Annotated in this window: 49 protein-coding genes (2 of these 49 only partly in view); 21 read left to right on the plus strand and 28 right to left on the minus strand. The window is 59.2% G+C overall.

Annotation, left to right across the window (positions count from 1 at the left end; translation table 11 throughout):
• Nucleotides 1-94 carry the 5' portion of a DUF6124 family protein gene (locus tag V3W27_RS16340; protein WP_047293169.1) on the minus strand. It extends 269 nt beyond the left edge of the window, so the window shows 94 of its 363 coding nt (coding positions 1-94); its start codon is at nt 92-94; its stop codon lies off the left edge, out of view.
• Nucleotides 95-969: 875 nt separating this feature from the next.
• Between V3W27_RS16340 and V3W27_RS16345 the strand changes: the two genes are divergently transcribed.
• From V3W27_RS16345 to dusA, 3 genes are all read left to right on the plus strand, one after another.
• Complete coding sequence (locus V3W27_RS16345; RefSeq protein ID WP_121186301.1) at nt 970-1,200, plus strand: hypothetical protein; 231 nt, start codon at nt 970-972, stop codon at nt 1,198-1,200.
• An 89-nt stretch (nt 1,201-1,289) separates the two neighbouring features.
• Complete coding sequence (locus tag V3W27_RS16350) at nt 1,290-1,640, plus strand: DUF7079 family protein (protein WP_333989664.1); 351 nt, start codon at nt 1,290-1,292, stop codon at nt 1,638-1,640.
• 226 nt (nt 1,641-1,866) lie between these two features.
• Entirely contained in the window at nt 1,867-2,862 is a 996-nt protein-coding gene (gene dusA, locus V3W27_RS16355; RefSeq protein ID WP_330207066.1) for a tRNA dihydrouridine(20/20a) synthase DusA, read from the plus strand.
• 52 nt (nt 2,863-2,914) lie between these two features.
• Here the strand turns inward: dusA and V3W27_RS16360 are convergent, their stop codons facing one another.
• Nucleotides 2,915-3,748 (minus strand): undecaprenyl-diphosphate phosphatase, encoded by an 834-nt coding sequence (locus tag V3W27_RS16360; protein WP_330207067.1) that lies wholly within the window; start codon nt 3,746-3,748, stop codon nt 2,915-2,917.
• 507 nt (nt 3,749-4,255) lie between these two features.
• Here V3W27_RS16360 and V3W27_RS16365 point away from each other — a divergent pair.
• The 3 genes from V3W27_RS16365 (at nt 4,256) to V3W27_RS16375 (ending at nt 7,701) form a co-directional block, all read left to right on the plus strand.
• Nucleotides 4,256-4,996, plus strand: a complete 741-nt coding sequence (locus tag V3W27_RS16365) for a winged helix-turn-helix domain-containing protein (protein WP_330207068.1) — start codon at nt 4,256-4,258, stop codon at nt 4,994-4,996.
• Nucleotides 4,997-5,274: 278 nt separating this feature from the next.
• The gene (locus tag V3W27_RS16370; protein WP_027611488.1) at nt 5,275-5,919 is read left to right on the plus strand and encodes a winged helix-turn-helix domain-containing protein; all 645 of its coding nucleotides are present in this window, start codon (nt 5,275-5,277) and stop codon (nt 5,917-5,919) included.
• A gap of 387 nt (nt 5,920-6,306) precedes the next feature.
• Nucleotides 6,307-7,701, plus strand: coding sequence for an undecaprenyl-phosphate glucose phosphotransferase (locus V3W27_RS16375; protein WP_330207069.1), 1,395 nt, complete (start codon nt 6,307-6,309; stop codon nt 7,699-7,701).
• Nucleotides 7,702-8,805: 1,104 nt separating this feature from the next.
• On the opposite strand, the gene V3W27_RS16380 is transcribed toward V3W27_RS16375, so the two are convergent.
• The 6 genes from V3W27_RS16380 to galE all read right to left on the minus strand — a co-directional run bounded on the left by V3W27_RS16380 (nt 8,806) and on the right by galE (nt 15,003).
• Nucleotides 8,806-10,884 carry a YjbH domain-containing protein gene (locus V3W27_RS16380; RefSeq protein WP_027611486.1) on the minus strand — a complete coding sequence of 693 codons (2,079 nt, stop codon included), beginning with the start codon at nt 10,882-10,884 and terminating at the stop codon, nt 8,806-8,808.
• Complete coding sequence (locus tag V3W27_RS16385) at nt 10,881-11,642, minus strand: capsule biosynthesis GfcC family protein (protein ID WP_330207070.1); 762 nt, start codon at nt 11,640-11,642, stop codon at nt 10,881-10,883. Before V3W27_RS16385 ends, V3W27_RS16380 begins: the two co-directional genes overlap by 4 nt.
• Nucleotides 11,639-12,304: a YjbF family lipoprotein gene (locus tag V3W27_RS16390; protein WP_330207071.1), complete on the minus strand. Its 666-nt coding sequence runs from the start codon at nt 12,302-12,304 to the stop codon at nt 11,639-11,641. The genes V3W27_RS16385 and V3W27_RS16390 overlap by 4 nt, the downstream gene beginning before the upstream one ends.
• Nucleotides 12,305-12,312: 8 nt before the next feature.
• The gene (locus V3W27_RS16395) at nt 12,313-13,374 is read right to left on the minus strand and encodes a polysaccharide biosynthesis/export family protein (RefSeq protein ID WP_096797780.1); all 1,062 of its coding nucleotides are present in this window, start codon (nt 13,372-13,374) and stop codon (nt 12,313-12,315) included.
• A gap of 144 nt (nt 13,375-13,518) precedes the next feature.
• A complete protein-coding gene (locus V3W27_RS16400) occupies nt 13,519-13,755 on the minus strand; it encodes a hypothetical protein (protein ID WP_003226528.1) in 237 nt (78 codons plus the stop codon).
• A 231-nt stretch (nt 13,756-13,986) separates the two neighbouring features.
• Nucleotides 13,987-15,003, minus strand: a complete 1,017-nt coding sequence (gene galE / locus V3W27_RS16405; protein WP_330207072.1) for a UDP-glucose 4-epimerase GalE — start codon at nt 15,001-15,003, stop codon at nt 13,987-13,989.
• A gap of 389 nt (nt 15,004-15,392) precedes the next feature.
• On the opposite strand from galE, the gene galU reads away from it, so the two are divergent.
• Together galU and V3W27_RS16415 are read left to right on the plus strand one after the other, a co-directional pair.
• Nucleotides 15,393-16,226 carry a UTP--glucose-1-phosphate uridylyltransferase GalU gene (galU, locus tag V3W27_RS16410; RefSeq protein ID WP_027611481.1) on the plus strand — a complete coding sequence of 278 codons (834 nt, stop codon included), beginning with the start codon at nt 15,393-15,395 and terminating at the stop codon, nt 16,224-16,226.
• 38 nt (nt 16,227-16,264) lie between these two features.
• Entirely contained in the window at nt 16,265-16,669 is a 405-nt protein-coding gene (locus V3W27_RS16415; RefSeq protein WP_183781183.1) for a mannose-1-phosphate guanylyltransferase, read from the plus strand.
• Between the two features lie 90 nt (nt 16,670-16,759).
• On the opposite strand, the gene V3W27_RS16420 is transcribed toward V3W27_RS16415, so the two are convergent.
• From V3W27_RS16420 to V3W27_RS16455, 8 genes are all read right to left on the minus strand, one after another.
• A complete protein-coding gene (locus V3W27_RS16420) occupies nt 16,760-17,887 on the minus strand; it encodes an SGNH/GDSL hydrolase family protein (protein WP_330207073.1) in 1,128 nt (375 codons plus the stop codon).
• A 211-nt stretch (nt 17,888-18,098) separates the two neighbouring features.
• A complete protein-coding gene (locus V3W27_RS16425; RefSeq protein ID WP_330207074.1) occupies nt 18,099-19,142 on the minus strand; it encodes an acyltransferase family protein in 1,044 nt (347 codons plus the stop codon).
• 12 nt (nt 19,143-19,154) lie between these two features.
• Nucleotides 19,155-20,258, minus strand: a complete 1,104-nt coding sequence (locus V3W27_RS16430; protein WP_027611477.1) for a hypothetical protein — start codon at nt 20,256-20,258, stop codon at nt 19,155-19,157.
• On the minus strand, nt 20,249-21,478 hold the full coding sequence (locus V3W27_RS16435) for a polysaccharide biosynthesis C-terminal domain-containing protein (RefSeq protein ID WP_330207075.1): 1,230 nt from the start codon (nt 21,476-21,478) through the stop codon (nt 20,249-20,251). The genes V3W27_RS16430 and V3W27_RS16435 overlap by 10 nt, the downstream gene beginning before the upstream one ends.
• Nucleotides 21,475-22,587: a polysaccharide pyruvyl transferase family protein gene (locus V3W27_RS16440; RefSeq protein WP_330207076.1), complete on the minus strand. Its 1,113-nt coding sequence runs from the start codon at nt 22,585-22,587 to the stop codon at nt 21,475-21,477. The genes V3W27_RS16435 and V3W27_RS16440 overlap by 4 nt, the downstream gene beginning before the upstream one ends.
• Nucleotides 22,588-22,601: 14 nt before the next feature.
• Nucleotides 22,602-23,684 (minus strand): glycosyltransferase, encoded by a 1,083-nt coding sequence (locus tag V3W27_RS16445; RefSeq protein WP_027611474.1) that lies wholly within the window; start codon nt 23,682-23,684, stop codon nt 22,602-22,604.
• Between the two features lie 40 nt (nt 23,685-23,724).
• The gene (locus tag V3W27_RS16450; protein WP_330207077.1) at nt 23,725-25,953 is read right to left on the minus strand and encodes a polysaccharide biosynthesis tyrosine autokinase; all 2,229 of its coding nucleotides are present in this window, start codon (nt 25,951-25,953) and stop codon (nt 23,725-23,727) included.
• A 38-nt stretch (nt 25,954-25,991) separates the two neighbouring features.
• Nucleotides 25,992-26,432: a low molecular weight protein-tyrosine-phosphatase gene (locus V3W27_RS16455; RefSeq protein WP_003226547.1), complete on the minus strand. Its 441-nt coding sequence runs from the start codon at nt 26,430-26,432 to the stop codon at nt 25,992-25,994.
• 290 nt (nt 26,433-26,722) lie between these two features.
• Here V3W27_RS16455 and V3W27_RS16460 point away from each other — a divergent pair, with 290 nt between their 5' ends.
• A complete protein-coding gene (locus tag V3W27_RS16460) occupies nt 26,723-27,673 on the plus strand; it encodes a glycosyl hydrolase family 5 (RefSeq protein WP_330207078.1) in 951 nt (316 codons plus the stop codon).
• Nucleotides 27,674-27,880: 207 nt separating this feature from the next.
• On the plus strand, nt 27,881-28,807 hold the full coding sequence (gene tal, locus V3W27_RS16465; protein WP_027611470.1) for a transaldolase: 927 nt from the start codon (nt 27,881-27,883) through the stop codon (nt 28,805-28,807).
• A gap of 215 nt (nt 28,808-29,022) precedes the next feature.
• On the opposite strand, the gene rssC is transcribed toward tal, so the two are convergent.
• Nucleotides 29,023-29,505 carry an anti-sigma factor antagonist RssC gene (gene rssC / locus V3W27_RS16470; RefSeq protein WP_003226553.1) on the minus strand — a complete coding sequence of 161 codons (483 nt, stop codon included), beginning with the start codon at nt 29,503-29,505 and terminating at the stop codon, nt 29,023-29,025.
• Nucleotides 29,502-30,686, minus strand: a complete 1,185-nt coding sequence (gene rssB, locus V3W27_RS16475) for a two-component system response regulator RssB (protein ID WP_041074010.1) — start codon at nt 30,684-30,686, stop codon at nt 29,502-29,504. The genes rssC and rssB overlap by 4 nt, the downstream gene beginning before the upstream one ends.
• 274 nt (nt 30,687-30,960) lie before the next feature.
• On the opposite strand from rssB, the gene V3W27_RS16480 reads away from it, so the two are divergent.
• Nucleotides 30,961-31,260, plus strand: coding sequence for a PilZ domain-containing protein (locus V3W27_RS16480; RefSeq protein WP_096797162.1), 300 nt, complete (start codon nt 30,961-30,963; stop codon nt 31,258-31,260).
• Between the two features lie 52 nt (nt 31,261-31,312).
• Here V3W27_RS16480 and V3W27_RS16485 read toward each other — a convergent pair whose 3' ends face one another.
• Entirely contained in the window at nt 31,313-32,002 is a 690-nt protein-coding gene (locus tag V3W27_RS16485) for an MlaA family lipoprotein (protein WP_115989289.1), read from the minus strand.
• Nucleotides 32,003-32,199: 197 nt separating this feature from the next.
• Between V3W27_RS16485 and V3W27_RS16490 the strand changes: the two genes are divergently transcribed.
• Complete coding sequence (locus V3W27_RS16490; RefSeq protein ID WP_183781205.1) at nt 32,200-32,820, plus strand: HAD family phosphatase; 621 nt, start codon at nt 32,200-32,202, stop codon at nt 32,818-32,820.
• Between the two features lie 109 nt (nt 32,821-32,929).
• Nucleotides 32,930-33,193, plus strand: coding sequence for a DUF4404 family protein (locus tag V3W27_RS16495; RefSeq protein WP_183781208.1), 264 nt, complete (start codon nt 32,930-32,932; stop codon nt 33,191-33,193).
• Nucleotides 33,194-33,370: 177 nt separating this feature from the next.
• On the opposite strand, the gene queF is transcribed toward V3W27_RS16495, so the two are convergent.
• Together queF and copI are read right to left on the minus strand one after the other, a co-directional pair.
• Nucleotides 33,371-34,201, minus strand: a complete 831-nt coding sequence (gene queF, locus V3W27_RS16500; protein ID WP_103368828.1) for an NADPH-dependent 7-cyano-7-deazaguanine reductase QueF — start codon at nt 34,199-34,201, stop codon at nt 33,371-33,373.
• 61 nt (nt 34,202-34,262) lie between these two features.
• The gene (gene copI / locus V3W27_RS16505) at nt 34,263-34,796 is read right to left on the minus strand and encodes a copper-resistant cuproprotein CopI (protein WP_134786947.1); all 534 of its coding nucleotides are present in this window, start codon (nt 34,794-34,796) and stop codon (nt 34,263-34,265) included.
• A 154-nt stretch (nt 34,797-34,950) separates the two neighbouring features.
• On the opposite strand from copI, the gene V3W27_RS16510 reads away from it, so the two are divergent.
• On the plus strand, nt 34,951-35,631 hold the full coding sequence (locus V3W27_RS16510; protein WP_330207079.1) for a heavy metal response regulator transcription factor: 681 nt from the start codon (nt 34,951-34,953) through the stop codon (nt 35,629-35,631).
• Complete coding sequence (locus V3W27_RS16515; RefSeq protein ID WP_330207080.1) at nt 35,631-36,980, plus strand: heavy metal sensor histidine kinase; 1,350 nt, start codon at nt 35,631-35,633, stop codon at nt 36,978-36,980. Before V3W27_RS16510 ends, V3W27_RS16515 begins: the two co-directional genes overlap by 1 nt.
• A gap of 163 nt (nt 36,981-37,143) precedes the next feature.
• Here the strand turns inward: V3W27_RS16515 and V3W27_RS16520 are convergent, their stop codons facing one another.
• The 3 genes from V3W27_RS16520 to V3W27_RS16530 form a co-directional block, all read right to left on the minus strand.
• Complete coding sequence (locus tag V3W27_RS16520) at nt 37,144-38,388, minus strand: lipoprotein-releasing ABC transporter permease subunit (RefSeq protein ID WP_041068958.1); 1,245 nt, start codon at nt 38,386-38,388, stop codon at nt 37,144-37,146.
• A 169-nt stretch (nt 38,389-38,557) separates the two neighbouring features.
• Complete coding sequence (gene lolD / locus V3W27_RS16525; protein WP_167734160.1) at nt 38,558-39,244, minus strand: lipoprotein-releasing ABC transporter ATP-binding protein LolD; 687 nt, start codon at nt 39,242-39,244, stop codon at nt 38,558-38,560.
• A gap of 7 nt (nt 39,245-39,251) precedes the next feature.
• A complete protein-coding gene (locus tag V3W27_RS16530; protein ID WP_007968198.1) occupies nt 39,252-40,502 on the minus strand; it encodes a lipoprotein-releasing ABC transporter permease subunit in 1,251 nt (416 codons plus the stop codon).
• A gap of 94 nt (nt 40,503-40,596) precedes the next feature.
• Between V3W27_RS16530 and V3W27_RS16535 the strand changes: the two genes are divergently transcribed.
• Nucleotides 40,597-41,178 carry a PilZ domain-containing protein gene (locus V3W27_RS16535; protein WP_330207081.1) on the plus strand — a complete coding sequence of 194 codons (582 nt, stop codon included), beginning with the start codon at nt 40,597-40,599 and terminating at the stop codon, nt 41,176-41,178.
• Between the two features lie 14 nt (nt 41,179-41,192).
• Nucleotides 41,193-41,915 (plus strand): glycerophosphodiester phosphodiesterase, encoded by a 723-nt coding sequence (locus V3W27_RS16540; RefSeq protein ID WP_330207082.1) that lies wholly within the window; start codon nt 41,193-41,195, stop codon nt 41,913-41,915.
• A 42-nt stretch (nt 41,916-41,957) separates the two neighbouring features.
• Here V3W27_RS16540 and sthA read toward each other — a convergent pair whose 3' ends face one another.
• Complete coding sequence (gene sthA, locus V3W27_RS16545) at nt 41,958-43,352, minus strand: Si-specific NAD(P)(+) transhydrogenase (protein WP_003226580.1); 1,395 nt, start codon at nt 43,350-43,352, stop codon at nt 41,958-41,960.
• A gap of 197 nt (nt 43,353-43,549) precedes the next feature.
• Nucleotides 43,550-44,599: an FAD:protein FMN transferase gene (locus V3W27_RS16550; protein WP_330207083.1), complete on the minus strand. Its 1,050-nt coding sequence runs from the start codon at nt 44,597-44,599 to the stop codon at nt 43,550-43,552.
• A 72-nt stretch (nt 44,600-44,671) separates the two neighbouring features.
• Between V3W27_RS16550 and V3W27_RS16555 the strand changes: the two genes are divergently transcribed.
• Nucleotides 44,672-45,973, plus strand: a complete 1,302-nt coding sequence (locus V3W27_RS16555; protein WP_330207084.1) for an MFS transporter — start codon at nt 44,672-44,674, stop codon at nt 45,971-45,973.
• Between the two features lie 181 nt (nt 45,974-46,154).
• Here V3W27_RS16555 and V3W27_RS16560 read toward each other — a convergent pair whose 3' ends face one another.
• Nucleotides 46,155-47,618, minus strand: coding sequence for a glyceraldehyde-3-phosphate dehydrogenase (locus V3W27_RS16560; RefSeq protein WP_095140040.1), 1,464 nt, complete (start codon nt 47,616-47,618; stop codon nt 46,155-46,157).
• A 354-nt stretch (nt 47,619-47,972) separates the two neighbouring features.
• Here V3W27_RS16560 and mfd point away from each other — a divergent pair, with 354 nt between their 5' ends.
• Genes mfd through V3W27_RS16575 form a run of 3 tightly spaced genes read left to right on the plus strand, consistent with a single transcriptional unit; the run spans nt 47,973 to nt 54,701 of the window.
• Complete coding sequence (mfd, locus tag V3W27_RS16565) at nt 47,973-51,422, plus strand: transcription-repair coupling factor (protein WP_096797171.1); 3,450 nt, start codon at nt 47,973-47,975, stop codon at nt 51,420-51,422.
• Nucleotides 51,423-51,432: 10 nt separating this feature from the next.
• A complete protein-coding gene (locus V3W27_RS16570; protein ID WP_027611454.1) occupies nt 51,433-51,999 on the plus strand; it encodes a CsiV family protein in 567 nt (188 codons plus the stop codon).
• An 11-nt stretch (nt 52,000-52,010) separates the two neighbouring features.
• The gene (locus V3W27_RS16575) at nt 52,011-54,701 is read left to right on the plus strand and encodes a DEAD/DEAH box helicase (RefSeq protein ID WP_330207085.1); all 2,691 of its coding nucleotides are present in this window, start codon (nt 52,011-52,013) and stop codon (nt 54,699-54,701) included.
• A 125-nt stretch (nt 54,702-54,826) separates the two neighbouring features.
• On the opposite strand, the gene V3W27_RS16580 is transcribed toward V3W27_RS16575, so the two are convergent.
• Nucleotides 54,827-57,671, minus strand: the 3' portion of a protein-coding gene (locus tag V3W27_RS16580; RefSeq protein ID WP_330207086.1) for a DEAD/DEAH box helicase. It continues 449 nt past the right edge of the window; the window shows 2,845 of its 3,294 coding nt (coding positions 450-3,294); the start codon falls outside the window, past its right edge — the gene reads right to left on this strand; it ends in the stop codon at nt 54,827-54,829.

The raw sequence follows: 57,671 nt of genomic DNA on the forward strand, positions 1-57,671 counted from the left end.
CGCGCTCGGCGGCTTCGTGGAGTTTGCGGGAATCGAGGGATTCGTAGGGGGACGCGGGGTTGGTTTCGGGTGGATTCGGTGTTGGTTTGAACATGGTGTAACTCCTGACGGATAAACGAAAAGGAGCCATCACTCTCGCTACCAAACGAAGGGTGGAGGCCATACGCAGGTTGGTAGACCGGTCGTCAGGAACCCCGGCGCATCCGCAGACGCCCCGCGCATGACCACCATAAAACGAAGACGAGAAACGCCCTCGCAAGACAGTAGTCTTGTGCTTCTGACGGAGACGGGCTACCAAACCCGATCACTGGTTTTCAGTGACGGAGGGACGATAGAACCCGCGAGCTAGACGCACAAGCCGGCGGATTCTGTCTTAGGTGTAGGGGGAGGCGCAAGGTGGTGTAGGAGCGGGACAGCGACAGCGGGCCTCATTTAAACAAATGTGGAAGTAATCGTTTGGAAGGAGTTTGAGGAGTACTGCATTTAAATCACAGCGGCAAACTGGCTGCAGCGATCATCAGACTAATTCAGCCTGGGGAATGAACGCGTTTCAAGCATATGTTGCTAAGGCTGCTTGCTCAGAAGGCCTGTTAAACCGGGTAGCCGCGACCGCATGAGTGGATGTAGTCCTGTCTTACGCCAAGTGGCGTCGGACAGATCAATCTGTCGTACAGGGTTGTGCTTTTAAAGCCCAACTGATAAATATTTGCCTGCAAGGCATATTGATATCATTGGGAGAAGCAAGGATGAGCGACAAGAACTTCCGCATAACGTTTACTCGCGGTACGAACTCTTCGGTAATCACTACCAGTGTACGAGCGAGCAGTGCGAGTCAGGCAAAGGAAAAAATCAAGGAACGAGCGCGCGGTCAGGCAAAAATCATTTCTGCAGTAGAAACCTAAAACCAACAGATTACCTGCATAGCAAGCTCATATTATCGCTGTGAGCTTGCTTACCTGAGGAAAAAGCATGGACGACGAGATTCAGGAAAAAAGCGGACCTTCTTTCAACGAGTCGCTGGATAAAATGATGGGCGAAGCGTGGAGTGAAGTTAAGGATGATTTTTCCCATGGTACGGGTATGGACCGGGCTGCTTCGGCGGCAAAGCTGGTCGGCAAAGGGTCCTTTTATCTAGGTGTTAAATTTATTCAAAACCTACCTAATGCCATCGAGAAAATGAAAGAGAAGCAGGCAAAGTAGTGCTGAGCTGTGCCTCTAAAAATTGGCGGCTTTATCTAAATAAACTCGCCAATTTTTTACCCGATGTTTCTCTTGGCATGGAACGTTCAATGATGGATGAGAAACTCGCTTACGTCTATTGGGCGCTATCTGACGCTTTTGTTGATACAGAAGTTGATTACGAAGCTATTGCACGCCAAACTGAAGACTATGACCCTGAGGAAATCAGGCGAATTCTTTATCATGAGGTAGCACCTGTCTGTCATACGAACCTTGAGACGGTGATTCCAATGACATGGTCAGCATTCAATTTAGAAAACTTGAAAGCTGACATAAATGAAATGCTGGAGGCAAGAGAGAAAAGCAACTTCCGCCGACAATGGGACAAATTACTAATACGCTGGCTTGAATTCAGATATGGCTACATCTGGAAGGACATCCAAAAACACTATCAGAAATAAATCCGCGCACAAAAAAATAAATCCAGTACACCTATTTCCCTGCGACGAGTTAAAGGAGTAAGAAATGGCCCACATAATAGACAACTGCGTAGGTCAGATTTATTTACTACCAAGCATCCACTATTAATGAGCAAAGAAGACAGACCTCCACCAGCCTCCAAACCCGTCCGCCCCCATTCCTGATAAACTCCCCCACCTCCCAGCCCCACCCAATCCAGAACCGCCAATGTCCCCTATCTCCGCCACACCCGCCCCACTCTCCCGCCGCTTCTCCGTCGCCCCGATGATGGACTGGACTGATAGGCATTGCAGATACTTCCTACGCCTCCTGTCGAAGAACGCCCTGCTCTACACCGAAATGGTCACCACCGGCGCTCTCCTCAACGGCGATCACGAACGGTTCCTCCGTCACAACGAAGCCGAGCATCCGCTGGCGCTACAGTTGGGCGGTAGTGTTCCGCTGGATCTGGCCGCCTGCGCGCGCATGGCGCAGGCGCATGGTTACGACGAGGTGAATCTGAATGTGGGCTGCCCGAGTGATCGGGTGCAGAACAATATGATCGGTGCGTGCCTGATGGGGCATCCGCAGTTGGTGGCGGATTGTGTGAAGGCGATGCGCGATGCGGTGTCGATTCCGGTGACGGTGAAGCATCGGATCGGGATCAATGGGCGGGACAGTTACGCCGAGTTGTGTGATTTCGTCGGGACGGTGCGGGATGCCGGGTGTACCAGTTTTACCGTGCATGCGCGGATTGCGATTCTGGAGGGCTTGTCGCCGAAGGAGAATCGCGACATTCCGCCGTTGCGGTATGACGTGGCGGCGCAGTTGAAGGCAGATTTTCCGGAGCTGGAGATTGTGCTGAACGGCGGGATCAAGACGATGGAGGCCTGCCATGAGCATTTGCAGACCTTTGACGGTGTGATGCTTGGGCGCGAGGCTTATCACAATCCGTATTTGCTGGCGGAGGTGGATCAGCAGTTGTTCGGCAGCAGCGCGCCGGTGATCAGCCGGGCCGAGGCGCTGGCGCAGTTGCGGCCATATATTGCCGAGCATTTGCAGGCGGGCGGTGCGATGCATCACATCACGCGGCACGTGCTGGGGCTGGGCACCGGGTTCCCGGGGGCGCGTAAATTCCGTCAGTTGTTGTCGGTGGATATTCACAAGGCCAAGGATCCGCTGGCGTTGCTGGATCAGGCCGGCGAGTTGCTGCAAGGGCGTTGATGCCCTCCTTCCGTAAAATGCGCCAGGCGGGTTGATCCGCCTGGCGTGCGCATCACCCCGCCGCCGCTTCCGTCCAGTTCACCCAGCCAAACACCCACGTCGCCAGAATCAACAAGCCAAACGCGATCCGATACCAGGCGAACGCGGCGTAGCTGTGGTTGGCAATGAATTTGAGCAGGCCGCGCACGGCGATCATGGCGAAGATGAAGGCGATGACGAAACCGAGGGCGAACACTGGCAGGTCGCCGGCCTGGAACAGGTCGCGGTATTTGTAGCCGGAGTACACCGCGGCGCCGACCATGGTCGGCATGGCGAGGAAAAACGAGAACTCTGTGGCGGCTTTCCGGGACAAGCCGAACAATAAACCGCCGATGATGGTCGAGCCGGAGCGGGACGTGCCGGGAATCATTGCCAGGCATTGCACGAAACCGATTTTCAACGCGTCTGACCAGCGCATGTCGTCGACGTGATCGACGCTCACCGAATGGTTGCGCTGTTCGGCCCACAACATGATGATGCCGCCCACCACCAAGGCCATGGCCACAGTGATCGGGTTAAACAGGTATTGATGGATTTTGTCAGCGAACAGCACGCCGAGGACCACCGCCGGGAGGAACGCGATCAGCAGGTTGAGGGTGAAACGTTGCGCATTGCGTTGGGTGGGCAGGCCTTTGACGATGTCGAAGATCTTCGGGCGAAACTCCCAGACCACGGCCAGGATCGCGCCCAGCTGAATAATGATGTTGAACGCCATCGCGCGTTCGCCGCCGAAGTCCAGCAGGTCGGCGACGATGATCTGGTGGCCGGTACTGGAGATCGGCAAGAACTCGGTCAGGCCTTCTACCGCGCCCAATATCAACACCTGGATAAAGGTCCAGAAATCCATTAATCCTCCGTCAGAGCGCTCTTGATGAGCGACCGGTCAACTGTATTCAGGAATAGAGTATCTGAAGTTAAACAATCGGTATAACGCGACACCCATTGCCTGATCAGGCGACGGAGAATATGTCTTATCAAAAGACACACTCAAGCCATGTTAATAAACGTCCGCCTACGAACTACACGAAAAATATTTAGGGCTATAGTAGAAAAAAGTTCGACTGGCCAATAAAGTGTGATCCAGCTCACATTGTCTCAGGATCGTCGACAGTGGCAATTGGACATGAATAAAGCCATCGCCATAGATTCAAAATAGTGGCACAATTCCACATCGCCATCATGTAACGACTAGTTCACAACCCCGAGAAAATCAACTAAAAGCTTGAAATGCTTAATTATTGTTAGAAAACTCGGGAGCCACGTCTAAAAATCGCGTGAATGTTACCAATTGTCAGTCACAGATGAGAACCGGTGCTTTAACATCCCGATGTCAGCACCTAATTCGAGTCAAAGCATGATGCTCTCAGGGAACTTGGCGACTAGAAGTCCGCGCCCGACAAACGACGTACCCGGTGTTCTCACACTGGGCCGTACCCGTGGCGTGGCCGAACATTTTAGTGCGCTGATCGCAAAGCACGTACGCACTGATATGGCACTTGAGGCCGGTTCGTACACTAGTTCCTATAACAATGAACTTTCTGGTTCGTATCGAGCCATCTTCATCGTTATCGACAGTCCGCAAGCGCTGGAAGACAATCTTGCGTTGATCGAGAACCTGCGTTCCGACAACTTGAAGCCAATCATCTGCGCAGTCATTACCGGTCGCGGCGCCTTCAACAAGATCAAGTACTTCCTGGCCGGTGCCGACTTCTGTATCAAACTCAATACCCTTTCCGACGAGGGCGACGAGTTGCTCGGTGAGTTCTTCAACAGCGAAGAATGGCAGCGGGATATCAATCTGACGCTCGACCCGACGCGCATCTGCCTGCTCGGCGGCGCCAGCCAGAAACTCGACATCTCGTTTGCCGAGATGAAGATCCTGGAAGCCTTTGCGCAGACCAGCAACCACATTCTCAGCCATGATGAAATTGCCAGCATCATGGGGCTCAATACCAATTTCTACGACCCGAGAGCGCTGGAAAAATCCATCAGCCGCTTGCGTGGAAAAATCAAGGACATGTATGGTACCAACGCGATTCAGAGCATCCGCGGCTACGGCTATCGCCTGATGCGGGGTCTGATATCGACTGCCTGACTCTCGGGCAGCCATTCTCTTTGCATAATCACGAAGGATCGTCATATGCAACCATACAGCTCAAGTTGTACTTCACATCTAATTATAATCAAGCCATTGAATGAGCACGGCTACACGGAACCATAACAATAAACTTAACAACATAGCAGCAGAACGAGTGGAATTTATCGAGGCCATTTTGGGCCCAGACCCTGCCTGTCGGTTACTTCCAAGGAAGTTATTGCTCGCCTGCCGATTTACCTTTTCGCCCATTTTGGTGCACATTTTAGGAGAGAGACATGGAAACTAGTACAACCCTCCCAAGAAAATATTTTGTCGTCGTGACCAACAGTACAACGTCGCAGCGTGAACTTGAGAGCATTCTGTCCAGCGAGCGCTTCAATTCGTTTGGCACGTCTCAGGCACAAATGTTTATTGAAGGTGCTACTTCGCCCTCTTCCGCTCCCATGCTGATGGAGTTCACTTACCCAAGGGGCACCCGGAAAAACGTTGCCCGCACGATTGAACACGACACCCAGCGCATATTGGCCACCCTCGAATCGGAATGGTTGTCCGCACAATCGGCGAAGCCGTTTCAAAGTGCAGAGAGCGACAACCGCACTGCCGCCATCGAAGACGCCGCCACCTGCAACGAGACCTGGCATCTGGACAACGATCAAGGCGCCCTGGTCAAGGAAGGCGTCGAGATCAGCCTTACCGGACTGGAAACCGCGCTGGTGCGCAAAATGCTCCATCACGAAGAACGTGTAGTCAGTCGAGATGACCTGATCCTCAGCATCGGCCGCGAGCCGGAGCAATATCGCGGCCTGGAGATGTGCCTGAGTCGCCTGCAGGACAAGTTCAAAAACGCGAGTAATGGTGAGCGATTGTTCCGTGCCGTAAGAAACCGCGGTTATTGCCTCATCCAGGAAATCGTTGCGTAAATACCGCCGATATCCGCGAACAAAACAAACAGAAAACAGTGCGATTACAAAAACAACAAGAGCACTCTGTTTGGCTTCCCCCCTGGTAATAATAGCTCCCTGCCTCCACCCCTCCTACAGTAACAAACACAACATAATTTATTCACCCCCTGCTCTGCGACCTTTTCTAACAGCCTTGTATTTGATTATTAAAAAGTTGGCACTGTGCCATCTTGTTAGAACTCGTCAGACACCCTCTCCAGCAATAACTTAGTCTATTGATTGACGACAGTTCGGCCTATCGACGTTGTTACCTCAGGACACTCGTCCAATAACAACAACAAGCCTATCTAGCAACTCGGACTTCAACTGTCGAAACCTGAATGGACGTATTTCTGGGGATATCTCATGGAACTTTCTCTACGGATCAATCGAAATAACGGCCTCAAGGGACTTACCTTCTGGGGCCAATGGGCATTGGCGCAGGCTTTCATTGTTGCGTTGTTATTCATACTGGCTGAACGGCACACAGGCACCGTCGAGTTCTATTACCGCATGTGCGCGACACTGGCGGTATTGGCCTCGGTACCGGCGTATACGTTTAGCGGCGTGTACCGCAAGCAGGACAATTACCTGACCGGGCTTGGACGCTTGTTCATGGGCTGGTCGATGACCATGGTGGCGCTGGCCGGCATCGCGTTCGTGTGCAAGGCCGACGAAGTGTTCTCCCGCGAAGTGACGCTGAGCTGGGCGGTCTACGGCTTCCTCGGTCAGGCGTTGATGTACGCGCCGCTGCATGCCTTTTCCAAGTACTACCAGCGTTCCCGCACCAGCGCACAGAAGACGCTGATCGTCGGCACTGGCGAGCTGGCTCTGGGTCTGGCGAAGAAGATCAGTCAGGTGGAAAACCTGCCGCTGGTAGGTTTGGTCAGCAATGGCGCGACACCGAATCTGGATTCGAATGCGCCGCGTGTGGTCGGTGATCAGGAAGATTTGCTCAAGCTGATCAAGGACCATGACATCCGCCGGTTGTACATCACCCTGCCGCTGGCCGAGGCCGCGAAAATCGAAGCGATGTACGTCGATTTGCTCGGCGCCAACGTCGATGTGGTCTGGGTGCCGGACTTGAACAGTCTGACCCTGCTCAACCACTCGGTGAAGGTCGTGGATGGTCTGCCGGCGATCTGCCTCAACGAAAGTCCGCTGACCAGCCGCCCTACCGCTGCGCTGAGCAAGAGTCTGGTGGAAAAAGGCGTGGCGCTGCTGGCGATCATCCTGCTGAGCCCGGTGCTGCTGTTCATCGCGCTGGCGGTGAAGATCAACTCGCCGGGGCCGGTGTTCTTCAAACAGGATCGCCACGGCTGGAACGGCAAGGTGATTCAGGTGTGGAAATTCCGCTCCATGCGCGTGCACGATGATCGCGAAGTAGTTCAGGCCAGCCGTAATGACTCGCGCATTACTGCGGTCGGGCGCTTCATTCGCCGCACCTCGCTGGATGAGCTGCCGCAGTTGTTCAACGTGCTGCAGGGGCAGATGGCCCTGGTCGGTCCACGTCCGCACGCTGTAGCGCACAACCACTACTACTCGGGGAAAATCCTCGCGTACATGGCTCGCCATCGAATCAAACCGGGCATCACCGGGCTGGCGCAAATCAGCGGCTGCCGTGGCGAGACCGACACCATCGACAAGATGCAGCGGCGTGTGGAGATGGACCTGCATTACATCAACAACTGGTCGTTGTGGCTGGATTTGAAGATCCTGGTAAAGACGCCGTTTACGTTGTTGTCGAAGGATATTTATTGATGGACTGGTGACAAGCCAGGCGATACCGCAAGGGGACGAAAGTCCCCTTTTTTGTGGTCGGGATTTGGGTAGTGGGTCAGGCTGTTGCGAGGGTGGCAGTGCCGACGCCTTCGCGGGCAAGCCCGCTCCCACAGGGATTGGGGTGTGGATCAAGATATTTGCTTCACCCTCGAACCACTGTGGGAGCGTGGCTTGCCCGCGAAAGCGGTGGGTCAGGCAGCTCAGATGTTGAATGTGCCGACGCCTTCGCGAGCAAGCTCGCTCCCACAGGGGATCTCGGTATGGATCGGGATATGTGCCTCACCACAAAACACTGTGGGAGCGTGGCTTGCCCGCGAAAGCGGTGGGTCAGGCAGCACAGATGTTGAATGTGCCGGCGCCTTCGCGAGCAAGCCCTCTCCCACAGGGGATCTCGGCATGGATCGGGATATGTGCCTCACCACAAAACACTGTGGGAGCGTGGCTTGCCCGCGAAAGCGGTGGGTCAGGCAGCACAGATGTTGAATGTGCCGGCGCCTTCGCGAGCAAGCCCTCTCCCACAGGGGATCTCGGCATGGATCGGGATATGTGCCTCACCACAAAACACTGTGGGAGCGTGGCTTGCCCGCGAAAGCGGTGGGCCAGGCAGCACAGGTGTTGAATGTGCCGACGCCTTCGCGAGCAAGCTCGCTCCCACAGGGTCCGGCGGCGTTCACTCAAATCGGGCACACCACAAAATCACTGTGGGAGCTTGCCTGCAAGCGATAGCGGTGGGTCAGGCAGCACAGATGTTGAATGTGCCGACGCCTTCGCGAGCAAGCCCGCTCCCACAGGGGATCTCGGTATGGATCGGGATATGTGCCTCACCACAAAACACTGTGGGAGCGTGGCTTGCCCGCGAAGGCGGTGGGTTAGGCAGCACAGATGTTGAATGTGCCGACGCCTTCGCGAGCAAGCCCGCTCCCACAAGGGATCTCGGTATGGATCGGGGTATGTGCCTCACCACAAAACACTGTGGGAGCGTGGCTTGCCCGCGAAAGCGGTGGATCTGGCAGCACAGATGTTGAATGTGCCGACGCCTTCGCGGGCAAGCCCGCTCCCACAGGTCCCGAGAAGGCCCGGGGTTTACTCGGTAATCTTCGAGAAGTTGCGGTAGAACATGTCACCCTCGCGGCTGTCGGTCATCGAGTGCAGCTGGAAGCTGCGATTGAGCCTGGCGCCGCCGTCACGGGTCAGGGGGGCCCAGACCAGGTTGGCGCGGCGCATGGTCGACATGCTCATCATTTCGTCGAACGGGATCGACAGGTAGATGCCCTTGTCGAAACTACCCTCCCCGTACTCGGCACTGCCAGCCGTGGTGATCGTGGCCCAGGCGCCGAAGCGCACGCCGTTGAAAAATTCGCGGGAGATGTCCAGCGTGCCGCCCCAGTCGCCGGCCAGATAACGACCGACGCTGACCGCAGCCAGCGTGTCGTACGGCAAATCGGTGTAACCGGTGATGTGCCCGGTCCAGACCGAGTAGTCGCGCAGGCCGAAACCCTGGTCGAACTCGCGCTGGCGCACATAGTTCAGATCCGCCCCCACCGACCAGCGCTCACCGGTCGGCCGGAACAGCACCTCACCGCCGACGCCGGCAAACATCGACTCCAGATAGCCGCCGTAGACCATGCCATACAGGTCCTTGTCCAACTGCTCGGCATGGCTGACCTGGAACAACGGCATGGTCACTTCCGAGGTGGTCAGGTATTGACGCAAATCGGTACGCACCCGCGGCAGGCCGCTCGGTGCATCGTAGGTGAACTTGTCGAAGTTGTTCACCAGGTTGGCACTGAGCAAACCGTTCCACCAGGTGTTGCGGTTGAAGCGGTACTCGGCGTCCGCGTCGGCACTGAATTGATAGAGCAAACCATCCGGGCCGCCAACGTTCTGTTTGAAGCCCAGGCCGACGCCATAATTGAAGTGCTGCGGTGCTTCGCTGTAGAGGGTTTTCTCGTTGTGCGGCATCGCCGGGTTGATCTCGGTGGTGCGGTGCAACGACTCCAGCGGCTCCTCGTTGTTGATCACTTCGCGGAAGGTCTGACGCGGCACACTGGTCTCTTCCAGCGGCAGGTCGTAACGCTTGTTGACCACGGTGAACCAGTTGATGTCGTCGTTCACACTGTTGTCGAGAATCCGGCTCGCGCGACCAACGGCCTTCGACGAATGGAAGTAACGCTGCTGCTCGCCGTAGACGATCAGCTCGGAATCACGCTGACTGATGCGCTCGACCTTGTACCCGGCATTCTGCTGCAGGCGCTGCGATACGTCGGCCCAGTTGACCTGTTCCATCGGCGTGGTCGGCATCTTCGCCGGCAGCGGTTCCGGCGTCGGATCGTAAGTCTTGGCCGGCGCCTTGCGGCTGACGAAATTGGTGTGGAAGGTGATGCCAAACATCGCCGTGTTGCCCCGCTCCCACGCCGCGCTGACGTCCACCGAATCCGCCACCTTGAACACCGCGCCGAAGTTGATCGGCGAGTCCTGCTTGATCACGTTGTCCTTCGGCTCGTGCTTGTAGTCGTTGCCTTCGTATTCGAGCTTCAGGCTGAGTCGATCCCACGGCGTCTGATAGCTCACACCACCGAAGAACGACGGCCGACCGCGAAAGTACGAGCCGGAGTTGACGTCACCGGTACCTTCGAGAGCCGGTCGAGTGTCGAAGCGATCACTGACGTAGCCCAGCGGGTTGTCGAGATCACCGCGATTACCGAGATAACCCCAGGCAATACCGGCGCTGAAATCGAAATTGTCGAAGCGTTTGTTGGCGACGAAGAACTCACTGGAGAACAAGCCCGTACCACCGATGTCTCGGAAGCCCAGCGCGACTTCCGGTGCCCAGTGGCTTTCCTGCCACAGCCGGACTTTGGCGTCGACCGCCTTGTCCTTGTAGCTCTGGCTGCCACTCAGCGCCTCGGAGCCGTATGGCCGGTTGGTGATCGCGGTGTAGCGGAACGAACCTTCGAGCCAGTCCAGCGGCTGCAACGACACGCTGTAGCGGCTGTAAGGCTCGGTGCGGTTGGCGTTGACGCTCAGCTCTCCGGCCGGGGCCATGCGCGCGGTCGGGGTCTGCAACAGACCGGTGCCGCCGAAATCATTTTGGGTAATACGCGGCTCGGCATGCACCAGGCCGCACGGCAATAACAACACAGCTGCAAAACGTAACTTCAACGAACCACCTCAGCCAGCTGCGTGGCAATCAATTCGGCCAACTGCTGATTCAGTTCAGGAACAGGCGGATCCAGATCATCGTTTTTCACCGGCACCAGAATCTTGCTGCCGGCCACGGGGAACTGCCCGCTCTCGCGATTCCAGTGCGCGATACCCACGCGCCGCACCGCACCATTGGGCTGGATCAGCCACAGGTAATCGGCCTCGGCATCGTCCAGCGGCGTGCAGCTTTCCAGGTACTCACGCGCCTCCAGCAGCGGCTGATAAGGCAGGTGGCAGGTCTCGGCGACCGCGCCCAGCACTTGCACCTCGTCGACCCGTTTCGGGTAGATCAGCCGATCGCCGTCGTCCAAACGAATGTTGCGCGCGAAACCGACTTCCACCGCGACCGGATCGAGATCCGCCACCTGACGCCCGGTGACCGGCATTTGCCGCACCTGCTCAGCCAAGCGCAGCGCCAGCGCCGCGCGGCTCGGGCGGTCAAACAACGAGGCCATGCGCTGCAACACATCGAGATCAAACAACACCCCGGCCTTGAGCCGCGCCTGCTGTTCCAGCAACGACTGGCGCAGCAACACGCCGGCCAGCCAGTAACCTTCGGCATTCGGTACGGCCACGCTGATCACGTCGAGCAAGCGCCCGCCCGGCGGCAACTCCACCGGCCCTGGGTTGGCGACATCGCCGCTGACGGTGACCGCTGCCTGACTGATGCCGCTGAGCAACAGCAAACCCGCCGATACCATCCATAAGCGCTTCATGGCAGATGCCTGCGATCAGGGGTCAGTTGCACGATGCGCACGCGCAGTTGCGTGGTCAGTTGCTGCTCGCTCTGCAGGATGAATCCGTCCAGCGGATCGACCCAGTAATGGTTGGTCGCGCGCAGCCCGATCGCCGGGACGTCGATACGTTCGTCGACACGCAGCACGGTGTATTCCTTGTCGAGAATTTGCAGGGTTTGCGTGGATCGGCGAGAGAACCGGCTGTTAACGATCAAGCCGACTTCCTGGCCCTTGTACAGGTCGATCCAGCGCTGACTGGTGAACCCGTCGGCGACTTGATGCAGGCCGCGTTTGAACGGCGCGTCGTCGGCCAGCCGCGTGCCGTCCAGGTCGCCCTCGACGCCGAGGCCGATGGTGCGCACAGCGAGGCCGTCACGCAGCAGCAACACCTGTTTGCCGGAAGCGACCCAGAACTGCAGGTCTTCACGCTCGCGCACCAGCGCCAGCACCCCGGAGCCGGACGGCGTGGTCAGTTTGACTTGCGGGTACTTGACCTCGGCCACCTGCGCCGCACTCACGTCCAGCTCGTCCGGGCCGAGCACCGCCGACTTGAGGTTGCGCACCGAAGCGGTCATCAGCGGGTTACAGCCACACAACATCAAGGCCGCCATCAGGCAGACGCCAACTTTCAAGGTTTTCACGGTCGGCCTTATTTGCTGTTGTTACTGAATTCGCTCCAGTTCTTCGCAGCGGAAGCCCCGGTCCCGACAATCGATGCCGACGGCACCAGTTGACTGATGAAGCGGTTCCAGCGCGTGACGTTGGCCGGGCCGACGTAAACCACATCCTGCGGACGCACTTCAAAGTGCGAAGCGAGTGCCATGGCGGTCGGCGACTGGGCTTCCAGTTGATAGATCTTCGCCGGCTCGACATCGAGGTTTTCCACCCCGCGAATCACGTACACCGCGTTGCCGTTGGAGGTGGTCTGACTCAGACCGCCGACCGAACCGAGCACGTCGGAGAGGTTCATCGTCGCGGTCTTGAAGCTCAGCGCACGGGGCTGATTGACTTCGCCCATGACGTAGATGCGCTTGTTGTCGTTGTACGGCAGGTACAACTGATCGCCGCCCTTGAGGAAGACGTGCTGCAACTCGGAATCCTGCTGGTTGAGCGAGTCGAGATTGAGCGGATACACCCGGCCATTGCGGGTCAGCAGCAGGCCCGACAGGTCGGCGTTGTTGGTGTCGATGCCGGCAGTACCGAGGGCTTCGACCACGCTCAACGGGTTGGTGGAAATCGGCTGTGGCCCGGCCTTGGCCACGGCGCCGGAAACCACCACTTTCTGACTGGCGAAACGCAGCACCGCGACATCCACCTGCGGCTCGGCGATGAACGCCGACAGGCGGGTTTCGATGTCCGAGCGCAGCTGTTGAATAGTCTTGCCAGCCGCCTGCACTTCCTTGATGAACGGGTAGTACAGCGTGCCATCGGAGCGCACCAGTCGACCGTTGGCGTCAATCTGCTGTTGTGCCCCCGATGGCGCGGTCAGCTCCGGGTGATCCCAGACCGTGATGTACAGCACATCGTTGCTGCCGATGCGGTATTCCGCAGGCGTTGCCAACAGTTCCGACGGTACCGTCTCACGCTTCTGCGTGGCACGGGTCATCGAGATCAGCTTGGGCGTGATCGGAATCAGCTCGACCCGACTGCTTTCGCTGGCGCCCTGGCGCGTGATGTCGCCGGTGCTCAGGTATTGGCCGGGGGAAAACATGCAACCTTGCAAAGCGATACTTGCCAACAGCAAAAGAGAAAAACTACGAGTCATAATGGCACTACGCTATTCAAGGGCGAATCTAAAAATAAAGTCACCCGACTTGCGTCGGGCGACCCTGTACTGCACTAACAAATGTTCCTGTTAGTTGTGCGTGCCGGTGGTGCCGGTAGTACCGGTGGTGCCAGTGGTACCGCCGTTGGCACTTCCGCCGCTGTTGGACGCCGCGACTGCACTGGCAACCATTGCAGTACTGGCAGCAGGCGCTGTAGAAGCCGCAACACTGCCAGATACATTGGTCACCGCAGTAAGCGGTGCTTCAGCAGCGGACGCCCAGTTGCTCAACATCGTCAACAGGGCAATCGCCATCACTTTTTTCATATCAACTCCTTTCTAACATTCGACCTGTTAAAAACCGGTCTTTGTTAGCGGTGGTAGCGTTCAAGTCCGCGAAAAGCGCGAACAAGATCCGTCGTTCTTTCACAGTCTTACCCAACTGATAAAAGTCGAACGGCAGGTTTATATCTACGGACTTGCAAAAGGCATTTCCAGCGTATTTTCCCGACGATATCTAACAGCTGACCGAAACTAACATTCAGTATTAGAACGACATCATTCGAGATAACCGCGTGGATGATTCGATTGCCAGCGCCAGGTATCGGTGACCATGTCCTGCAGACTGCGCGTGGCTTTCCAGCCGAGTTCTTTTTGCGCTTTCGAGGCGTCGGCCCAGCTCTCGGCAATGTCCCCGCTGCGCCGTGGCATCACCCGGTACGGCACCGGACGTCCACTGGCTTGTTCGAAAGCATGCAGCACTTGCATCACGCTGTAGCCGTCGCCGGTGCCAAGGTTCCAGGTATGAATGCCCGGACGGTCGGCAATCGATTGCAAGGCTTTGAGATGGCCATCGGCGAGGTCGACGACGTGGATGTAATCGCGCACCCCGGTGCCATCGATCGTCGGGTAATCGTCGCCGAAAATCGACAGTTCCTGCAGGCTGCCAACCGCGACCTGGCTGATGTAAGGCAGCAGGTTGTTGGGGATGCCGCTGGGGTCTTCGCCCATATGCCCGCTGTGATGCGCGCCGATCGGGTTGAAGTAACGCAGCAAGGCGATGCTCCAGCGCGGCTCGGCCTGACTCAGGTCGCGCAGCACGTTCTCGACGATCAGCTTGGATTGACCGTAAGGATTGGTCGGAATGCCGGTGGGGAAATCTTCGCGGATCGGCATCTGCTCAGGCTCGCCATACACCGTGGCCGAAGAGCTGAACACCAGCCGGAACACCCCGGCCGCCGCCATCGCCTGACACAGCGTAATGCTGCCGCCAACGTTGTTCTCGTAGTAGTCCAGCGGCTTGCGTACGCTCTCGCCGACGGCTTTGAGCCCGGCAAAATGCAGCACGGCTTCGATCTGATGTTCGCGAAAAATCCGGTCAAGCAACGCCCGGTTGCAGACATCGCCGCGAATCATCAACGCGCTTTTGCCGCAGATACCTTCTATCGCGTGCAATGCCGCATCGCTGCTGTTGCAAAGATTATCCAGTACAACAACTTCATAACCTGCTTCAAGCAGCGCAAGTGTGGTGTGCGAGCCGATATAGCCGGCGCCACCCGTTACCAGAATCTTCATAGCGCGGTCCGTCATTGGATAAGTGACAAGTAGCCTGTCAAGTCCCTTTCATTGAATCTGTGGCGCACCACACAAATAAGGACGACAACAGCCTTAAACAAAATTAGTTCAACCACTGGCAATAAATATATTTGCAGGTCAAACTGTATTGCCCGGTACTTATTAGCACCCCAAGTGCACTCATCACTATCAACAGATACCGACTAAAAATAACTAATAACGCCTTAACCGACATCTCATAACATTGTCATGTTTTACCCCCTGCGCTAATTGCCATTAACAACCTGACTCAGGTATTAAAGTACTCGTTCAATAATCATTGAAACTTGTGCGCTTTGATAAGTGCGCGCATCCGTTGCCTGTGTTCCATGACTGTCCAGGATACTTTTATGATTCGTAAATGTTTGTTCCCCGCTGCCGGTTACGGCACGCGTTTCTTGCCGGCGACCAAAGCCATGCCGAAAGAGATGCTGCCGATCGTCAACAAGCCGTTGATCGAATACGCCGTTGAAGAAGCACGGGACGCCGGCCTGCAACACATGGCCATCGTCACCGGTCGGGGCAAGCGTGCGCTGGAAGACCACTTCGATATCAGCTACGAACTCGAACACCAGATCCGCGGCACCGAGAAAGAGAAATTCCTCGCTGGCACCCGCGAGTTGATCGACACCTGCACCTTCTCCTACACACGTCAGGTGGAAATGAAGGGCTTGGGACACGCGATTCTCAGCGGCCGCCCATTGATCGGCGATGAACCCTTCGCCGTGGTGCTGGCCGATGACCTGTGCCTGAACCTGGAAGGTGACGGCGTGCTGTCGCAGATGATCCAGCTGTACAAGAAGTTCCGCTGCTCGATCGTCGCCATCCAGGAAGTCCCGGCCGATCAGACCCACAAGTACGGGGTGATCGCCGGCGAGCTGATTTCCGAGGGCATCTACCGGGTCAATAACATGGTGGAAAAACCGGCGCCGCAGGACGCGCCGTCGAACCTGGCGATCATCGGCCGCTACATCCTGACGCCGGACATCTTCGACCTGATCGCCGACACCCAACCGGGCAAGGGCGGCGAGATCCAGATCACCGACGCGCTGATGAAACAGGCGCAGAACGGTTGCGTGCTGGCCTACAAGTTCAAGGGCCTGCGCTTCGACTGCGGCGACGCCGAGGGTTATTTGCAGGCGACCAACTTCTGCTACGACAACGTCTACCTCAAGGGCCGCTGAGACGGTCCCCGCCCACTTCTCTTTTCAGGAGGCAACCCATGAACATGGCACAGCATGCAGCAGAGATTGAACGGGAGGTGGGCAACCTCGGCACGGTGAGCTGGCTGTCACACCATCAGCCGTTGCCCAGCGCCAACGAGTCATGGCTGGGCAGTATTTTGCTGGTGGAACGCATCGGCATGTTTCCCTCGTCCGGCGACATTCGCCGGACGCTGGCGGATCCCTACCCCCTGCTCGCCCATCTGAAACAACGGTATGCCGAGCAGGCGCTGGAAATGGACGATCGTGATGGCCTGAAGGTGATCTTCAGCGACTGGCGCTTCCGCGTACGCCTGTGCTGCAACGAGCCGGCGATCATCATCAATGTCGAGACGCGGTGTGCCACGCAACTGATGCCGCAGAAAACGGCTGAGCTCCTGAGCCAGATAGATAACTTCAAATAAAAACACTTTCCTGTAGGAGCTGCGGCACGCTGCGATCTTTTGATTTTGTTTTCAAGAGCAAGATCAAAAGATCGCAGCGTGCCGCAGCTCCTACAAGTCGCAACTGTCCGCGTTGATGCCACTGACGATCCAGCGATAGAAGTAATCGGCAATCACTTTCCCGCCCGTGGCCGGCTGCGGATGAATCTTGTCCGGGCCGATCATCGTCGCTGCATAGCGTTTGACGTCAGGGCCGAACGCGCATTGCAGATTGGCAAAGCCCAGTTGCTGCTCGCGCGCCCACGGCTGCAAGACCTGTGCATACGCCGACATCGGATAGGTGCTGGAGCGCGTGGTGTCCTGACGCATGATCAGGTTGATACTCGCCGCCGGTTGAATCTCGCGGATCATCGCCACCAGGCCCTGAACGTTGTGCAGGTACTGTTCGGGTTTGACCCCGAAGCCCTGATCGTTGCCGCCGAGCATGATCAGGTAAACGTCGGCGGGGATCTTCGACACGGCGATTTTCCACTGCACCTGCCATTGCGGGTCCTGGTGATAGAAATCCGCGGATGCCGCGCCCGAGGCCGCCAGTTTCGACACCCGCACGCCGTTCTGTTCGTTGCTCATCCACAAGCCAAACAAGGTCGGTGCGCCCTTCACCACTTCCAGCTTGAACGACCAGTCTGCGGCTGCCGAAAGACCTGCGAGTGGTACTTCCTGCACGCCTGAACCCTTGAGCGTCAACGGTTGCCAGTCTTCCGAGGGCGTCCAGCGGTAGCGCAGCTCACTGGTTTCGCCGTTGCCCAGGTAGAGCAATTTCGCCTGGGTGACTTGGGTGTCGATGGCCGGTGTCGGGCTGGCATCGATTTGCAACCAGGCGCCGGGCTTGCCGGTCACCGTGCGGCTGTCGGGGCTGGCTTGGCCGAGGCCGGATACTTGCCAGCCACCACCGAAGTATTTTTCGCTGCTGCGGGTGTATTTGAAATGCGTGCCGCCCAGCGCGGCGCCGTGGTTGAAACCGACGTAACCGGGACCGGCAAAACCGACCTCGCCGGCCACGCGCTGCACCAGTTTGTTCAGGTAGAAATCCTGCCCGGCGCTGTAGCTGTCGCCGATCACCGAGACCGACAAGACCTTCCCGGCCTTGCCTTCGCGCCACTGCGCAAAACGCTCGCGGGCATCGCCTACCTCAACCACCGACGCTGCGACGGGCTGAGCGTCATTTACTGCCAACATGCATTATTTCCTTCAGTTTGGAATGGCCCGTTCGCGAGCAGAGGTTGAGGTCATCCGCTAAATCCTTGTACACCTAAATCCTGTGGGAGCTGGCTTGCCAGCGATGGCGGTGGGTCAGGCGAATAAGCTTCATCTGATCGGTCCCCATCGCTGGCAAGCCAGCTCCCACAGGGATGGTGTGAGTTCCAGAGATCCTTGCTCGCGAAGCCTTTCAGCTATTGGCCGGCACCACCGGAGTAACGCTCGCCAGCGGTTTTTTCTTCGCCGCACGCTCCCCAAGAAACAGCACCGAAGTGACATTGAAGCGACTGAAAATCATCGACAGCACCACCGGCCCCAACAGACCAAACAGCAGTCCACTGAGCACCAGAATGCTTTCGTCTTTCACCCCCAGCCGCCCCATGAAAAACCGCGAAGTCGCCGCGAACAGCACATGGAACAGAAAGATCGCGTAAGAGTAGCCGCCCAGCCAGGTCAGCCACTTCGAGCGCATGTCACTCGACAGCAAAGCAATGCAGGACACACACCCCACGGTCAGACCGATCAGGCTGCGGCGGTCGACGATCAACTCACGATCAATCGCCGCCACGTACAGCAGCGTCAACGAAATCAACACAAACACCAGCGGCCCGACCACCTTGAACCGCTGCTTCAACGCCTCGACATTTTCCTGGCCGATCATCCCCGCCACAAAGAACGGCAGCAGGTAAATCGCGCCATTGATGCCGAACGCATCGAGCTTGAACGGCGGCAACAGAAACACCGCCGCTGCGAAGGCGAACAGCAGGTACAAGCGCGTCATCGAGCGCAGCATCCCGCGCCATTCCAGCAGGCCGACGAACATGAAAATGATGAACACCGCCTGCAGGAACCAGAAGTGATTGACCGGTACCCAGAACGACAACAAGGCATCGATCACGCCGACATCCTTGTTCACCCCCGGCCCCACCGCCTGCAACACCGAGAACGGCACACCGACGCAAAACAGCGGCACGATCAGCCGTCGCACCTTGCCGCTGAAGAATGCGGAAAAGTCATTGCCGCGAATTTTGTAGATCGAATAGATGTAGCCGGAAATGAAGGTGAACAGCGGCATGCGCACGTACACCATCGAGTCGGCGATCACCCGGAACGGCGAGCCGATATCGATTTTCAGCCCTCCGCCCAACGGGCCAATGACGTGATAGAGCACCAGCAGCAGGCACGCCAGACCACGCAGGGTTTCGATCTCCAGCGATTTTTTCTTGCTCGACATACAGCACCTGCCTCAATTCAGAACTCTTGATTCAACCCGCACCGGTTTGTTGGCGCGCAACATCAGACCCAAGCCGACAAACAACACCGGCACCACCATGGAAAAGTGCCGGGCGAAGGAGCCGAAGTCCGGCTCGAACAACCCTTGCACCAGCAGGAACGCCAGCGGAATCGCGATCAGTTCCTTGGGTTTGGTCTCGATCGGCGCGCCTTTGTAATCGGTGGAGGTGATGACTTTGAACAGCAGCAACGCGGTCATGATCATCAGCGCCACAAAGATCACCTGGCCCGGCCCGGACAACAGAATCAGCTCCACCGGGAACGACAGCCGGAAGAAAATGATCATCGAGTCCAGCGCCTGCGAAACGAAGTCACTGCCGCTGAGCCACGAGACAATCAGCGATTTCGAGCCCTCCTCCCCCGCCGTGCGCAACTCGTTATTGCTGGCGCGAATCGATGACACCGGGAACCCCAGCGCCAGCTGAATCGCCATGGCCACCGCCAGGTAAAACAGGAACAGCATCAGGAAGAAAGTGAAGCGCGACACGTACTTCTTCATCACGCAGACGCCGACCCACGACAGCGAAAACAGAATCCAGTAAGGCCGGATCAGCACGCCGTAGATCACCGCCGACAGAAAAAATCCGCCGCGGTATTTGCGCGTCAGCGAGCTGAACAAGATGCTCAGCACCGCCACCGAAACGATGATTTCCTTGGTCAGGTTTTCCAGGAAGAACGAGCGCACCACGCCCCACAGGCACAGGGTGCCGAAGATCGCCAGCGGCATGCGCCGGAACACCACTACCGGAATCGCTGTGAGGAAGAAGTTGCAGAACATTCCGTAGGCCCAGGCGTTGGTCAGGTTGATCCCGGTGGGCCGCAGCAGGAACGCCGAACATTCGTAGGAGGAGCGATCCGGCGAGAACGGGTTCCAGAAATTGCAGTTGTCGGCGCGGGCGTAGGACGACCACAACGTCATCGCATCCGGCCCCGGATCACGCGGGATCAGCAGCGGCATCGCCACCGACAGAAACAGCCCGGTGAACAGAATCAGGAACGACAGCGAAGAATCGAGTTTGCGGCCGCGAAACTCGATGCACGGCAACTTCAACCCCATGCCAGCGCCCCTTTGGCACGGGTCGCCCGAGTCAACACGGCGATCACCCCGAGCTGCACGATAATCGCGAAGACATTGCCCCACGCCGCGCCATAAATCGAATAATGCTTGATCAGCAGGTAGCTGACCGGCACCGACACCAGTAAACAAATCGCCGCACTGGCGAATGACACCCGACTGTTTTTCGAGGCAATCAGACCGCCCCAAACGATGTCGCCGATGGCCCGCAGGGCGAAGGAAAAGATCAGCACGCCAAGGATCGCGTTATCCGGACGCGGCACGCTGGTGGCGACGTAATCGAGCACCACGTTGAAGAACAGATAGATCAGCACCGCCACCGCCGCCGACACCACTAACGAGCGCATCACCCATTTGTTGACGAACAATTGCTTGACCGTAAATGCCTGCTGATCCGCCTGAAACCGCTTGGCCAGCACCGGAATGCCGACCACCGCCACCACCGCGTAGGACAGCGCCTGCAAAGTGTTCGCCGCCGACCACGCGTACACGTATTTACCGAGGCTGGCGTAGGGTTCGAGATCGGCAATCAGAAAGCGCTCGGCGTACTGACTCAGCGCGATCAAGCCCGTGCCGAAGTAGAACGGCAGGCCGGCCTTCCACACGGTCGCGGTAGTCAGTGCTTCGCTGACCCGGCCCTTGTGCACGTTCACCACGATCAGGTAACCGGCGACGATCACCAGCACGTTGGCGGCCACCCACAGCCACAGCACACTGGCGATGCCGGAGACCCAGTCGAGCATCATCCCGCCCACCGCCAGCAGCGCCCAGAGACCGGTCTTGATGAAGAACAGCAGCGCGCCCGCGGTGGCTTTCTGCGCAGAAAACACGAACGAGTTGATCTCGAACGACAGGTGTTCGGTGAGCAGCACCAGCGTCGCGCAAAGAATCAACGCGGTGCTCGCCTCGACCTGCTGGAACAGCGAGTAAATCCCCACCGTCAGCAGCGACAGCAGCAGCCCCACTGCCAGGTACAGCAACAGGACTTTGTCGACCACCCGCCGCGAGCTGCCGCCAACGCTGATCAACCGATTGATCTCGGAACTGAAACCAACGCTGTAGAACTTCGAAGCGATCAGCGACGCCGCGACCACCACGCCATAAAACCCCAGCGCTTCGTAGCCCAGGTAATGGGTGATGGCCAACACCAGCAGAAACTTCGCGCCCAAGGCTCCGCCGCGCAGCAGCAAGCGAAATATCATCGAACGACGCCTTTGATGATCTCGTCCATCATCACCGTCTTGGCTTCGATTTCGCGGCAGGTATCGGTCAGGCGCTTGCCGAAGTTCGACAGGGCATTCGGCGCATACACGGTGTCGATGATCTGCTCGACATTGATGTCGCCACCGTTGATCACCCAGTCTTCCACACCCATGTCCTGATAGGCGCCAAAGCCTTTGCGCTCATAGCTGATGTGGTACGCCGGGACACCGGACAGCAGCGACTCGATGGCGCCGTGCAGACGCACCGAGATCACCAGATCCGGCTGATATTTGGCAATCGTCGCCTTCAACGACAGCAGGTCTTCGCTGATGCCCAGTTCGCGATAGAACGCACCGTCATCGTTGCCGCGAACGGCGCTCTGCACGGCGCAGACCACTTTGCTTTTGTTCTTCAGGCGCTGCAGCAGCAGCTTCAGGTTGGCGACGTAGGCGACCTTCTTTTCCTTGCTCCACTCCGGCGGCTTGCGCAGCACCACGCACACGGTGGCCGGCGATGCGGCGCAGCGGGTGAACTTCGGTTGCTGAAGGATCTTGCTGGCCAGTGACTGCACCGCCAGATCCGGCGCGCGGTAGACGTTTTCGCAGGCATCGAACATCGCCGAGGAACGGTTATCGCGCACGAACACCGCGTCCGCGCTGGCGTAGTGATCGACGATCTTGCGGCTCTCGCCATGGAACGGGCCGATGCTTTGCGGCAGGTACACCGACGGCACCTTGCTGAGGATCGCCGTTTCCAGTTGCTTGGCGTGGCCGAGTTTCAGCTTGATGTGTTCGAAGGCACTTTTCGAGCGCATGTAGCCGCCACCGACGCCGACGATCAGATCGGTCTTGCGCAGCAGATCCGCCAGCCCGGCATACGACTGATTGAGAAACACTGCCTGCTTGACCCGCCCCAACCCCTTGGCCGCCATCACCGGCGCGTCGAAACGCGGGTGCGGCAGGTAGGCGAAAGACTGCGGATCGGACGCCACGACATTGATCGCGGTGTCTTCGCCAAAGTTGCGCTGCACCAACGCGATGGCCAGATCGACGAGCAGGCCGTCACCGGAGTTGGACGCACTGTAGCCATGCAAAATCGTTACGTTCATAAGCTGAGTTCTACTTAATAAGTGGGAGCGCAATACACGTCGTAGGTCTGGCGGATCATCAGCGCGGCGCTGAAACGTTCGCGCACGATGTTCCGGCCTTCGCTGCCGAGGTCGAGCAACCGCGGCTTCTGGATTCGCGCCAGCACGTCGGCCAGCGCCTGATGATCACCGGTGGGAAAGACGTAGCCGGACACTTCATGGGTGACCAGTTCGGGCAGCGACGTGCAGTTGCTGGCGATCACCGGCAAGCCCATGGCCATGCCTTCCAGCGGCACCATGGCAAAACCTTCCCAGCGGCTCGGAACGATCAGCGCGTCGGCCTGTTGATACAGCGCCTGCACTTCGGCCGGCGTGACCCACGGCAGGTACTCGACCGCGTCCATCTCGGGGCACTCGACCGTGTCCTCGTTGACCGCACTGCCGACCACCGTCAGTTTCAGATCACTTCGCTGCACCTTGGCGAAGGCCTTGAGCAGCACGTCGAAACCTTTCTGGTAGTCGAGACGACCGACGAACAGCAGATGGATCGGCGCGGGGCTCTCGGCCTTCGGCGCTTCGTCTCGCTGGTGGATGCCGTTGTAGATCAGCTTCATGCGCGAGCGCTGAATGCCGAACCGCGCAGCCTTGTCCATCTCGTAGCGGCTGACGCAGATGATCACGTCGGTGACCCGCTGCAGGACCCGCTCGATCCATGCGTAGATCTTCTGCTTGGTCGGCGAGCTTTCCATCAGGAACGAAAAGGCGTGCGGGCAGTAGACGATTTTCGGCTTGCGCCACGGTCGCAGAAGCACACAGACCACGCGGCCGATCACCCCGGAAAAGGTGCTGTGCAAATGCACCACATCGGGTTTTTCCTTGAGCATCACCCGGGTCAGTTGCCAGGCAAAACGCAGCAGCGAACGCACATCACGCCCGCTGCGTTCGAACGTGCGAATCTGCTGTGCATCAATGCCGTGCAGCTCTTGTTTCTGGTCGAGCGGCACCAGATAGACCAGCTCGTAATTCGAATCCTGGCCTTCGGGCGACGCCGAGATGGTGCGGATAACGGTGGCGACCCCACCTTTTATCGTTTCAGCCACGTGCAGTATTTTCTTCACAACCCACCCACTTTCATGCCTGTTGGAACGCCCCTGAATTTCAGGATTTGTCCGACGCGTATTCGTAGTTGTAATAGCCATAGCTGCCATTGCCGTAGTAGCTGGCAGCGCGCTTCTCGACGCCGTTGAACACCGCGCCCTTGAGCTCGATGCCGTTCTGCGCGAAGCGGCGAATGGTCGCTTCAATTTCCTTGGCCGGGTTTACCGCAAACCGCGTGACGATCAGGCTGATCCCGGCTTCACGCCCGACAATCGCCGCGTCGGTAACCGCGAGCAGTGGCGGCGTATCGATGATCACCACGTCGTAGCGCTGACTCAGTTCGGCGAGCAGGTCGCGGAAGTTGGCGTGCATCAACAGCTCGGAGGGATTCGGCGGAACCTGACCACGGCTGATGAAGTGCAGGTTGTCGATTTCCACCGTGTTGATCGCCTGCTCGATGCTGCAGCGCTTGACCAGCAGATCCGACAGGCCATTGGCGATCGGCACATTCAGCGTCTTGTGCAGATGGCCCTTGCGCATGTCGGCGTCGATCAACAGCACGCGCTGACCGCTTTGCGCCATGACCGCGGCGAGGTTGGACGAGACGAAGGTCTTGCCGACCTGCGGGCTGGGGCCGGAGATCATGATGCGGTTGTTGGTCGAATCCAGCGCGGCGAAATGCAGGCAGGTGCGCAGGCTGCGGATCGACTCGATGGACAGGTCGGTCGGGTTGCGCAGGGCCAGCAGATAGGCCGGCGTCTCGGCGGTGATTTTGGCCCGGCCCTTTTTCGTGTCCTCGTCACGCTGCAAGGCGCTGTAGGGAATCGACGCGTACACCGGCAGCCCGAGCTGTTCGATGGCTTCCGGCCCTTCCAGACCTTTGCTCAACGATTTGCGCAACAGCACCAGGGCTACGCCGACAAAGGCGCCGAGGAACGTTGCGATCAGCACGATCAGGGCTTTTTTCGGTTTGACCGGGCTGCTCAGGTCAACATCCGCCGGGTCGATCAATCGTACGTTGCCCACCGCACCGGCGCGAACGATGTCCAGCTCCTGGGATTTGTTCAGCAATTGCGTGTAGATCTGCGAAGCCACTTCCACATCGCGGGTCAGGTTGAGCAATTCCTGCTGCGTGGCCGGCAGATCACCGACCTTGCCTTCCAGCGACTTCTGCTGCTGGGTCAACTCACCGATCTGCGACATCAAGGCGCGATACGCCGGATGCTGTTTGGTGAACTTGCGATCCATTTCCGCCTGCTGCATTTTCAGCTCGGAAATCCGCGTTTCCAGCGCCACGGACTGACCGAGCACCGATTGCGTTTCCAGGGAAATGTTCACGGTCTTGCCGTGGGTCTGATACGCGTTGAGCGCATCGCTGGCCTTGGCCAGATCACGCTTGACCTGCGGCAGCTGGCTTTGCAGGAACGCCAGGCTCTGCGCCGCTTCCGCCGAGGTGCGGCGCACGTTCTGGTCCACGTAGAGCGCGGCGATCTTGTTGAGGATCTTCACCGCCTCGGCCGCATCGGCGCTGGCCAGCGCCAGACGGATAATCCCCGACTCTTTACCTTGCTCGGAGATATCCAGCGCATCCTGGTAACCCTGAATGGTCACGATCCGTGGATTGCGCACCACTTCAAAGCGCGTGCCCGGGTTGGCTTGCAGGCGCTCGATCAAACCCTCGACGCCGTCCTGGGCGAAGGCTTCGCTGGCGACGCCCTCGACCAACAGGTTGTCGTTGTCATCGAGCAACTGAAAGTGCTGTTGTTCGCCAGCCACCAGGGTGAGCTTCTTGCCCAACAACTCTTTGGGCAGATTGAGTCGAGTGAACTCCAGACGCTCGCCGCCCCAGGCGTAACTGTTGAAGCCAAAACGCGGCGGCGCCACGCTGAACTCGGTTTCGCCGCGATAACGCCGGGCGAGAAAACCGCCGACCACCGGGAAGGTGTTGGGCGTGACGTCGATATCCAGGCGCAGGTCGTCGACGGTTTTGCCGATCACCGCACGGGATTTGATGATGCCGATTTCGGTCACCGACGGCGATTGCCCGCCGAGCATGCTGCTGAGGTCGGAAAAACCGAGCATGTCGTTCTTTTTCGGTTCGACCTGCACCAGCGCGTTCGCCAGGTACACCGGCGTCGCCAATACCGCATAGGCAACGCCGGCGGCCATGAATGCACCGGTGAATGCACCGATCAACCATTTCTGGTCGATCAAACTGCCGAATATGCCGAGAAGATCAATACTGTCTTGATCGTTATCACGGTTGGCGATTACTGACGGTAACTGCATAAGTCTTTCTTACCATTCACTGATCTGAAGAATATTCATCAATGTCCGAGGCGCTGCGCCCACGAGCTAACAGCATCTTCAATCAATGCATGGGCATGAATAAAAGCGGCCTTACCTTGACGATACGGATCCTGTATTTCTCGTTCGCTCTGCCACTTGCCGAGAAGAAACACTTTGCCCCGGGCGTGCGAGGCAATCTTCAGCACCTGATTCACATGTTGTTTTTCCATGACCAGAATCAGGTCTGATTCATTGACGATATCGGCGGTCAATTGCCGGGCCTGGAAACCTTCGGCGCTGTGCCCGTGGTCTTCCAGCACCTGACGTGCCGACGCCTCCATGCCTTCGCCAACCCGCGCAGCGAGGCCTGCGGAAGTCACCGAGATGGTTGAGGGGGTCAGCGCGTTACGCAGCAGAAGTTCTGCTGTCGGACTTCGGCAAATATTGCCAACGCACACGACGAGGATCTTTTTGAACAAGGTTTACATTCCTGTGTAATATCATTCTGCCAACATCTAGAGCGGATCTTAATGAACCCACTAGATCATTCTGCACTCAGAAATAGATTCGCCCTGTTAGTACCAGCGTATTAAGTACCACAGGGTCAAAAGCCGCCAAAACACAATTAACGGACTAAAAATAACTGTGATTTTCAGGTCTGGTTTTCCTGACAAAAAATAACATTGGCGCACTTAGTGCGATTGTTAGTTTCGAAACAGTTATCTCGAGATACTTTTCGCCGTTGTCACTTCTCACCCGGAGAACCGACATGAAATCAGCCCATCTCAAATACCTGAGCGCCCTGACCCTATTACTGCTGGCGGCAACCGGCCAGAGCCAGGCCAATGAACTGTTCCCGGCATTGCCCGCCAATAAAACCATCGGGGTTCAGGTCAAAGTCCAGACCTTCTCCGCTGCCGACGCCGAGCGCGTCAAAGCCACCGGCTTCAGTTTCGTGCGTTTTGGCGTATGGACTGACAGCCTGCCCGGCGCGGCCTACCAGAAGCAGATCAGCGATGCCTTCGCCGTGGCCCGCGCGGCCGGTCTGCCGGTGCTGATGACCCTGCGCGCGACCAAGCCGTTACCGGCCAATGATCTGGCGAACGCGGGGGTCGCGTATGCCAACGCGCTGACCAGCCTGGCAGCGACCTATGGCTCACAACTGGTGGCGATCGAGTTGTGGAATGAGCCGGACCTCGGCACCTACTGGCCGACCGGTAATTTCGACACGACATTCGTGCCGTTCATGAGCGCTGCGTGCAAGACCCTGCAAGACAAACCCCAGACTGTCCCGGTGATCGGTTTTGGCTTCGCCCGGCCGCCGACTGCCGGCTCGGCGTCCACCGTGGCACTCAACCGAATCGTCAGCGAATACCCCAAATGCCTCAACGCGGTTTCCTACCATCCCTACGGCATGAGCGGCACGCAGATCAGCAATGCCCAGGCGTTTATCCAGCAGAACTTCCATCTGCCGGGGGTGATCAGCGAATGGGGTATCTCGGCGCTCGCCTCCAACGGCGGGACTGAGGGTCAGGCCAGTAAAATCAGTGCATTCGTCGCCGATATCAAAACCCGCAACATTGCCCTGACCTCGATCTACGAGTGGAAAAACAGCGACACTGGCAGCAATGACCGCGAGAAGAATTTCGGTCTGTTGACCTCCGATGGCCAACCGAAACCGGCAGAAACTGCGGTCAAAACCCAGCTGAGCCAGCAATAACCTTCATCGATGTGCTCAAGGGGCGCTGACCGTCAGTTGCTTTGAACCTGCGGCCGATTTTGGCATCGTATTCATCGATAACGCGCCCCACCGTTCAAACAGCCGTTCTCAGGTTGTTGCCCCCGGGGAACCCGTTGCGCCTTGATGCCCTTGAGTGGCTGTCAACGCTCGGGTAATGTCGTCAAACCCACAGGACAGAGCACACCCATGACTTCCAAGCTGGAACAACTCAAACAGATGACCACCGTAGTTGCCGACACCGGCGACTTCGAAGCGATCGCCCGGGTCAAGCCGGTCGACGCCACCACCAACCCTTCCCTGCTGCTCAAGGCAGCCGCCATCCCCGCTTACGCCGAGCTGCTGAACGCCTGCGTCAGCGACTGCAAGGGCGACGTGGGTCTGGCCAGCGACCGTTTCGGCGTCGCCGTGGGCCAGGAAATCCTCAAAGTGATTCCGGGCCGCATTTCCACCGAAGTGGATGCGCGCCTGTCGTTCGACCAGGACGCCGTGCTCAAGCGTGCGCATCGCCTGATCGAGCTGTACGACAAGGCCGGCATTGGCCGTGACCGCGTGCTGATCAAGATCGCTTCGACCTGGGAAGGCATCCGCGCTGCGGAGATCCTCGAGAAGGAAGGCATCCAGACCAACCTGACCCTGCTGTTTTCCTTCGCTCAGGCCGCCGCTTGCGCTGACGCCGGGGTGTTCCTGATCTCGCCGTTCGTGGGCCGCATCTACGACTGGTACAAAAAGGCCAACGGCAACGACTACACCGGCGCCGATGATCCGGGCGTGCAGTCGGTGACCCGCATCTACAACTACTACAAGGCCAATGACTACAAGACTGTGGTCATGGGCGCCAGCTTCCGCAACCTGAGCCAGATCGAGCAACTGGCCGGCTGCGATCGCCTGACCATCAGCCCGGACCTGATCGACAAGCTCGCGGCAGACACTGGCAAACTGGAGCGCAAACTCGCCCCGGGCCACGCCGGCGAAGCGCGCCTGAGCCTCAACGAAGCGCAATTCCGCTGGCTGTCCAACGAAGACGCGATGGCTACCGAGAAACTGGCTGAGGGCATCCGTCAGTTTGCCCGTGACCAGGAGAAGCTCGAGGCGCTGCTGCAGGCCAAGCTGTGATCTGAGTCGCTGAAACGCAAAAAGGGCGAACCCAAACGGGTTCGCCCTTTTTTTGTGCCTGCTGGATTATTAGTGTTTTGGCGAGAGCTATCGCGAGCAGGCTCACTCCTACAGTGGATCTGTGGATTACTCAAGATTATGCGTCGAATGAGAAACCCTGTAGGAGTGAGCCTGCTCGCGATAGGGCCAGCAGGCCCTACCCACATTTCAGGCCATCAATGCCGCTCGAGGGCATTCACCAGATCATGGAAGGCTTCACGATTGGAGTCGTTCAGGCCCATGAGGATCTTGTGCGCTTCGAGCACCTTGATCCGCACCACTTCTTCGGACTGGTCCTGATCCGGCAGGTCATCCAGGCACTCGGGGCACGGCACCGGGTGGTTGACGATGTTGAACACCTGCTCGAAGCCCATCGACTGCAGCAGACGGGTGATGTCTTCGTGGGTGGTGACGACGGTCGGCAGCAGGCCGACCTTTTGCCGCGACAGGATCGACAGTTTGGCCAGCAGGCCGAGGGTGGTGCTGTCGATGCTGCGGGTTTCGGTCAAATCGATCACGATCGCGTTGAAATTCAACGCGGTGAAGATTTTCTCAATAGTCGCATCCAACGCCGAACACAGGGTCAGGCGAACTTCACCGACGAACTTCAGGACGAAGGTGCCGTCCTGCTCGGCGAACTGGATTCTACCGGTACTCATTGAAGGTTCCTGCTCAACACCAACAGGGCGATATCATCCGGCATCTCCCCTAGCGTGGCCAATCCAAACACTTGCCGCAGACCATCCAGGCTGCCGCCCGCCGACTTCACCCGTTGGGGCAAAGCGGCTTCTTTTTCCTTGAGCGTCGGTTCTGGCAACAGATCCAGAATGCCGTCGGACATCAGCGTCAGGCTGAACGTCGGAGGCAGCTCAAGCACGTGATCTTCGTAGGTGGCCTCATTGAACAGGCCCACCGGCAAACCGCGGCCTTCGAGGTAACGAACACTGTCAGGCGTGTACAACACAGGCAACGGCAGATGGCCGCCGATGCTATAGGTCAACAAACCGGTCTCCTCGTCGATGACTCCACCGACCATTGTGACGTGTTTGCCCAGCTTACAACTGATCAGCCCCCGGTTGATATGACCAAGGACTTCCGAAGGCTTGAATTCCGGCAACGTGCCGTTGCGCTTGGACTCGAACAGCAGGCGCGTGGTCATGAACTTCAGCAGCACCGTGACGAACGCTGAAGAGGCGCCATGCCCCGATACGTCGGCCAGGTAGAACGCCACCCGACGCTCGTCGACACGGAAGTAGTCGACAAAATCACCCGACAGGTACAACGACGGGATGATCTGGTGGGCAAACTGGAACTCGTCGATGCGCCACGGGCTTTCCGGCAGCATGTTCATCTGCACCTGACGACCGGCGTTCTGGTCTTCCTGGAGCAGGTTCAGGCTGGCTTCGAGCTCGCGGTTGGCCTTCTCCAGCTTCTCGCGGTAGCGCTGGTTCTCCAGCAGCAGGCGCGCACGATCCAGCGCGCGACGCACCGAATGCTCGAGCACGGCCAGGTCTTCGAGAGGCTTGATCAGGTAGTCCGCCGCACCCAGGCGCAGCGCCTCGACCGCGTCGTTCATCACGCCGGCACCCGAAACGACGATCATCGGCGTTTGCGGTGAGCGCTCGGTGACCTGACGGATGAGTTCGAGACCACCCATCTGCGGCATGCGCAGATCGCAGATGACCAAGTCGGGCTTGTCTTGCTCGAATACCTGAAGACCCTGTTGGCCGTTGCTGGCCTGCAGGACGCTGAAACCACTGTCTTCCAAATAGGCCGCGAGGCTCGCGCGCACTACTTCGTCATCATCGATTATCAGCAGCGTGGCACTGGTTTTTGGCATGTGGGCAAACGGCGCCAGAATTAGGTTGGCGTAGCAGGCGGGGCATCGGCCCGGCTCAGACTACTGGATTCGCTTTCTAGCCTCTCTGCTGCACCGCTTTCGAGCACTGAGCCGGAACGCGATTGCACCAGAGGTGCCCTTCTAAGGCGCAGACGGTACTCCCATCCGCGGGGCGTTTCAAGCATGCGCCGATGGTCGCTTGACGACTTTACTTGTCAAATCACCGAGAGTTATAAGAACAGCTCAAACCGTAACCCAATGGAAGGTCGAAGCCATGAGTCAAACCGGTCGGGACTACAGCGAAAAGCGCGATTTCATCCGCATGCGGGTCGATGCCGATGTGGTGTTGATCCATGAAGGCGATGAGATCGCCGGCGTGTGCATCGACCTCTCGAGCAGCGGCATGCAGGTCGAAGCGCCGCGCCAGTTCGCGGTTGGTGACCGTTTGAGCGTGCGCATCGATTCCGAACATGCCGCATTGAGTGGGCTGGAGGCGGAGACCGAAGTGGTCTGGGTCAAGGCCCAGGACGGCGATGGACAGAAGCTCGGCCTGACCATTCTGCAGATGAAATAAGCGCACACAAAAAAGGCGGCCTCATGGGCCGCCTTCTTGTCATCGGTCGAGATTAAAAATCGTCTTCGACCTGACCATCCTTGACCTTGAACTCGCGGTTCTGCAGATAGGCGTTGCGGATGAAGGTGTACTTGTCGCCGCTGATCAGCTTCTCGCTCGACAGCAGGCTGGCGCGGGTGTCGACGATGTTCAGGCCGAACACCGAGTTACGGACAGGCACGTCGTTGATGTAGCGGTACGGACCGGTGTAGCTGTCGACGTACTTGGACGGTGCATCACGCAGGGTGCTCGGGCCGAGCAACGGCAGCATCACGTACGGGCCGCTGCTGACGCCCCAGTAACCGAGGGTCTGACCGAAGTCTTCGTCACTGCGATTCAGGCCCATTTTGGTACCGACATCGAAGAAGCCCAGCAGGCCGAAGGTGGTGTTGAAGATGATACGCGCGGTATCGACACCGGCTGCTGCCGGTTTGGCCTGCAGAATATTGTTCGCCAGGTTGGTGACGTCACCGACGTTGCGGAACATGTTGTGGATGCCGTCTTCGAGGAACTGCGGCGTCACGAACTCATAGCCCTGCGCCAGCGGCTTGAGCGCGTAGGTGTCAACGAAGTCGTTGAACTGGAAGATCGGGCGGTTGACGCTTTCCCAAGGGTCTTCTTCCGTTGCAGCGTTGGCGGCGAACGGAACCAGCAGGACGCTGGCACATACACATAGCTGAGCGAGAGGATTGCTCCAGCGCATAGAAAAACTCCTTGGATTTTTACTGGCGCGGGCACCCGGGCCCAGGCGTTAAGAGCGCTAGTATAAGCGCAAAAGCCGTTTTGGGCAGTCTGCCCGTGAAGAGTAATGCAGGACGTTTCCAGGGAGCGCCTTCACACACCTGTCATCCAACTGTCACCGATGTCCCCTAGCCTCATGCCTATTTCAGGGACGTTGCCATGACCCACGCTGAAGTCTTGCCTGTCGCCGCGCCCGGCCTGACCGCCGTGCTGTTCGGACTCAGTGGCTGTCTGGTGGATTTCGGCGCCCGTGCCCATCAACACGCCAGCGTACTGCCCGAGCACGCCCACGCCACACCCGGCGCTCTCGACAGCCTGCTCAGCCTGCAGCGCCAGCAGATTCCCTGTGCGTGGATCGACGAGCTGCCCCCTGCCCTCGCGCAACCCTTGGCGGCCTCTCTGCCGGCGTGGATCAAACCGACGCAATATTCAGCAACAATCAATCCATGGCCCGCGCCGAACGCCTGCTGGCAGGCGCTGATGGGTTTGAACGTCAGCTGCCTGGATGGCTGCGTGCTGGTGAGCGGCGAGCCCCGGTTGCTGCAATCGGGCCTCAACGCCGGGCTGTGGACCATCGGCCTGGCGTCCTGCGGCTCACTATGCGGCCTGTCGCCGAGCGAGTGGCAAGCGCTGAGCCAGAACGAACGCGACCAACGACGCGGTAAGGCAACCCTGCAGTTGTTCGGGCTGGGCGTGCATTCGGTGATCGATCATCTGGGCGAGCTCGACACCTGCCTGGCGGACATCAACCTGCGCCGCCTCAAGGGCGAAAAGCCCTGACCGGGATCATGCAGGTTGCCGCAGAGTGGATTAATCTAAAGGTCAGCCATAGACCTTTGGCGCGCGGCTGCGGTCAATGCCAGTGCCTCTTGATAAAAGGAACCCCACCATGCCCGCCCAAGAACTGCAAAAACAACTCGACACCCTGCGCGAGCAACTGGAGCAGAATCCGCCGCTGTCCGAAGCCGAACGTGAAGATCTGCATACGCTGATGGCGCAGATCGAATCGGAAATCAAACTGGAGAACGCCACTCAGGATGCCAGCATCGCCGACGGTGTGAATCTGGCAGTGGACCGCTTCGAACTCGAACACCCGGCCATTGCCGGCACCCTGCGCAATATCGTCAATGCGCTGGGTAGCATGGGGATCTGATTTTCCTCCCCTGAAATGCAAAAAGCCCTGCCAGCGCTGGCAGGGCTTTTTCATAGGCGCAATTTGAAACGCGATCCCTTGTAGGAGTGAGCCTGCTCGCGATAACGGTGTATCAGTCGACGTCAATGTTGAATGTCAGTCCGCTATCGCGAGCAGGCTCACTCCTACAGGGGTTATTTATTGGCGCACAAGGCGGTGGTTCGGCAGTTGCGCAGTCTCGGTGCTGCGATACGGGTTGATATCCAGCCCGCCCCGGCGCACATACCGTGCAAACACCGTGAGTTTCTCCGGCTTCAGCAAACGCTGCAGGTCGAGAAAGATCCGCTCCACGCATTGTTCGTGGAAGTCCGAGTGCTGGCGGAAGCTGACGATGTATTCCAGCAGACTCGCGTGATCCAGCGCCGCGCCACGATATTCCACCACCACGCTGCCCCAGTCCGGCTGGCTGGTCACCGGGCAGTTGGATTTGAGCAGATGGCTATGCACGCTCTCTTCGACAATCTTCGAATCATCGCAACGCAGCAGTTCCGGACGCGGATGTTCATAGTTGCTGACGCTGATGTCCAGATCGTCGATGCACACGCCGGGCAACGCCACGACGCCTTCGGCTTCGACATCTTTCAGGCTGCGCACGCGTACGCCGACCGGTTTGCCGGCAGCGGCCGACAGGTCCTTGACCAGCGTCGCTTCGAGGCTGGCGATATCGGCAAACGGCGTCTGATTCAGCGAGTTCAAGTACAACTTGAACGACTTCGATTCGATGATGTTCGGCGAATCCGCCGGAATGCTGAATTCACCGATTGCCACCACCGGCTTGCCCGACGGCAACAGCCACGACAGTTCGAAGCAATTCCAGAAATCCACGCCTTTATACGGCAGGGTTTCGGCGGTCAGGCCCAGCTCGGCCCATTTCGCGGTGCGCGGAATCGGGAACAGCAGGGACGGCGTGTACGTGGCGATGTATTCGCTGGATTTGCCCAGCGGCGAATGTTCGGCTGCGGGATGCATGGCGGAAACCTGACTGAAGAATCAGCGGATTCTATCAGCCTTTGCGCCCGCCTTTGAGTGCTTACTGACTGACAGTCAGTTTGCCGACCATGCCCGCCTGGTAGTGACCGGGAATATTGCAGGCAAATTCCAGGCTGGTGGCCTTGCTGAAGGTCCACGTCAGCTCGGCGGTCTTGCCCGGCTCGACCAGCACGCTATTGGGGTCGTCGTGCTTCATGCCGTGGCCCATGCTGCCGTGATCCATACCCGCCATGTCGTGGGACATTTCTTTCATGCCGGTAGGCGTGAGCATGCCGCTTTGCTGCATCTGCAACATTTCCTGCTGGTGCTGGGCATGCATCGCCGCGTCACCGAGGTTGAATTCGTGCAGCAACTGGCCTTTATTCACCAGCACAAAGCGAACCGTCTCACCGGCCTTGACCTGAATCGCCTTGGGGTCGAACGACATGTCGTTCAGTACAACTTCAATGCTGCGAGTAGCCTTGGCTGCTGGTGCCGGTTGGCCGAAATCATAGCTGTGCGCGGGTGCGGCCCAGACAGGTGAACTCAGCGCCAGCACACAGGCGGCGACGGCCAGAGGGTTGCGCAAAAACATAGTCATACTCCAACAAGATAAGGTTCAGCCTGTGGGAAACTCTAGCCCGCCTGCGCTGGCAGCTACCTGACAGGCAGATTACAACTTTGTCAGGTTGGCATGTGTCGCCTGCTCCCACGGTATAACGCTTTTGTTCCTACAACCCGAGTCGCCCATGAAACTGCTGATCGTCGAAGACCAACCGAAAACCGGCCACTACCTGCGCCAGGGCCTGACCGAGGCCGGTTTCAACACAGAACTGGTGGCCGACGGCGTCAGCGGTCAGCAACTGGCGTTGAGCGGAGATTATGCGCTGTTGATTCTCGACGTGATGCTGCCCGGGCGCAGTGGCTGGCAGATTCTGCAGGCGGTGCGCAGTGCCGGCCTCGACACACCGGTGCTGTTTCTAACCGCCAAGGACGCCGTGGAAGACCGGGTGCACGGCCTCGAACTCGGCGCCGACGATTATCTGGTCAAACCCTTCGCCTTTTCCGAATTGCTGGCCCGGGTGCGCAGCCTGCTGCGCCGGGGCAGCGCGACGCCACAGGAAACCAGTCTGCAACTGGCCGATCTGCGTCTGGACCTGATCCGTCGCCGGGTCGAACGCAGTGGCCAGCGCATCGACCTCACCGCCAAGGAATTCGCCCTGCTGGAAATGCTCCTGCGCCGCCAGGGTGAAGTATTGCCGAAATCGCTGATTGCCTCGCAGGTCTGGGACATGAACTTCGACAGCGACACCAACGTGATCGAAGTGGCGATCCGGCGCCTGCGCCTGAAGATCGACGATGACTTTCCCAACAAACTGATCCACACCGTGCGCGGCATGGGTTACGTGCTTGAAGAGCGTCCGGCCTGATGCGTCGCCTGTCGCTGAGTTCTCGTCTGGCTCTGCTGTTTGCCGCGTGCACCGCCGTGGTCTCGCTGTTCGCCGGGGTGCTGTTCAGCCGCGCCAGCGAGGCGCACTTCATTGAGCTTGATCAGCAATTGCTGGATGGCAAACTGATCGGCCTGCGCCGGGCCTTGCAGGATGTGCAACCCGCTCAGCGTGAGGCACGGCTGGCGGATGAGCTGAGCCGCCAGGCCGATCTGGCGCTGCGTATTACCGGCAGTGACGGTCAGCGCTGGTACGACAGTTCGATCAATTTGCCGCAGAACTTGCCGCAACAGCCGGGCCTGTCGACCATCAGCCATGACGGCGCCGACTACCGCGTGCTCAACGCCCCGCTCTACCCTGACAAAACCGACTCGCCACAGCTCACTCTGCTGCTGGACATCACCCATCACCAGCACTTCCTGCAGCGCATGCAGCATCTGATCTGGCTGACCATCGGCTTGTCGGCCCTGGCCACCGCGCTGCTCGGCGCGTGGGCGGCGCGCAGCGGTTTGCGTCCGTTGCGCCGTATGAGTGCAGTGGCGCGTGGGATTTCCGCACAATCGCTGAATGCCCGACTGCCGGAAGCGCAAATGCCGCCAGAGCTTGCTGAAATGGCCCACAGCTTCAACGCCATGCTCGGACGCCTCGACGACTCGTTTCAACGGCTGTCGGCGTTCTCTGCCGACATCGCCCATGAACTGCGCACACCGCTGTCGAACCTGCTGACCCACACCCAGGTCACCCTCACCCGCCCGCGACCGATCGAGGATTACCGCGAAGCCCTGCACAGCAACCTCGAAGAACTGCAATGGATGGCCCAACTGGTCAACGACATGCTTTATCTGGCCAAGGCTGACCACGGTTTGCTGATGCCCAAGCGTGAGGCACTGGAACTGGCGGATGAGAGCGATGTGCTGCTGGAGTTTTTTGCGCCACTGGCCGAGGACGCCGGGGTGACGCTGAGCCGCGAAGGTCATGCGCGTATAGAAGGCGATCGCAGCATGCTGCGCCGGGCCTTGTCGAATCTGCTGGATAACGCGCTGCGCTTCACCCCGGCGTCAGGCAGCGTGCGCCTGTCCATCGTCGATCAACCGCACATAGCGCAGGTGTCGGTGGAGAACAGTGGCGAAGGCATTTCGGCAGAGTTGTTGCCACGGCTGTTTGACCGGTTTTATCGAGCAGATCCGGCGCGGCAGGAAGGCAGCAGTGAACATGCGGGGCTGGGGCTGGCGATTACCCAATCGATCGTCCGCGCCCATGGTGGGCAGATTCATTGCGAATCGGCTGCGGGGTGGACGCGGTTTGTGATCGAGTTGCCCAAAGGAGAATGAGGTCGATAGGACCGGCCCCTTCGCGAGCAAGCCCGCTCCCACATTGGATCTGCGTTAACCCTGAATTTGTATCACTGTGGGGGTTAGCTAGCCACACAGGGGATCTGTGTCATACACAAATCCCCTGTGGGAGCGGGCTTGCTCGCGAAGGCGGTATTGAAGCTCAGGAATATCTCAGCGCATGCGCCGGCTCGATCTTCGCCGCCCGCAACGCCGGGTACACCGTCGCCAGGAAGCTCAGAATAAAGCCCGCCGAGCAGATCAACAGCACATCCCCGCCCTGCAATTCCGAAGGCAGGTTGCTGACGAAGTACACGTCGGAACTGAAGATATGCTGGCCGGTAACGCGCTCGACCCAGCCGACCATCTCGCTGACATTCAGTGCCGCGATCACGCCGAGCACGCCACCAATCAGTGTGCCGACAATGCCGATCACCGTGCCCTGCACCATGAAGATCGCCATGATCTGCCGGGGCGTGGCGCCGATGGTGCGCAGGATCGCGATGTCCGCGCCCTTGTCGTTAACCACCATGATCAGCGTGGCGATGATGTTGAACGCCGCCACCGCAACGATCATCAGCAACAGCAGGCCAATCATGGTTTTTTCCATTTTCATCGCGCTGAACAGGCTGCCCTGGGTGTGAGTCCAGTCGTCAGCCTTGAACTCGGCACCGAGGCCTGCGGCGATGTCCGAGGAGACTTTCGGCGCGGCGTACAGATCCTTCACCGCCAGGCGCACGCTCTGCACTTGATTCGGCTGCCAGTGCTGCATGGTCGCGGCATCGGCCACGTGGATCAGCCCCATCGAGCCGTCCAGTTCAGCGCCGACCTTGAACACACCGACCACGTTCAGGCGCTGCATGCGCGGGGTAATGCCACCCGGTGCGGTGCTGACTTCCGGCACGATCAGAGTGATCTTGTCGCCGACGTTGAGGCGGAAGCGGCGCGCGGTGATTTCACCGATCACTACACCGAACTCGCCCGGTTTCAGGTCATCGAGACGCCCCTGCACAATGTGCTGGGCCACGATCGACACCTTGCCTTCCTGGGCCGGGTCGACGCCGCTGATCTGGATCGGCTGCATCAAACCCTTGTAGGACAGCATGCCTTCCATCTCGGTGAACGGCACGGCGGCGGTCACTTCCGGATTTTTCAGCGCGGCAGCGGCGACCGGCTGCCAGTCATCGATCGGCTTGACGCCAACGATGGTCGCGTGCGGCACCATGCCGAGGATGCGCGAGCTCATTTCACGCTGGAAGCCGTTCATCACCGACAGCACCACGATCATCGCCAGCACGCCGAGGGCGAGCCCGATCATCGAAGTCATCGAGATGAACGAAACAAAGCGATTGCGGCGCTTGGCGCGGGTATAGCGCGTGCCGATAAAGATCGATAACGGTCTGAACATTCGCTGGGGCACCGTATAAAAAATCAAGCTTAAAAAAGCGGCCAATCGCTTGAGAGCGTAGCGAGCGAAGGAAAGACAAGGCAAAAACAGGCGAGGAAGCGGAGTCTACTGGCTGTAAATGAGCATTCCGAGCCTGTTTTTAACGCAGTATTTCCGAGCGCAGTAGCTCTCAAGCGATTGGAGTCAGGCAGCCTTCCTGCAATTGCAGGACGCGGTCCATCTGGCGGGCCAGGTTCATGTCGTGAGTCACCACCAGGAACGCCGTGCGCATTGAAGTGCTGAGTTCCAGCATCAAGTCCTGGATGCCTTCGGCGGTGTGCGAATCAAGGTTGCCGGTTGGCTCGTCGAGCATCACCAGGCCCGGATTGTTCACCAGCGCACGGGCGATGGCCACACGCTGGCGCTCGCCACCGGAAAGCTCGGCCGGTTTGTGCTCCAGACGATGGCCCAGACCGACACGCTCAAGCAACGCGGTAGCGCGTTGACGTGCTTGCGGGATCGCGGTCTTGCCGATCAGCAGCGGCATGCAGACGTTTTCCAGCGCGGTGAACTCCGGCAGCAAGTGGTGGAACTGGTACACGAACCCGAGGGCACGGTTACGCAGCAGGCCACGCTTCTTCTCGCTCAGCGCCGACAGTTCTTCGCCGTCGAGCCAGACGCTGCCTTCAGTCGGCGTGTCGAGACCGCCGAGCAGGTTGAGCAAGGTACTTTTGCCGGAACCAGACTTGCCGACGATCGCCACACGCTCGCCCGGGTGCAACTCCAGTTGCAGACCGGCCAACACTTGCACCGACTCCGGGCCTTCCTCGTAGGATTTGCCCAGGTTGCGGCAGCTCAAGATTGCTTTATCACTCATGCCCGACTCACTCATAACGTAGCGCCTCCGCCGGCTGGGTGCGCGCAGCACGCCAGGCGGGATACAGGGTGGCGAGGAAACTCAGGACCAACGCAGCGGCGCAGACCATGACCACGTCCTGGCTCTGCACCTGCGACGGCAGGTAATCAATGAAATACACATCGGCGTTGAGGAACTTGTGGCCGATCAGCCCTTCGAGGGCGGAAATCGCCGCGCTGACGTTCAACGCCGCGAGAATACCGAGCACCGCACCAATCGCCGTACCGACCACGCCGATCACGGTGCCCTGCACCATGAACGTGCGCATGATCGTCCCCGGCGTGGCGCCGAGGGTACGCAGAATGGCGATGTCGCTCTTCTTGTCATTTACCACCATCACCAGCGTGGAAATGATGTTGAACGCAGCCACCGCGACGATCAGCAGCAACAGCAGGCCGATCATGGCTTTTTCCATGCGGATCGCCTGATACAGGTTGCCGTGGGTGCGGGTCCAGTCGCGGGCGTAGTAATGGTCTTCGCCCAGTTGCTGGGCGATGGTCCAGGCCACGCGCGGCGCCTGGAACAGATCATCGAACTTCAACCGGATGCCCTGCACCTGATCAGGCTTCCAGCGGTGCATTTTCGCCAGATCCTGCAGGTTGGTGACGCCCAGGTAGCCGTCCAGCTCACCGGCGCCGACATGGAAAATGCCAACCACGGTAAAGCGCTTCATGCGCGGGAACATCCCGGCCGGGGTCACGCTGACCTCCGGCGCGACGAAGGTGACTTTGTCACCGAGGCCCACGCCGAGCTTGGTCGCGGCCTTGTCGCCGATGACGATGCCGAAGCTGCCCGGCGTCAAATCGTCGAGTTTGCCCTGCTTCATGAAGTTGTCGATGATCGACACATTGCGCTCGAGCGCAGGGTCGATGGCGTTGAGCAACACCTTGGACACCTGGCCGTTGTTGGTCAGCAAACCCTGCATCTGGGTGAACGGCGCAACCGCCGTCACCTCAGGGTTGCGTTTGACCTTGGCGGCCAGGCTCTGCCAATCGTTGATCGGCTCGCCGGTTTCAAGAGTCGCGTGGGGCACCATGCCCAGCACGCGGGTGCGCATCTCATGATCGAAGCCGTTCATCACCGATAGCACCACGATCATCACGACCACGCCAAGGGCGAGCCCGATCATCGAAGTCAGGGAAATGAATGACACAAAATGATTGCGACGCTTTGCACGGGTATAACGCGTGCCGATAAATACGAAGAGAGGTCTGAACATGTCGGGGCTTGTTCGGAGGGAAAAGGAACGTCCTTGTGGCGGGGGTCGATAACCAGCTTTACACTCAGACCACCGCCGCTACCATGGGTTCGCCATGTCGACATTAGATGAAGAAGATCGCCGCGAATACTACCGTATCGAGGACATGATCGCACTGGAAATTCGGCCCCTGTCCGCTCCCGAAGCGGCAGGCCAGGAAGTGTTGCAGGATGCTTCCCCGCTGTTCAACCTGCTCAGCGAACTGCACCTGAGCGAATTCGAGTCGCAGCACCTGTTACGCCAGATCAGCGAGCGCGACCGGGCGATCGCCGCGTTTCTCAAATCCCAGAACAAACGCATCGACCTGCTCAGCCAGGTGGTCGCCCTGACCGTGCTCGGCCATATCGGCGAGCCACAACCGGTGATCATCTCCGAAGGCGGGATCGACTTTCAGCACCCGACCCCGATTGCCACTGGCGCGCACCTGTCGGTGACACTGGTGCTGATGCCGCAGGCACTGGGCCTGCTGCTGCGCGCCCGCGTCACTCATTGCGATCGCAAGGGCGACGGCTACGACGTCGGCACCGAGTTCGAACACTTGACCGACGCCCAGCGCCAGTTGCTCGCCCGCTATATCTTGCAGAAACAGGCCCAGGAACGACGCCTGGCCCGTGAACAGAACGAATCAGGCATTTAAATTAAGGAAGCACCGTGACCCTCATCTACGGCCACCGCGGCGCCAAGGGCGAAGCACCGGAAAATACCCTGACCAGTTTTCAGGAATGTCTCAAGCACGGCGTACGCCGTTGCGAACTGGATCTGCACCTGTCCAAGGACGGCGAGCTGATGGTGATCCACGACCCGACCCTCAAGCGCACCACCGACCGGCGCGGCAAGGTGGTCGAACACACCGCCGCCGAACTGGTGACCTACGACGCGCGCAAGGGCGGCCCGGGCTGGATCAAGCCGTGCCCGATTCCGACTCTGGAAGAGCTGTTCGAAAAATGTGATTTCGAGCACTGGCAACTGGAAGTCAAAAGCGCTTCACGCACCCGCGCCGCGACTACCGTACTGGCGATTCGCGAAATGGCCCAGCGTCATGGCCTGCTGAACAAGGTCACCATCACTTCGAGCTCACGGGAAGTGCTGAAAGCGGCGCTGGACCTGGTACCGGACGTGTCGCGTGGACTGGTGGCCGAATACGCCTGGCTCGACCCGCTAAAGGTCGCGGCCAGCTATGGCTGTGAGATTCTGGCTCTGAACTGGACGCTGTGTACGCCGGAACGCCTGCAGAAGGCGCAGCGTCAGGGGCTGCATGTGTCGGTGTGGACCGTCAACGAGCCTGCGCTGATGCGCAGACTCGCCGACTTCGGCGTTGACAGCCTGATTACAGACTTTCCCGGTTTGGCCACTGCCACCCTTGAGAATTGCTGAAATCGGTCTCCCCGGCCGGCTCAGGCCACCGGCCGGAGCCCGTCAAAAAAGCCGGTTGAGGCCGTCGTACGCCGCTACCCGATAGGCTTCGGCCATGGTCGGGTAGTTGAACGTGGTGTTGACGAAATACTTCAGGGTGTTCAACTCGCCCGGCTGGCTCATGATCGCCTGACCGATGTGCACGATCTCCGACGCCTGATAACCGAAGCAGTGAACACCCAGCACTTCCAGGGTTTCACGGTGGAACAGGATCTTCAGCATGCCTTGCGGCTCGCCGGCGATCTGCGCACGCGCCATGCTCTTGAAGAACGCCTTGCCGACTTCGTACGGCACCTTGGCCTGGGTCAGCTCCTGCTCGTTCTTGCCGATCGAGCTGATCTCCGGAATGGTGTAGATGCCGGTCGGCACGTCATTCACAAAGCGCCAGCTACCGTTATCGACGATGCTGCCGGCAGCCGAACGACCCTGGTCGTGGGCGGCACTGGCCAGGCTCGGCCAGCCGATCACGTCGCCAGCGCCATAGATGTTCGGCACGCAGGTGCGGTAGGCCTCGTCGACTTCGATCTGGCCACGGCTGTTGACCTTGACCCCGATGTTTTCCAGACCGAGCTGGTCGGTGTTACCGGTACGGCCGTTGCACCAGAGCAAGGCATCGGCCTTGATCTTCTTGCCGGACTTCAGGTGCAGGATAACCCCGTTATCGACGCCCTCAACGCGATCGTAATCTTCGTTGTGGCGCACGGTGATGTTGTTGTTGCTGAAGTGATAGCTCAACGCCTGGGAGATTTCCGAGTCGAGGAAGCTCAGCAACTGACCGCGGTTGTCCACCAGTTCAACCAGTACCCCCAGACCGCTGAAGATCGAGGCGTATTCGCAACCGATCACACCGGCGCCGTAAACGATGAGTTTGCGCGGGGTGTGGCCGAGGCTGAGGATGGTGTCGCTATCGTAGATACGCGGGTGATTGAAATCGATGTCCGCCGGGCGATAAGGGCGCGAACCGGTGGCGATGATGATGTGCTTGGCCACCAGCTTCTCGACCACGCCGTTGGCGCAGACCACTTCGATGGTTTGCTCGTCGGCGAAGCTGCCGGTGCCGAAGAACACGTCGACGCGGTTACGAGCGTAGTAGCCAGTGCGCGAAGCGACTTGTTTGGAAATGACTTTCTCGGCGCTTTTCAACACGTCCGGGAAGGAGAACCAGCGTGGCTCGCCGATCGCCCGGAACATCGGGTTGGTGTTAAACTGCATGATCTGCCGCACCGAGTGACGCAGGGCCTTGGACGGGATGGTTCCCAGGTGGGTGCAGTTACCGCCGACCTGGCGACGGCTGTCGACCATCGCCACCTTGCGCCCTGCTTTGGCGGCGTTCATTGCCGCGCCTTCTCCCGCCGGGCCGGAACCCAACACCACCACGTCGTAGTTGTAGACAGCCATGCGTACTCCTCAGAACAGGCCGCGGTGCCAGCAGCACCGGCGGCTAAATCACGCCGAATCGCGGCGCGAAGGAACAATTGGGGGTCAGTAAAGAACCCGGACACAGTCTATAGAAGCGTCAACGCCGCGCACATTAACCCTTGGTCGCGTCGTAGGCTACTTTTGCCTGCACTACAACGCCAGCTTTCGTACTGTTTTCAGTCAACTTTTGCGCCACTGAGGCGTTCGAAAGCTGCACTGGTGCGGATAACAAAACCTGTATCGGCACGAATCACGAAGAATGCACCAATGTCGTGTTTTTCGGCATAGTCCCAAGCCCTTTCAGGCCCGAGAATCAGCAACAGCGTCGATAGTCCATCGGCCATCAACGCTGAAGGATGAATTACCGTGACTGACGCCAGGCTGTGTAGGACCGGCGCCCCGCTCCGCGCATCGAAGGTGTGGGAATAACGCCGGCCACCTTGCAGGAAATAGTTACGGTAATCACCGGAGGTGGAAACCCCGTAGCCGTCGACCTGAATGATCCGTTCGGCCACCTGTTGATCGTCTCGCGGCTCTTCCAGCGCAATACGCCAGGATGAGCCATCAAGCTTCTTGCCCTTGGCCTTTAGCTCACCGGTGGCTTCGGCGAGATAGTCATGGATGCCCATCGACTCGAGCCTGGCGGCGATGGTGTCGACCGCGTAACCGGCGGCGATGCTGTTGAAGTCGACTTCGACAGCGGCGTCCTTGCACAAGCGGTCGCCGTCGATATGCAAATGGCGGTAGCCGACTCGCTGCAGGGTTTCGGCCAGCGCGGCGGAGTCGGGGACTGTCTCTTCACGCCCTTGCGGGCCGAATCCCCACAGGTTCATCAGCGGTTCGACAGTCAGGTCGTAGGAACCTTCGCTTTGCTCCGACAGCTGCTCGCCGACACGGACCAATTCGAGCGCGGCAGCCGGCATGGTCTGACAGCTGTTCGCTGGCAAGGCATTGAAACGTTCGATGTCGGAGTCATTGCGATAGGTCGACATCTGCCGATCCACTTTCGCGAGGATAGCCTCCACTTCCCGGCGAACTTGCGCCGGTTCGGCAATACCCGAGTGCCGCACGTACTTGATCGAATACGTGCTGCCCATGGTCGGCCCCCCAAAGCTTTCCATGGACTCACCGTTGCCACAGGCAGCGAGGACAACCGTCACACTCACAAGCCAAACCCACCGTCCAGTGAACAATTCTTCATCTCCCCATAAAAGCGCGCCGGCCATTATGGATCAAAGGCCCGCACGCTCCCCAACGGATGCAACGCGTCATAAGAAACCAATAATGAGTAACTGAAAATGTCCTCGACCACGGGCAAAGGCAAAGCGATTTTTCGCGTTGTCAGCGGCAATTTTCTCGAGATGTTCGACTTTATGGTCTATGGCTTCTACGCCACGGCCATCGCCAAAACCTTCTTCCCGGCCGACAGCGCCTTCGCTTCCCTGATGCTGTCCCTGGCCACCTTCGGTGCCGGTTTCCTGATGCGTCCACTGGGCGCGATCTTCCTTGGTGCCTACATTGACCGTCACGGTCGTCGCCAGGGCCTGATCATTACCCTTGCGTTGATGGCCGCCGGTACGATCCTCATCGCCTGCGTGCCGGGCTATGCCACTCTGGGTGTCGCAGCGCCGTTGATCGTGCTGTTCGGTCGCTTGCTGCAAGGCTTCTCGGCCGGCGTCGAGCTAGGCGGTGTTTCGGTGTATCTGGCGGAAATCGCTACGCCGGGCCGCAAAGGCTTTTTCGTCAGTTGGCAGTCCGCCAGCCAGCAGGCGGCGGTGGTGTTTGCCGGCCTGCTCGGAGTGGGTCTCAACCACTGGCTGAGCCCGGAACAGATGGGTGACTGGGGCTGGCGCGTGCCGTTCCTGATCGGCTGCATGATTGTTCCGGTGATCTTCGTCATTCGTCGTTCGCTGGAGGAAACCCCGGAATTCCAGGCGCGCAAACATCGCCCTACCCTGCGGGAAATCGTCCGTTCGATCGGCCAGAACTTTGGCATCGTCATCGCCGGCATGGCGCTGGTGGTGATGACCACGGTTTCGTTCTACCTGATCACCGCCTACACCCCGACCTTCGGCAAGGCCGAACTGCATCTGTCGGACTTCGACGCGCTGCTGGTGACCGTGTGCATCGGTCTGTCGAACTTCTTCTGGCTGCCGGTGATGGGCGCGGTGTCCGACAAGATCGGGCGCAAACCCCTACTGCTGGCGGCGACCATTCTGGCGATCCTGACCGCCTATCCGGCGCTGTCGTGGCTGGTGGCGAACCCGAGCTTCAGTCATCTGCTGATCGTCGAACTGTGGCTGTCGTTCCTGTACGGTTCGTACAACGGCGCGATGGTCGTGGCTCTGACCGAAATCATGCCGGTGGAAGTGCGCACCACCGGATTCTCGCTGGCCTATAGCCTGGCGACGGCGACCTTTGGTGGCTTCACGCCGGCAGCCTGTACTTATCTGATCCATGTGCTGGACAACAAGGCTGCGCCGGGGATCTGGCTCAGCGGTGCGGCGGTACTGGGGTTGATTGCGACGCTGGTGCTGTTCCGTGGCAATAAGCATGAGCTGCGGACTGCGCAAGCGCCTGTGGCAGGCGGCGCCCGATAAAACGCCTTCGGGAGCAAGCCCCCTCCCACAAGGTCCGGTGGTGCCAACATGATTGTGTGAACACCGCCAAACCTGTGGGAGGGGGCTTGCTCCCGAAGAGGCCGGTACAGGCAATAAAGATTCAGCAGGCATAAAAAAACGCCCCGACCTAAGTCGGGGCGTTTTCATTTGCAGCGAAGGCTTAGCGCGGGAACGCTGGCGGATTTACATCAGCCATGTCTTCCATCACGCGAACCACCTGGCAGCTGTAGCCGAACTCGTTGTCGTACCAGACGTACAGCACAACGCGGTTGTCCTGAACGATGGTTGCTTCAGCATCGACCACACCGGCGTGACGCGAACCCACGAAGTCAGTGGACACCACTTCCTGCGAGTTGACGAAGTCGATTTGCTTGTGCAGATCGGAGTGCAGCGCCATGTAGCGCAGGTACTCGTTCATCTCTTCACGGCTGGCGGCTTTCTCAAGGTTCAGGTTGAGAATGGCCATCGACACGTTTGGCGTCGGAACGCGGATCGCGTTACCGGTCAGCTTGCCGGCCAGCTCAGGCAGGGCCTTGGCAGCAGCGGTGGCAGCACCGGTTTCGGTGATGACCATGTTCAGCGCGGCGGAACGGCCACGGCGATCGCCCTTGTGGAAGTTGTCGATCAGGTTCTGGTCGTTGGTGTACGAGTGAACGGTTTCGACGTGACCGTTGATGATGCCGAACTTGTCATTCACAGCCTTCAGCACCGGCACGATGGCGTTGGTGGTGCAGGAAGCGGCGGACACGATCTTGTCGTCAGCGGTGATTTCGTTGTGGTTGATACCGTGAACGATGTTCTTCAGCTTGCCTTTGCCAGGCGCGGTCAGAACAACGCGAGCGACACCCGGGCATTGCAGGTGCTGACCCAGGCCATCGGCGTCGCGCCATACACCGGTGTTGTCCACCAGCAGCGCGTCTTTGATGCCGTACTGGGTGTAATCCACCTCGGTCGGGTTCTTCGCGTAGATCACCTGGATCAGGTTACCGTTGGCGGTGATGGTGTTGTTTTCTTCGTCGATGACGATGGTGCCGTTGAACGGACCGTGTACCGAATCGCGACGCAGCAGGCTGGCGCGCTTGGTCAGGTCGTTTTCGGCGCCTTTGCGCACGACGATGGCACGCAGACGCAGACCGTCGCCACCACCGGTTTTCTCGATCAGGATGCGCGCCAGCAGACGGCCGATACGACCGAAGCCGTACAGCACAACGTCAGTGCCTTTGCGGGCCGAAGCGTTTTGCTGACCAACCACGTCAGCCAGTTCTTCACGCACGAACTGCTCGGCGCTGCGGCCATTGCCTTCGCTGCGGAATTTGAACGCCAACTTGCCCAGGTCTACCGAAGCCGCGCCGAGCTTGAGCTCGCTCATGGCTTTCAGCAGAGGGAATGTTTCGTGGACGGAGAGTTCGCTATCGTCGGAGGAACGGTGGCGAGCAAAGCGGTGAGCTTTGAGAATCGCGATGACAGACTGGTTGATCAGGCTGCGGCCATAGATCGAGCTCACCACGTTGTTATTGCGGTAGAGCTGACCGATAAGCGGAATCATCGCTTCTGCGAGTGCTTCACGGTCGATCCATTCACCAAGACACTGGTCGGGCTTCTGAGTCACGGGAACCTTCCACATGTAGGGGCAGAAAAAAGGGGCTACATTATGCCGCCGAGAACCTCTTGTAGCAATGCGCGCTTGTCGCGCAATCGGTAACAAAATTCCGTTCAAAAAAATTACGCCCCGCGCCAGCCCAGTAAAACCGGGGCTTCCAGCGCAGTCAATTTTTCGACGACTGTTAGACGATGTCTGTAACCCTCCGTAACACCAGTCGATTTCGGCACTACATAACCACTAAAAAAGTGCTCGTTTTTATGGTTACCACTACATTTTGCGCAAAGCGCGAAGATAGACGCAGTCTGCAACTGACAGCCGGCACCTGACGCCGCTACAATTACCGACTTTGTCGCAAAGCCTGGAGCTCAACCTTCCGTGCCCGTTCTGCGTCTACCGCTTCTCCCTGCCGCGGCAGGTAAACAGCATTGGGGCAACCTGCCCGGTGCTGCCCTCAGCCTCGCGATTGCCGAGGCTGCCAGCGCTGCCAAGCGCTTCACCCTGCTACTGACCGCCGACAGCCAGAGTGCCGAACGGCTGGAACAGGAGCTGAGTTTCTTCGCCCCGGATTTGCCCGTACTGCATTTCCCCGACTGGGAAACCCTGCCGTACGATCTGTTCTCGCCGCACCAGGACATCATCTCCCAGCGTATCGCCAGCCTTTATAGACTGCCGGAACTGGCGCATGGCGTGCTGGTGGTGCCGATCACCACCGCCCTGCACCGCCTGGCGCCGACCAAGTTCCTGCTCGGCAGCAGCCTGGTGCTGGATGTCGGGCAGAAGCTCGATGTCGAACAGATGCGCTCGCGGCTTGAGGCCAGCGGCTATCGCTACGTCGATACGGTCTACGAGCACGGCGAGTTCACCGTGCGCGGCGCGCTGATCGACCTGTTCCCGATGGGCAGCAAACTGCCCTATCGCATCGACCTGTTCGACGACGAAATCGAAACCCTGCGCACCTTCGATCCGGAAAACCAGCGCTCCATCGACAAAGTCGATTCGGTCAAGCTGCTGCCGGCCCGAGAGTTCCCGCTGCAGAAAGATGCGGTCACCCGCTTCAAGGCGCGCTTTCGCGAGCGTTTTGATGTCGACTTCCGACGCTGCCCGATCTTCCAGGACTTGAGCAGCGGCATCACCCCGGCCGGTATCGAGTACTACCTGCCGCTGTTCTTCGATGAAACCTCGACACTGTTCGATTACCTGCCGCAGGACACTCAAGTGTTCTCGCTGCCGGGTATCGAACAAGCGGCAGAAAATTTCTGGAACGACGTGCGCAATCGCTACGAAGAGCGCCGCGTCGATCCATCGCGTCCTTTATTGCCGCCAGCGGAATTGTTCCTGCCGGTGGAAGACTGCTTCGCCCGCCTCAAGAGCTGGCCACGCGTAGTCGCCAGCCAGCAGGACGTCGAGTCCGGCGCCGGTCGCGAGCGCTTCCCGGCGCAGGCACTGCCAAACCTGGCGATCGAAGCCAAGGCCACACAACCACTGGCGGCGCTCTCGACATTCCTCGACGAATTCCCCGGACGCGTGCTGTTCACCGCCGAATCCGCGGGCCGGCGTGAAGTCCTGCTGGAGCTGCTGGAACGGCTGAAACTGCGGCCGAAAACCGTCGACAGCTGGCCGGACTTCGTTTCGAGCAAGGATCGTCTGGCGATCACCATTGCGCCGCTCGACGAAGGCTTGATGCTCGATGACCCGGCGCTGGCGCTGGTGGCGGAGAGCCCGTTGTTCGGTCAGCGCGTCATGCAGCGTCGTCGCCGGGAAAAACGCGCCGATGCCAACAACGATGCAGTGATCAAAAACCTTACCGAACTGCGCGAAGGCGCGCCGGTGGTGCACATCGATCACGGTGTCGGGCGTTATCTGGGCCTGACGATTCTGGAAATCGACAACCAGGCGGCCGAATTCCTTACCCTGGAATACGCTGAGAACGCCAAGCTCTACGTGCCAGTGGCCAACCTGCACCTGATCGCGCGTTACACCGGCAGCGATGACTCACTGGCGCCGCTGCACCGCCTCGGCTCCGAGACCTGGCAGAAAGCCAAGCGCAAGGCCGCCGAACAGGTGCGCGATGTCGCTGCTGAATTGCTCGACATCTATGCCCGTCGTGCCGCCCGCGAAGGCTACGCGTTTGCCGACCCGAAAGCCGATTACGCGACCTTCAGCGCCGGTTTCCCGTTCGAAGAAACCCCGGACCAGCAAGCGACCATCGAAGCGGTGCGCGAAGACATGCTCGCGCCAAAGCCGATGGATCGTCTGGTCTGCGGCGACGTCGGTTTCGGCAAGACCGAAGTGGCGATGCGCGCCGCGTTCATCGCCGTGCACGGCGGGCGTCAGGTGGCGATTCTGGTGCCGACCACCCTGCTCGCCCAGCAGCACTACAACAGTTTCCGCGACCGTTTCGCCGACTGGCCAGTGACCGTGGAAGTGATGAGCCGCTTCAAATCGGCCAAGGAAGTCAACGCGGCGATCGCCGATCTGGCGGAAGGCAAGATCGACATCGTCATCGGCACGCACAAGCTGCTGTCCGACGATGTGAAGATCAAAAACCTGGGTCTGGTGATCATCGACGAAGAGCACCGCTTCGGTGTGCGGCAGAAAGAACAGCTCAAGGCCCTGCGCAGCGAAGTCGACATTCTCACGCTGACCGCCACGCCGATTCCGCGCACGCTGAACATGGCGGTGTCGGGCATGCGTGATCTGTCGATCATCGCCACGCCGCCGGCGCGACGCCTGTCGGTGCGCACCTTCGTCATGGAGCAGAACAAGAGCACGGTCAAAGAGGCCCTGCTGCGTGAACTGCTGCGCGGTGGTCAGGTTTACTACCTGCACAACGACGTCAAAACAATCGAGAAGTGCGCGGCGGATCTCGCCGAACTGGTGCCGGAAGCGCGGATCGGCATCGGCCACGGACAGATGCGTGAACGCGAACTCGAACAGGTGATGAGCGACTTCTATCACAAGCGCTTCAACGTGCTGATTGCCTCGACCATCATCGAGACCGGCATCGACGTGCCGAGCGCCAACACCATCATCATCGAGCGCGCCGACAAGTTCGGTCTGGCGCAATTGCACCAGTTGCGCGGACGCGTCGGCCGCAGTCACCACCAGGCTTACGCGTACCTGCTGACCCCACCGCGCCAGCAAATCACTTCGGACGCGGAAAAGCGTCTGGAAGCGATTGCCAACACCCAGGATCTGGGCGCCGGTTTCGTGCTGGCGACCAACGACCTGGAAATCCGTGGCGCCGGCGAACTGCTGGGCGACGGCCAGAGTGGGCAGATTCAGGCCGTGGGCTTCACGCTGTACATGGAAATGCTCGAGCGCGCGGTGAAGTCGATCCGCAAGGGCGAGCAACCGAATCTCGATCAACCGCTCGGCGGTGGCCCGGAGGTCAACCTGCGCGTGCCTGCGCTGATTCCGGAAGACTATCTGCCGGACGTTCACGCCCGCCTGATTCTGTACAAGCGCATCGCTTCGGCCACCGACGAGGAAGGCCTGAAGGATCTGCAAGTGGAGATGATCGATCGTTTCGGCCTGCTGCCGGAGCCGACCAAGAATCTGGTGCGCATCACTGCGCTGAAGTTGCAGGCCGAACAGCTGGGCATCAAGAAAGTCGACGGTGGCCCGCAGGGTGGACGCATCGAGTTCGCCGCGCAGACGCCGGTCGACCCGATGACCTTGATCAAACTGATCCAGACTCAGCCAAAACGCTACAAATTCGAAGGCGCCACGATGTTCAAGTTCCAGGTGCCGATGGAACGCCCGGAAGAGCGCTTTAATACTGTAGAGGCGCTGTTCGAGCGCCTCCTCCCGAAAACTGTTTGAAGGACGCCGCATGCGCCTGTTTCGCTCACTGACTTTGCTACTTGCCTTGGTAGCCCCTTCGGTTTTCGCCGATGACCTGTATCAGGTCGAAATGATTCTGGTGCGCCAGAACGCCGTGCCGGCTATCGTCAGCCGCGCCGCCCCGGAAGACTGGGCCGCCGGCGCTCAACGCCTGGGTGATGACAGCCTGCGCACACCTGCGCTCGGCGACGTTGCCAGCAAACTCAGCGCCAGCGGTGATTACAGTGTGCTGATGCACAAGGCCTGGCAGCAGACCCTCGGCGAAGCGCCGACCAAGGTGGCCGTCAGCGACGGCAAGGAACAGTTCGGCCAGTTCCCGATCGAGGGCACGCTGGAAATGAAACTCGGGCGCTTTACCGACGTGAACGCCGACTTCTGGGTCAACCAGATCGACGCCAACGGCATGGTCACTGCCAGCGAACACCTGAAACAGGACAGCCACACCAAAAACGGCCAGCTCAACTATCTCGACAACGGCCACTTGGCGCTGCTGATCAAGATCACATCCCTGACGGCGCCCGCCCCACGGCAAGCCCCTGAAGCGATTCCGGACTGATCGAAGTCCTTATGTCCCCGCCCCTGAGTAAACCGTTGGCACCCTCCTGGGTCAGCCGATTCAAGGAACAGAGCCTGGAGCGTGGCCGCCGCTACGCCCTGGAGAACCGGGTACGCATCGCGCAGGTGGGCGATGCGACCATCACCGCCAGTTGCGAAGGCTCTGGCGGTAACGTCTACCGTCAGACCATTCACTTGCGCGAGTCAGCCAAAGACACCCTGTTGCTGGTTGACGCCACCTGCACCTGCCCGGTGCGCAATAACTGCAAACACTGCGCCGCAGTACTCCTGCAAGTGCAGGAAACCCTCGAATACCCTGCCGCAGCGAAAGACGCCGAACTGCTGGAAAAACTCCAGGCCGTATTGGAGAACCGTAACCCCAAAGCGCCGCCGCAAGTGCTGGTGGACAACGTGCAACCGCTGCCGCGCCTGTGGCTGGCGAGTGTCGAGTTCAGCGCGTTCGAGCCGCGCAATGGCAAGATGCAGCGCTACATCCAGCATCGGGCGGCGCTGTCGTTCAGCTATCTGGATGAGTACATCAGCGGGCAGAAAAACAGCGACATTCTGATTCGCCAGGAAACCCAGACCCTGCGGATAAAACGCCATCCGGAAGTGGAGCAGTCCTACCGCGAGCAGTTAAGAATCCTCGGCTTTCGCATCGCCACCCGCCAGAGCAAAGCGCTGCCGGAAAGCGCCGGTGAGCTGTACGAGATGGTCAACGACAGCGCCTGGCTGACGTTCACCCTCAACGAACTGCCGAAGCTGCGCACCCAAGGTTGGGAATTGCAGATCGACGAGGAGTTCGGCTTCGACCTGACCGCCGTCGACGACTGGTACGCCACCGTCGAACAGGCGCCCGAGCGCGACTGGTTCGATCTGGAACTGGGGATCATCGTCAATGGTGAGCGCCTGAGCCTGCTGCCGATCCTGCTCAACCTGATGCGCTCGCACACGGAAATCCTCAACCCGGAGCGCCTGGCGCGGCGCCGCGATGACGAGCTGATTCTGGTCAATATTCCGCAACGCAACAGTGAGCACGGGCCGCTGCAAGTGGCGCTGCCCCTTGGCCGACTGAAACCGGTACTGGCAACGCTGGGCGAGTTCTACTTGCAGGAACCGGGCGAAACCACCCTGCGCTTGAGCAAGGCCGATGCCACACGCCTCAACTCGCTGGAAGGCATTCCCCTGCTGTGGGAAGGTGGCGAACAGATCCGCAGCTTCGCACAACGCCTGCGCGACATCCGCGACTATAGTGCACAAGCGCCGAAGGGCTTGAACGCGACGCTGCGTCCCTATCAGCTCGAAGGCTTGAGCTGGATGCAGTCCCTGCGTCAGCTTGAGGTCGGCGGGATTCTGGCGGACGACATGGGTCTGGGTAAAACCTTACAGACCCTGGCGCATATTCTCAGTGAGAAAAACGCCGGGCGTCTGGATCGACCGTGCATGGTGGCGATGCCCACCAGCCTGATCCCGAACTGGCTCGACGAAGCCGCGCACTTCACGCCGCAACTGAAAGTGGTCGCGCTGTACGGTGCCGGCCGCAAAAAGCATTTCGAGCATCTGGCCGACTTCGACCTGATCCTGACCACCTATGCACTGCTGCCCAAGGACGTCGAACGGCTGGCACAACAGCCGCTGCACGTTCTGGTGCTCGACGAAGCGCAGTACATCAAGAACCCTAACAGCAAGGCCGCGCAGGCCGCTCGCGAACTCAACGCGCGCCAGCGCCTGTGCCTGAGTGGCACACCGCTGGAAAACCACCTCGGCGAGTTGTGGTCGTTGTTCCACTTTTTGCTGCCGGGCTGGTTGGGCGATGTCAAAAGCTTCAATGCCGACTACCGCGTGCCGATCGAAAAACGCGCCAGCGAAGTCCGGCTGCAGCACCTCAATGGACGGATAAAGCCGTTTCTGCTGCGCCGCACCAAGGAACAGGTGGCCACCGAACTGCCGCCCAAAACCGAGATCATCCACTGGGTCGATCTCAATGAGGCGCAGCGCGACGTGTACGAAACCATGCGCCTGGCGATGGACAAGAAAGTCCGCGATGAGATCACTCGCAAAGGCGTGGCGCGCAGCCAGATCATCATTCTTGAAGCCCTGCTCAAGCTGCGTCAGGTCTGCTGCGATCTGCGCCTGGTCAACGACGCCACCCTGCCCGCCCGCGGCAGCAGCTCGGGTAAGCTCGACAGCCTGATGGAGATGCTCGAAGAGCTGTTTGAAGAAGGTCGGCGGATTCTATTGTTCTCGCAGTTCACCTCGATGCTGTCACTGATCGAGGACGAACTGAAGAAACGCAACGTGGCCTACGCCTTGTTGACTGGCCAGACCCGCGATCGGCGCACGCCGGTGAAGGAATTCCAGAGCGGCAAGCGTCAGATTTTTCTGATCAGCCTGAAGGCCGGCGGCGTCGGCCTGAACCTGACCGAAGCGGACACGGTGATCCATTACGATCCGTGGTGGAACCCGGCGACCGAGAACCAGGCAACCGACCGCGCCTATCGTATCGGCCAGGAGAAGCCGGTGTTCGTCTACAAGATGATTGCCCGGGGCACGGTGGAAGAGAAGATTCAGCACCTGCAGAAGGAAAAGTCTGACTTGGCAGCAGGCGTACTGGATGGGCGCAAGGCCGGGGACTGGAAACTGCAGAGCGATGATATTGAAGCGCTGTTTGCGCCGTTGCCGGACAAGTTCGACAAGCGTTGAGATGTGCAGTGTTTGCTAGATAGCTTTCGCGAGCAAGCCCGCTCCCACAGTTGGATCGCATTTCCCCTTGTGGGAGCGAGCCTGCTCGCGAACGGATCACCTCAGTTGAAGGTTCAAACTGAAGCTTACTGCCTGGAAGCGGGCAACGGCGCAAACAGCGCCTCGATGTCACTCTGCTCCAGCTTGAACCCACCTGTCGTACCCCCTTCCAGCACCGCCCCGGCCAGCGCAGCCTTCTCCTGCTGCAGCGCCTGGATTTTTTCCTCCACAGTACCTTTGGCAATCAACTTGTAAACAAACACCGGATTGTTCTGCCCGATACGATAAGCGCGATCAGTTGCCTGATTCTCCACTGCCGGATTCCACCACGGGTCGAAGTGGATCACCGTGTCCGCAGCCGTCAGGTTCAGACCAGTACCGCCAGCCTTGAGGCTGATGAGGAACAACGGCACCTTGCCGCCCTGGAAATTCTTGACTGGCGTGCGCCGGTCGGTGGTGTCGCCAGTCAGCAACGAATAACCGATAGCGCGCTGCTGCAACTCCTGCTCGATCAGCGCCAGCATCGAGGTGAACTGGGAGAACAGCAGGATGCGCCGACCTTCGCCGAGCAACTCTTCGAGCATCTCCATCAGGCTGATCAGCTTGCCGCTGCCCGAGCGCAATGCCTTCGCCGTGAGAGGCATGTTGATCAAGAGCAGATCGCAGCAGACCTGACGCAGCTTGAGCAAGGCATCAAGAATGATGATTTGACTGCGCGCCACACCACTGCGGGCAATTTCGTCGCGCACTTTTTTGTCCATCGCCACGCGCACCGTTTCATAGACGTCGCGCTGGCCGTCGCTGAGTTCAACCCAATGGATGATTTCGGTTTTCGGCGGCAGCTCAGTGGCGACCTGATCTTTCTTGCGACGCAGCAGAAACGGCTTGATGCGCGCCGTCAGGTGCTGCATGCGCTGGACATTGCCATGCTTCTCGATCGGTGTGCGGTAATCGCGGTTGAAGGATTTGCTGTCGCCCAGCCAGCCAGGCATGAGGAAATGAAACTGCGACCACAGCTCGCCGAGATGGTTTTCCAGTGGCGTGCCGCTCAGACACAAGCGCTGACGGGCCTGCAAGTCACGTGCGGCCTGCGCCGCTTTGCTCAGCGGGTTCTTGATGTTCTGCGCTTCGTCGAGAATCAGCACGCTCCACGACTGCGGCCGCAACGTTTCAAGATCCCTGGGCAGCAAGGCGTAAGTGGTCAGCACCAAGTCGTATTCGGCGAGGTTGGCGAAGTCTTTTTGCCGCCCGGCCCCATGCAGCGCCAGAACCTTCAACTGAGGCGTGAAGCGCTGAGCCTCGTCGAGCCAGTTGGGAATCAGGCTGGTCGGCATCACCGCCAGTGCCGGGCAATCGAGGCGACCGGCGTGCTTTTCCGTGAGCAGATGCGCCAGGGTCTGCAGGGTTTTGCCCAAGCCCATGTCATCGCCAAGAATGCCGCCGACCTCCAGCTCCCGCAGAGTCTGCATCCAGCCAAGGCCTTCGAGCTGATATGGGCGCAGTTGCGCATTAAGGCCGGCCGGCGCAGCAATATGGGTGTGACTGGAATTGTGCAGCCGCTTGGCAAACGTGCGCAGGCGTTCGCCGCCCTGCCATTCCAGTGGCATGCCATCGAGCATACTCAGGCGCGCGGCGTCTGGAGCAGTCAAGCGCAGCGCATCGCCCTGATGTCCGCCCAGGTACAGCTCGCCCAGTGTCGCCATCAGCGGTTTGACCCGACTCAGCGGCAACGCCACCTTGGCGCCTGCCGGGTCGCCAAAACCGCTGGGCTTAAGTTCGATCAGGAGTTTTTCGTCGTCGCTGCGTTGCGCCAGATTCACCGGGTCGAGCAAACGTGGCTGGGTGCGCAACAGATGCAGAAGGATCGGCAACAAGCTGTAGCGCTCGCCATTGACGACGATGCCCAGTTGCAGATCAAACCATTGATGCCCGGCCTCTTCTTCGACCTCCGCGTACCAGTGTTCGACCGGCTGCACATCGAAATGGAAGCCGGGACTGATTTCGATTTCCCAGTCCGCGGCGCGCAGTGTGGCAAGCCCTTCATGCATGAATCCGAGCCAGGCGGAATCATCCGGCAAGGTGAACATCTCGCCGAGACGATCCATAGCGCTCTTGCGCGTGGCTTTTTTGAAGCCGTGCTTTTGCAGGCTCTGGCGCAGCTTCTTTTCCATCGCAGGCTGGCGTCGAATGCGCTGGGTTTCAGTGCCATTGAGGATCATCACTTCCGGATTACGATCCACCGCCGGATGACCGTTGTAGGTAAACACCAGAGCGGCGCGGTGCTCCAGAACGTATTCCCAGCGCGAACGCTCCCGGCCGCTGACCAAGGTCAGTTGCGGCTGCGGAAACACGTCATCGATGATTCGTTCGGTGAGCTTGTGCGGCGGCGGGATTTTGGTCATCGCGCTCATGCGATGGCTGAACTGCATCGCCTGACGCGCCGGGATGTCTGGGGCGAGGGTCAAATGGCAGGCCAGTTTTTCTTCCAGCTCACTGAACAGAGGACCAACCTGTCGCTGCTCACGATCGAGGTAATAAAGCGGCTCCAGCGCCAGCACGGTTTCCTGCGCAGCCTCGGCACTGCTCCACTGGGCGCGGAACCCACCGTCGGCCTGCTCGGCCCAAGAGAACAGACCCATGCGTTTCGCGCCCGGCGTCAGTGGCTGCAAGTTTTCGAAGTCGAGGAACAGGCGCGAGGTGCGCAGGAGCATTTCCAGCAGTTCCGCGCCACTGCTGCCTTCCAGCGGATAGCCGCTGTAATAGGCGTGATGGGAATGCATGGCGACCAACAGCCTGGCGACGCGCAGATCCAGTTCGGACAGATAACCGGGCTGACGCATGAGCATGTCCGACAGCGAATACAGCGGTTTTATTTCGCGTAACTCGCCGCTCTTGAGCTGATAGACCTTGAAAATATCAAGCAACCACTTG

The sequence above is a fragment of the Pseudomonas sp. AM14(2022) genome (genome assembly GCF_036346455.1).
GTDB classification, from domain to species: domain Bacteria; phylum Pseudomonadota; class Gammaproteobacteria; order Pseudomonadales; family Pseudomonadaceae; genus Aquipseudomonas; species Aquipseudomonas putida_A.

Bases quoted from the DNA above. Each gene is read 5' to 3' on its own strand.
- V3W27_RS16345 (WP_121186301.1), top strand. From the start codon at position 970: ATGGACGACGAGATTCAGGAAAAAAGCGGACCTTCTTTCAACGAGTCG.
- V3W27_RS16350 (WP_333989664.1), top strand. From the start codon at position 1,290: ATGATGGATGAGAAACTCGCTTACGTCTATTGGGCGCTATCTGACGCT.
- dusA (WP_330207066.1), top strand. From the start codon at position 1,867: ATGTCCCCTATCTCCGCCACACCCGCCCCACTCTCCCGCCGCTTCTCC.
- V3W27_RS16360 (WP_330207067.1), bottom strand. From the start codon at position 3,748: ATGGATTTCTGGACCTTTATCCAGGTGTTGATATTGGGCGCGGTAGAA.
- V3W27_RS16365 (WP_330207068.1), top strand. From the start codon at position 4,256: ATGATGCTCTCAGGGAACTTGGCGACTAGAAGTCCGCGCCCGACAAAC.
- V3W27_RS16370 (WP_027611488.1), top strand. From the start codon at position 5,275: ATGGAAACTAGTACAACCCTCCCAAGAAAATATTTTGTCGTCGTGACC.
- V3W27_RS16375 (WP_330207069.1), top strand. From the start codon at position 6,307: ATGGAACTTTCTCTACGGATCAATCGAAATAACGGCCTCAAGGGACTT.
- V3W27_RS16385 (WP_330207070.1), bottom strand. From the start codon at position 11,642: ATGAAGCGCTTATGGATGGTATCGGCGGGTTTGCTGTTGCTCAGCGGC.
- V3W27_RS16395 (WP_096797780.1), bottom strand. From the start codon at position 13,374: ATGTTTTCCCCCGGCCAATACCTGAGCACCGGCGACATCACGCGCCAG.
- V3W27_RS16400 (WP_003226528.1), bottom strand. From the start codon at position 13,755: ATGAAAAAAGTGATGGCGATTGCCCTGTTGACGATGTTGAGCAACTGG.
- galE (WP_330207072.1), bottom strand. From the start codon at position 15,003: ATGAAGATTCTGGTAACGGGTGGCGCCGGCTATATCGGCTCGCACACC.
- galU (WP_027611481.1), top strand. From the start codon at position 15,393: ATGATTCGTAAATGTTTGTTCCCCGCTGCCGGTTACGGCACGCGTTTC.
- V3W27_RS16415 (WP_183781183.1), top strand. From the start codon at position 16,265: ATGAACATGGCACAGCATGCAGCAGAGATTGAACGGGAGGTGGGCAAC.
- V3W27_RS16420 (WP_330207073.1), bottom strand. From the start codon at position 17,887: ATGTTGGCAGTAAATGACGCTCAGCCCGTCGCAGCGTCGGTGGTTGAG.
- V3W27_RS16425 (WP_330207074.1), bottom strand. From the start codon at position 19,142: ATGTCGAGCAAGAAAAAATCGCTGGAGATCGAAACCCTGCGTGGTCTG.
- V3W27_RS16430 (WP_027611477.1), bottom strand. From the start codon at position 20,258: ATGGGGTTGAAGTTGCCGTGCATCGAGTTTCGCGGCCGCAAACTCGAT.
- V3W27_RS16435 (WP_330207075.1), bottom strand. From the start codon at position 21,478: ATGATATTTCGCTTGCTGCTGCGCGGCGGAGCCTTGGGCGCGAAGTTT.
- V3W27_RS16440 (WP_330207076.1), bottom strand. From the start codon at position 22,587: ATGAACGTAACGATTTTGCATGGCTACAGTGCGTCCAACTCCGGTGAC.
- V3W27_RS16450 (WP_330207077.1), bottom strand. From the start codon at position 25,953: ATGCAGTTACCGTCAGTAATCGCCAACCGTGATAACGATCAAGACAGT.
- V3W27_RS16460 (WP_330207078.1), top strand. From the start codon at position 26,723: ATGAAATCAGCCCATCTCAAATACCTGAGCGCCCTGACCCTATTACTG.
- tal (WP_027611470.1), top strand. From the start codon at position 27,881: ATGACTTCCAAGCTGGAACAACTCAAACAGATGACCACCGTAGTTGCC.
- rssC (WP_003226553.1), bottom strand. From the start codon at position 29,505: ATGAGTACCGGTAGAATCCAGTTCGCCGAGCAGGACGGCACCTTCGTC.
- rssB (WP_041074010.1), bottom strand. From the start codon at position 30,686: ATGCCAAAAACCAGTGCCACGCTGCTGATAATCGATGATGACGAAGTA.
- V3W27_RS16480 (WP_096797162.1), top strand. From the start codon at position 30,961: ATGAGTCAAACCGGTCGGGACTACAGCGAAAAGCGCGATTTCATCCGC.
- V3W27_RS16485 (WP_115989289.1), bottom strand. From the start codon at position 32,002: ATGCGCTGGAGCAATCCTCTCGCTCAGCTATGTGTATGTGCCAGCGTC.
- V3W27_RS16490 (WP_183781205.1), top strand. From the start codon at position 32,200: ATGACCCACGCTGAAGTCTTGCCTGTCGCCGCGCCCGGCCTGACCGCC.
- V3W27_RS16495 (WP_183781208.1), top strand. From the start codon at position 32,930: ATGCCCGCCCAAGAACTGCAAAAACAACTCGACACCCTGCGCGAGCAA.
- queF (WP_103368828.1), bottom strand. From the start codon at position 34,201: ATGCATCCCGCAGCCGAACATTCGCCGCTGGGCAAATCCAGCGAATAC.
- copI (WP_134786947.1), bottom strand. From the start codon at position 34,796: ATGTTTTTGCGCAACCCTCTGGCCGTCGCCGCCTGTGTGCTGGCGCTG.
- V3W27_RS16510 (WP_330207079.1), top strand. From the start codon at position 34,951: ATGAAACTGCTGATCGTCGAAGACCAACCGAAAACCGGCCACTACCTG.
- V3W27_RS16515 (WP_330207080.1), top strand. From the start codon at position 35,631: ATGCGTCGCCTGTCGCTGAGTTCTCGTCTGGCTCTGCTGTTTGCCGCG.
- V3W27_RS16520 (WP_041068958.1), bottom strand. From the start codon at position 38,388: ATGTTCAGACCGTTATCGATCTTTATCGGCACGCGCTATACCCGCGCC.
- lolD (WP_167734160.1), bottom strand. From the start codon at position 39,244: ATGAGTGATAAAGCAATCTTGAGCTGCCGCAACCTGGGCAAATCCTAC.
- V3W27_RS16530 (WP_007968198.1), bottom strand. From the start codon at position 40,502: ATGTTCAGACCTCTCTTCGTATTTATCGGCACGCGTTATACCCGTGCA.
- V3W27_RS16535 (WP_330207081.1), top strand. From the start codon at position 40,597: ATGTCGACATTAGATGAAGAAGATCGCCGCGAATACTACCGTATCGAG.
- sthA (WP_003226580.1), bottom strand. From the start codon at position 43,352: ATGGCTGTCTACAACTACGACGTGGTGGTGTTGGGTTCCGGCCCGGCG.
- V3W27_RS16550 (WP_330207083.1), bottom strand. From the start codon at position 44,599: ATGGCCGGCGCGCTTTTATGGGGAGATGAAGAATTGTTCACTGGACGG.
- V3W27_RS16555 (WP_330207084.1), top strand. From the start codon at position 44,672: ATGTCCTCGACCACGGGCAAAGGCAAAGCGATTTTTCGCGTTGTCAGC.
- V3W27_RS16560 (WP_095140040.1), bottom strand. From the start codon at position 47,618: ATGTGGAAGGTTCCCGTGACTCAGAAGCCCGACCAGTGTCTTGGTGAA.
- V3W27_RS16570 (WP_027611454.1), top strand. From the start codon at position 51,433: ATGCGCCTGTTTCGCTCACTGACTTTGCTACTTGCCTTGGTAGCCCCT.
- V3W27_RS16575 (WP_330207085.1), top strand. From the start codon at position 52,011: ATGTCCCCGCCCCTGAGTAAACCGTTGGCACCCTCCTGGGTCAGCCGA.